57 protein-coding genes and 1 tRNA gene (2 of these 58 only partly in view) are annotated in these 54,331 nt (G+C 69.4%); 23 read left to right on the top strand and 35 right to left on the bottom strand.

Annotated features, from left to right (window positions below):
• The 4 genes in view from AC3IF1_RS12915 to AC3IF1_RS12900 are tightly spaced (at most 46 nt apart) and all read left to right on the top strand, a layout consistent with a single transcriptional unit that may run on beyond the window.
• Positions 1–139 carry the 3' portion of a hypothetical protein gene (locus tag AC3IF1_RS12915; RefSeq protein WP_489217844.1) on the top strand. It extends 449 nt beyond the left edge of the window, so 139 of the gene's 588 nt are visible here — the last part of the coding sequence; its start codon lies off the left edge, out of view; it ends in the stop codon at positions 137–139.
• Positions 140–185: 46 nt separating this feature from the next.
• Entirely contained in the window at positions 186–593 is a 408-nt protein-coding gene (locus tag AC3IF1_RS12910; RefSeq protein ID WP_489217843.1) for a hypothetical protein, read from the top strand.
• On the top strand, positions 590–877 hold the full coding sequence (locus tag AC3IF1_RS12905) for a hypothetical protein (RefSeq protein WP_489217841.1): 288 nt from the start codon (positions 590–592) through the stop codon (positions 875–877). The genes AC3IF1_RS12910 and AC3IF1_RS12905 overlap by 4 nt, the downstream gene beginning before the upstream one ends.
• Positions 874–1,422: a hypothetical protein gene (locus AC3IF1_RS12900; RefSeq protein WP_489217840.1), complete on the top strand. Its 549-nt coding sequence runs from the start codon at positions 874–876 to the stop codon at positions 1,420–1,422. Before AC3IF1_RS12905 ends, AC3IF1_RS12900 begins: the two co-directional genes overlap by 4 nt.
• A gap of 429 nt (positions 1,423–1,851) precedes the next feature.
• Here the strand turns inward: AC3IF1_RS12900 and AC3IF1_RS12895 are convergent, their stop codons facing one another.
• From AC3IF1_RS12895 to AC3IF1_RS12885, 3 genes are all read right to left on the bottom strand, one after another.
• A complete protein-coding gene (locus AC3IF1_RS12895; RefSeq protein WP_489217839.1) occupies positions 1,852–2,292 on the bottom strand; it encodes a DMT family transporter in 441 nt (146 codons plus the stop codon).
• 11 nt (positions 2,293–2,303) lie between these two features.
• Entirely contained in the window at positions 2,304–3,575 is a 1,272-nt protein-coding gene (locus AC3IF1_RS12890; RefSeq protein ID WP_489217838.1) for a Gfo/Idh/MocA family protein, read from the bottom strand.
• Between the two features lie 469 nt (positions 3,576–4,044).
• Positions 4,045–4,209, bottom strand: a complete 165-nt coding sequence (locus AC3IF1_RS12885) for a Flp family type IVb pilin (protein ID WP_489217836.1) — start codon at positions 4,207–4,209, stop codon at positions 4,045–4,047.
• A 208-nt stretch (positions 4,210–4,417) separates the two neighbouring features.
• On the opposite strand from AC3IF1_RS12885, the gene AC3IF1_RS12880 reads away from it, so the two are divergent.
• The 3 genes from AC3IF1_RS12880 to AC3IF1_RS12870 all read left to right on the top strand — a co-directional run bounded on the left by AC3IF1_RS12880 (position 4,418) and on the right by AC3IF1_RS12870 (position 7,211).
• Positions 4,418–6,316 (top strand): Hint domain-containing protein, encoded by a 1,899-nt coding sequence (locus AC3IF1_RS12880; RefSeq protein WP_489217835.1) that lies wholly within the window; start codon positions 4,418–4,420, stop codon positions 6,314–6,316.
• Positions 6,317–6,501: 185 nt separating this feature from the next.
• On the top strand, positions 6,502–6,726 hold the full coding sequence (locus AC3IF1_RS12875; RefSeq protein WP_489217833.1) for a ribosome modulation factor: 225 nt from the start codon (positions 6,502–6,504) through the stop codon (positions 6,724–6,726).
• Positions 6,727–6,935: 209 nt separating this feature from the next.
• Positions 6,936–7,211 carry a hypothetical protein gene (locus tag AC3IF1_RS12870; RefSeq protein WP_489217832.1) on the top strand — a complete coding sequence of 92 codons (276 nt, stop codon included), beginning with the start codon at positions 6,936–6,938 and terminating at the stop codon, positions 7,209–7,211.
• A 155-nt stretch (positions 7,212–7,366) separates the two neighbouring features.
• On the opposite strand, the gene AC3IF1_RS12865 is transcribed toward AC3IF1_RS12870, so the two are convergent.
• Positions 7,367–7,612, bottom strand: coding sequence for a hypothetical protein (locus AC3IF1_RS12865; protein WP_489217831.1), 246 nt, complete (start codon positions 7,610–7,612; stop codon positions 7,367–7,369).
• Between the two features lie 599 nt (positions 7,613–8,211).
• Between AC3IF1_RS12865 and AC3IF1_RS12860 the strand changes: the two genes are divergently transcribed.
• Positions 8,212–8,412, top strand: a complete 201-nt coding sequence (locus AC3IF1_RS12860; protein ID WP_489217830.1) for a hypothetical protein — start codon at positions 8,212–8,214, stop codon at positions 8,410–8,412.
• A 641-nt stretch (positions 8,413–9,053) separates the two neighbouring features.
• Here the strand turns inward: AC3IF1_RS12860 and AC3IF1_RS12855 are convergent.
• From AC3IF1_RS12855 to AC3IF1_RS12820, 8 genes are all read right to left on the bottom strand, one after another.
• Positions 9,054–9,203 (bottom strand): hypothetical protein, encoded by a 150-nt coding sequence (locus AC3IF1_RS12855; protein WP_489217829.1) that lies wholly within the window; start codon positions 9,201–9,203, stop codon positions 9,054–9,056.
• Positions 9,204–9,465: 262 nt separating this feature from the next.
• Entirely contained in the window at positions 9,466–10,443 is a 978-nt protein-coding gene (locus AC3IF1_RS12850; RefSeq protein WP_489217828.1) for a hypothetical protein, read from the bottom strand.
• Positions 10,444–10,579: 136 nt separating this feature from the next.
• Positions 10,580–11,107, bottom strand: a complete 528-nt coding sequence (locus AC3IF1_RS12845; protein WP_489217827.1) for an ImmA/IrrE family metallo-endopeptidase — start codon at positions 11,105–11,107, stop codon at positions 10,580–10,582.
• Positions 11,108–11,397: 290 nt separating this feature from the next.
• Complete coding sequence (locus tag AC3IF1_RS12840) at positions 11,398–11,682, bottom strand: hypothetical protein (protein ID WP_489217826.1); 285 nt, start codon at positions 11,680–11,682, stop codon at positions 11,398–11,400.
• 434 nt (positions 11,683–12,116) lie between these two features.
• Positions 12,117–12,488, bottom strand: coding sequence for a hypothetical protein (locus AC3IF1_RS12835; protein WP_489217825.1), 372 nt, complete (start codon positions 12,486–12,488; stop codon positions 12,117–12,119).
• Between the two features lie 389 nt (positions 12,489–12,877).
• Positions 12,878–13,108: a hypothetical protein gene (locus tag AC3IF1_RS12830; protein WP_489217824.1), complete on the bottom strand. Its 231-nt coding sequence runs from the start codon at positions 13,106–13,108 to the stop codon at positions 12,878–12,880.
• Positions 13,109–13,182: 74 nt separating this feature from the next.
• Positions 13,183–13,599 carry a globin family protein gene (locus AC3IF1_RS12825; protein ID WP_489217822.1) on the bottom strand — a complete coding sequence of 139 codons (417 nt, stop codon included), beginning with the start codon at positions 13,597–13,599 and terminating at the stop codon, positions 13,183–13,185.
• Positions 13,600–13,662: 63 nt separating this feature from the next.
• The gene (locus AC3IF1_RS12820; RefSeq protein WP_489217821.1) at positions 13,663–13,857 is read right to left on the bottom strand and encodes a hypothetical protein; all 195 of its coding nucleotides are present in this window, start codon (positions 13,855–13,857) and stop codon (positions 13,663–13,665) included.
• A gap of 96 nt (positions 13,858–13,953) precedes the next feature.
• Here AC3IF1_RS12820 and AC3IF1_RS12815 point away from each other — a divergent pair, with 96 nt between their 5' ends.
• Entirely contained in the window at positions 13,954–14,358 is a 405-nt protein-coding gene (locus AC3IF1_RS12815; RefSeq protein ID WP_489217820.1) for a hypothetical protein, read from the top strand.
• Between the two features lie 50 nt (positions 14,359–14,408).
• Here AC3IF1_RS12815 and AC3IF1_RS12810 read toward each other — a convergent pair.
• A tRNA-Lys gene (locus tag AC3IF1_RS12810) sits at positions 14,409–14,484 on the bottom strand.
• A 100-nt stretch (positions 14,485–14,584) separates the two neighbouring features.
• A complete protein-coding gene (locus AC3IF1_RS12805; protein ID WP_243967620.1) occupies positions 14,585–16,153 on the bottom strand; it encodes a 2-isopropylmalate synthase in 1,569 nt (522 codons plus the stop codon).
• Between the two features lie 404 nt (positions 16,154–16,557).
• Between AC3IF1_RS12805 and leuB the strand changes: the two genes are divergently transcribed.
• From leuB to ubiB, 3 genes are all read left to right on the top strand, one after another.
• Positions 16,558–17,667 (top strand): 3-isopropylmalate dehydrogenase, encoded by a 1,110-nt coding sequence (gene leuB, locus AC3IF1_RS12800; RefSeq protein ID WP_243967621.1) that lies wholly within the window; start codon positions 16,558–16,560, stop codon positions 17,665–17,667.
• Between the two features lie 109 nt (positions 17,668–17,776).
• Positions 17,777–18,559 (top strand): bifunctional demethylmenaquinone methyltransferase/2-methoxy-6-polyprenyl-1,4-benzoquinol methylase UbiE, encoded by a 783-nt coding sequence (gene ubiE, locus AC3IF1_RS12795; RefSeq protein WP_243967622.1) that lies wholly within the window; start codon positions 17,777–17,779, stop codon positions 18,557–18,559.
• A 421-nt stretch (positions 18,560–18,980) separates the two neighbouring features.
• Positions 18,981–20,543, top strand: coding sequence for a 2-polyprenylphenol 6-hydroxylase (ubiB, locus tag AC3IF1_RS12790; protein ID WP_489217819.1), 1,563 nt, complete (start codon positions 18,981–18,983; stop codon positions 20,541–20,543).
• Between the two features lie 15 nt (positions 20,544–20,558).
• Here the strand turns inward: ubiB and AC3IF1_RS12785 are convergent, their stop codons facing one another.
• Together AC3IF1_RS12785 and zapE are read right to left on the bottom strand one after the other, a co-directional pair.
• Complete coding sequence (locus AC3IF1_RS12785; protein WP_489217817.1) at positions 20,559–23,519, bottom strand: response regulator; 2,961 nt, start codon at positions 23,517–23,519, stop codon at positions 20,559–20,561.
• A complete protein-coding gene (gene zapE, locus AC3IF1_RS12780; protein WP_489217816.1) occupies positions 23,516–24,730 on the bottom strand; it encodes a cell division protein ZapE in 1,215 nt (404 codons plus the stop codon). Before zapE ends, AC3IF1_RS12785 begins: the two co-directional genes overlap by 4 nt.
• Before the next feature lie 305 nt (positions 24,731–25,035).
• Between zapE and AC3IF1_RS12775 the strand changes: the two genes are divergently transcribed.
• Positions 25,036–25,629 (top strand): GNAT family N-acetyltransferase, encoded by a 594-nt coding sequence (locus AC3IF1_RS12775; protein ID WP_489217814.1) that lies wholly within the window; start codon positions 25,036–25,038, stop codon positions 25,627–25,629.
• 9 nt (positions 25,630–25,638) lie between these two features.
• Here the strand turns inward: AC3IF1_RS12775 and AC3IF1_RS12770 are convergent, their stop codons facing one another.
• Both AC3IF1_RS12770 and AC3IF1_RS12765 read right to left on the bottom strand, forming a co-directional pair.
• The gene (locus tag AC3IF1_RS12770; RefSeq protein ID WP_489217813.1) at positions 25,639–26,400 is read right to left on the bottom strand and encodes a ComF family protein; all 762 of its coding nucleotides are present in this window, start codon (positions 26,398–26,400) and stop codon (positions 25,639–25,641) included.
• 27 nt (positions 26,401–26,427) lie between these two features.
• The gene (locus tag AC3IF1_RS12765) at positions 26,428–26,673 is read right to left on the bottom strand and encodes a hypothetical protein (protein WP_243967631.1); all 246 of its coding nucleotides are present in this window, start codon (positions 26,671–26,673) and stop codon (positions 26,428–26,430) included.
• A 168-nt stretch (positions 26,674–26,841) separates the two neighbouring features.
• On the opposite strand from AC3IF1_RS12765, the gene AC3IF1_RS12760 reads away from it, so the two are divergent.
• Together AC3IF1_RS12760 and AC3IF1_RS12755 are read left to right on the top strand one after the other, a co-directional pair.
• A complete protein-coding gene (locus AC3IF1_RS12760; protein WP_243967632.1) occupies positions 26,842–27,732 on the top strand; it encodes a methyltransferase domain-containing protein in 891 nt (296 codons plus the stop codon).
• Positions 27,729–28,091, top strand: a complete 363-nt coding sequence (locus AC3IF1_RS12755) for a DUF427 domain-containing protein (RefSeq protein ID WP_489217811.1) — start codon at positions 27,729–27,731, stop codon at positions 28,089–28,091. Before AC3IF1_RS12760 ends, AC3IF1_RS12755 begins: the two co-directional genes overlap by 4 nt.
• Before the next feature lie 189 nt (positions 28,092–28,280).
• Here AC3IF1_RS12755 and AC3IF1_RS12750 read toward each other — a convergent pair whose 3' ends face one another.
• Together AC3IF1_RS12750 and AC3IF1_RS12745 are read right to left on the bottom strand one after the other, a co-directional pair.
• The gene (locus tag AC3IF1_RS12750; protein WP_489217809.1) at positions 28,281–29,795 is read right to left on the bottom strand and encodes a DUF6880 family protein; all 1,515 of its coding nucleotides are present in this window, start codon (positions 29,793–29,795) and stop codon (positions 28,281–28,283) included.
• A 46-nt stretch (positions 29,796–29,841) separates the two neighbouring features.
• Positions 29,842–30,081, bottom strand: a complete 240-nt coding sequence (locus tag AC3IF1_RS12745; protein WP_243967635.1) for a hypothetical protein — start codon at positions 30,079–30,081, stop codon at positions 29,842–29,844.
• A 142-nt stretch (positions 30,082–30,223) separates the two neighbouring features.
• Here AC3IF1_RS12745 and AC3IF1_RS12740 point away from each other — a divergent pair, with 142 nt between their 5' ends.
• On the top strand, positions 30,224–30,478 hold the full coding sequence (locus AC3IF1_RS12740) for a hypothetical protein (protein ID WP_489217808.1): 255 nt from the start codon (positions 30,224–30,226) through the stop codon (positions 30,476–30,478).
• Between the two features lie 6 nt (positions 30,479–30,484).
• Here the strand turns inward: AC3IF1_RS12740 and fabI are convergent, their stop codons facing one another.
• From fabI to fabA, 3 genes are all read right to left on the bottom strand, one after another.
• Entirely contained in the window at positions 30,485–31,315 is an 831-nt protein-coding gene (fabI, locus tag AC3IF1_RS12735) for an enoyl-ACP reductase FabI (RefSeq protein WP_489217807.1), read from the bottom strand.
• Between the two features lie 381 nt (positions 31,316–31,696).
• Positions 31,697–32,923: a beta-ketoacyl-ACP synthase I gene (gene fabB / locus AC3IF1_RS12730; RefSeq protein ID WP_489217806.1), complete on the bottom strand. Its 1,227-nt coding sequence runs from the start codon at positions 32,921–32,923 to the stop codon at positions 31,697–31,699.
• Between the two features lie 129 nt (positions 32,924–33,052).
• Positions 33,053–33,589, bottom strand: coding sequence for a 3-hydroxyacyl-[acyl-carrier-protein] dehydratase FabA (fabA, locus tag AC3IF1_RS12725; protein ID WP_243967639.1), 537 nt, complete (start codon positions 33,587–33,589; stop codon positions 33,053–33,055).
• 219 nt (positions 33,590–33,808) lie between these two features.
• Here fabA and irr point away from each other — a divergent pair, with 219 nt between their 5' ends.
• Positions 33,809–34,324 (top strand): Fur family transcriptional regulator Irr, encoded by a 516-nt coding sequence (gene irr / locus AC3IF1_RS12720; protein ID WP_243967641.1) that lies wholly within the window; start codon positions 33,809–33,811, stop codon positions 34,322–34,324.
• A 79-nt stretch (positions 34,325–34,403) separates the two neighbouring features.
• Here the strand turns inward: irr and AC3IF1_RS12715 are convergent, their stop codons facing one another.
• Positions 34,404–34,967, bottom strand: a complete 564-nt coding sequence (locus AC3IF1_RS12715; protein ID WP_243967642.1) for an SH3 domain-containing protein — start codon at positions 34,965–34,967, stop codon at positions 34,404–34,406.
• 255 nt (positions 34,968–35,222) lie between these two features.
• Here AC3IF1_RS12715 and AC3IF1_RS12710 point away from each other — a divergent pair, with 255 nt between their 5' ends.
• A complete protein-coding gene (locus tag AC3IF1_RS12710; protein ID WP_243967643.1) occupies positions 35,223–36,221 on the top strand; it encodes a 2-hydroxyacid dehydrogenase in 999 nt (332 codons plus the stop codon).
• A 33-nt stretch (positions 36,222–36,254) separates the two neighbouring features.
• On the opposite strand, the gene AC3IF1_RS12705 is transcribed toward AC3IF1_RS12710, so the two are convergent.
• The 3 genes from AC3IF1_RS12705 to AC3IF1_RS12695 all read right to left on the bottom strand — a co-directional run bounded on the left by AC3IF1_RS12705 (position 36,255) and on the right by AC3IF1_RS12695 (position 38,922).
• A complete protein-coding gene (locus tag AC3IF1_RS12705; protein ID WP_489217805.1) occupies positions 36,255–36,878 on the bottom strand; it encodes a Crp/Fnr family transcriptional regulator in 624 nt (207 codons plus the stop codon).
• A 99-nt stretch (positions 36,879–36,977) separates the two neighbouring features.
• The gene (locus AC3IF1_RS12700) at positions 36,978–37,601 is read right to left on the bottom strand and encodes a Crp/Fnr family transcriptional regulator (protein ID WP_489217804.1); all 624 of its coding nucleotides are present in this window, start codon (positions 37,599–37,601) and stop codon (positions 36,978–36,980) included.
• Positions 37,602–37,686: 85 nt separating this feature from the next.
• Positions 37,687–38,922 carry a flavin monoamine oxidase family protein gene (locus tag AC3IF1_RS12695; RefSeq protein WP_489220387.1) on the bottom strand — a complete coding sequence of 412 codons (1,236 nt, stop codon included), beginning with the start codon at positions 38,920–38,922 and terminating at the stop codon, positions 37,687–37,689.
• Between the two features lie 246 nt (positions 38,923–39,168).
• Between AC3IF1_RS12695 and AC3IF1_RS12690 the strand changes: the two genes are divergently transcribed.
• Together AC3IF1_RS12690 and AC3IF1_RS12685 are read left to right on the top strand one after the other, a co-directional pair.
• Positions 39,169–39,873, top strand: a complete 705-nt coding sequence (locus AC3IF1_RS12690; RefSeq protein WP_243967165.1) for a sulfate transporter family protein — start codon at positions 39,169–39,171, stop codon at positions 39,871–39,873.
• A gap of 95 nt (positions 39,874–39,968) precedes the next feature.
• Positions 39,969–41,240 carry an efflux RND transporter periplasmic adaptor subunit gene (locus tag AC3IF1_RS12685; RefSeq protein ID WP_489220386.1) on the top strand — a complete coding sequence of 424 codons (1,272 nt, stop codon included), beginning with the start codon at positions 39,969–39,971 and terminating at the stop codon, positions 41,238–41,240.
• A 15-nt stretch (positions 41,241–41,255) separates the two neighbouring features.
• Here AC3IF1_RS12685 and AC3IF1_RS12680 read toward each other — a convergent pair whose 3' ends face one another.
• Positions 41,256–41,732: a cupredoxin domain-containing protein gene (locus AC3IF1_RS12680; RefSeq protein ID WP_489217803.1), complete on the bottom strand. Its 477-nt coding sequence runs from the start codon at positions 41,730–41,732 to the stop codon at positions 41,256–41,258.
• 150 nt (positions 41,733–41,882) lie between these two features.
• On the opposite strand from AC3IF1_RS12680, the gene AC3IF1_RS12675 reads away from it, so the two are divergent.
• Positions 41,883–44,726: an EAL domain-containing protein gene (locus AC3IF1_RS12675; protein ID WP_489217802.1), complete on the top strand. Its 2,844-nt coding sequence runs from the start codon at positions 41,883–41,885 to the stop codon at positions 44,724–44,726.
• Positions 44,727–44,855: 129 nt separating this feature from the next.
• Here the strand turns inward: AC3IF1_RS12675 and AC3IF1_RS12670 are convergent, their stop codons facing one another.
• The 7 genes from AC3IF1_RS12670 to AC3IF1_RS12640 form a co-directional block, all read right to left on the bottom strand.
• On the bottom strand, positions 44,856–46,238 hold the full coding sequence (locus tag AC3IF1_RS12670; RefSeq protein WP_243967161.1) for a class II 3-deoxy-7-phosphoheptulonate synthase: 1,383 nt from the start codon (positions 46,236–46,238) through the stop codon (positions 44,856–44,858).
• A 113-nt stretch (positions 46,239–46,351) separates the two neighbouring features.
• Positions 46,352–46,669 carry an RNA polymerase sigma factor region1.1 domain-containing protein gene (locus AC3IF1_RS12665; protein ID WP_243967160.1) on the bottom strand — a complete coding sequence of 106 codons (318 nt, stop codon included), beginning with the start codon at positions 46,667–46,669 and terminating at the stop codon, positions 46,352–46,354.
• A 56-nt stretch (positions 46,670–46,725) separates the two neighbouring features.
• Positions 46,726–48,108 (bottom strand): glutathione-disulfide reductase, encoded by a 1,383-nt coding sequence (gene gor, locus AC3IF1_RS12660; protein WP_489217801.1) that lies wholly within the window; start codon positions 48,106–48,108, stop codon positions 46,726–46,728.
• Entirely contained in the window at positions 48,105–49,325 is a 1,221-nt protein-coding gene (locus AC3IF1_RS12655; protein ID WP_489217800.1) for an O-antigen ligase family protein, read from the bottom strand. The genes gor and AC3IF1_RS12655 overlap by 4 nt, the downstream gene beginning before the upstream one ends.
• Before the next feature lie 40 nt (positions 49,326–49,365).
• Entirely contained in the window at positions 49,366–49,920 is a 555-nt protein-coding gene (locus tag AC3IF1_RS12650) for a DUF2059 domain-containing protein (protein WP_489217799.1), read from the bottom strand.
• A 43-nt stretch (positions 49,921–49,963) separates the two neighbouring features.
• Entirely contained in the window at positions 49,964–50,677 is a 714-nt protein-coding gene (gene rpiA / locus AC3IF1_RS12645) for a ribose-5-phosphate isomerase RpiA (RefSeq protein ID WP_243967155.1), read from the bottom strand.
• 142 nt (positions 50,678–50,819) lie between these two features.
• A complete protein-coding gene (locus tag AC3IF1_RS12640; protein ID WP_243967154.1) occupies positions 50,820–51,284 on the bottom strand; it encodes a hypothetical protein in 465 nt (154 codons plus the stop codon).
• Between the two features lie 686 nt (positions 51,285–51,970).
• On the opposite strand from AC3IF1_RS12640, the gene AC3IF1_RS12635 reads away from it, so the two are divergent.
• Positions 51,971–53,794, top strand: a complete 1,824-nt coding sequence (locus tag AC3IF1_RS12635; protein WP_489217797.1) for an ATP-binding protein — start codon at positions 51,971–51,973, stop codon at positions 53,792–53,794.
• Position 53,795: 1 nt separating this feature from the next.
• On the top strand, positions 53,796–54,331 hold the 5' portion of the coding sequence (locus AC3IF1_RS12630; RefSeq protein WP_243967152.1) for a putative bifunctional diguanylate cyclase/phosphodiesterase. The gene runs 1,135 nt beyond the window's last position; only the first 536 of its 1,671 coding nucleotides appear in the window; the start codon lies at positions 53,796–53,798; its stop codon lies off the right edge, out of view.

Here is a 54,331-nt window from a genome sequence, read left to right as displayed (position 1 = left end):
CGACGCGGATGCCACGAAGGACAACACCCTCGTGCCGGCGCTCACGGAGATCGCGGCCTACGAGCCGCCGATCGCCAAGAAGCCGTCAGCACTGCGCAGGGTAGTGTCCGCGCCGGTGAACCACCCGACGACGCACTGATCGGATGCCATCCCGGGCACTTGCCAGGTGGCTGCTCGTCCTCGCGATGGCGGCCGCTGGCTGCCTCGCGGCGTTCAGTGCTTGGGCGCAGGCGGTTGAGGCGACGCAGGCGGCCGCCAAGGCTGGCGACTGGTACCTGACGCAGGGCGTGCTCGGCGTCACGTGCTTGGTGCTCCTGCTGGCGGTCGGCTTCCTGTTCTGGAAGCTGGATCGCCTCAGCACCTCGATCATGCGCGAGGTCGTCATCGCGCTCCAGGCCAACACGGCGGCGACCGCGGCGGGGACCGTCACAACGGCGGCGCTGGAGCGGACGCTGCAGGCCACCGACGATGGCGTCGAGAAGCTGTCTCATCAGACGGAACTTGCGGCCCAAGCAGCCAAGTCGCGCGGCGACGAGATCCTTAAGAACCAGGACACCATCCTCCGCCGCTTCGACGAGGCCCGCCGCGCATGACGTGGAAGTCTCTTCTCGCGATGCTGATGCCGCTTGCGCTGCGCAGCAGTGCTCACGACGAGCTGACGCGCGCGGTACGCGCCAACGTGCATGCCAGCAAGCGGCGGAAGACCGCCTCCGTGATGACGACCCTGACCGCCGACCATCGCGCGTCGTCCATGGAGGCCACGATCCATCGCATCGAGGGGCGATCCGGAGATCGCCTGACGGACCATCCGCAGGTCGGCGACGCCGCCTTCAGGGTCGCCGAGTCGACGCGTGAGTTCCTGAGAAAGAAGCGATGAAGGTCGTCTCGCAGATCCTCCGCAGCTGGACGCTGTGGCTCGGCCTGTTCCTGATGGTCGGCTACTGGGTGATCGTTCCTTGGATACCGACGAAACCGCAGAACGAGTTCTTGCGCATTGGGCGGACCATCACCGCCATCGCGGTGTCGATCGCGTTCCTCCCGGGGATCGTGAAGGCCCTGCGCACGCCGTGGCCGACCTACAGCGGGCAGCTGATCCTCGGCATCGTCCTATCGTGGTTCGGCGTGGCCGGCTCAGCCGGTTGGGTGCTGATCTGGTCCATGGCGAGCCAGCCGCAATGGATGCTCGACTCGAACATCAATGGCTGGTTCCTCTGGCTTCAGATCCTCGGCGGCACGCTCCACCTGACGGCCAAGCACAGCGTCGAGGACGACATCCCGCGGCCGAACTGGATCCGGCTCGGGATCGCGGTGGCCTTCGGCGTGCTGATCGGCATCGGATTCATGGCCAGCACACCCGACATGCATAGCCTCGCCGGCGCTTTGAAGCCGTGGTTCGCTGAGCATCCTGAGTTGCCGGACTGACCTCGGAACCGCCTGCCCGCCCAAGCGTCTACACCGTACCCCAAGTGCAATGACCTTCAGCCCCGCCGGCAGCCGCCGAGCGGGGTTTTTTTACGCTCACGCCGCCTAGTGGTCGAGATCTGACGCTTGGTACCCATCTTTGAATGTCCGAGAAGGGCGGCAAGCGGACCCCGGCCTTGCGTCCGTAAGCGGACGTTCCGCATCCGACCCATGACAGCCATGCGGATGAACATCGGCGCTTCCCATAAGCGGACACTCGTCGGCTGTTCAGTCAACTTCGGCTCGGGTACTTCTCTGCCATTAGGCGGAGTGGTGGAGTTGCCGACCGGTCGACTCGATTGCGCGGCTGCCGGTAATGTTCGGATGCCAGGACCGAGGTTGGGACGCTTGCTGTCTGTTTGGGCTGGCAGCGGCAATGCCCTCGCGGGCTCAGAATAGTGAGATCAGCGCCACGCCGCCGATCATCAGTAGGCCCCCCAGAATGCGCCACGGGCCCGCGGTGTGTTGTGCGAAGCCGACCCAGCCGTAGTGGTCAAGGATGACGGAGGCGACGATCGCAGCCGTCACGGTGATGCCGGTGAAGATCGCCGCGCCGAGCCGCTCCGCGAGGAAGATCATCGCCAGCACGTAGGTGGCCCCTAGCGCACCGCCGAGCCACGCCCACCAGGGGACGTTGGAGAAGCGGCCGCTGGGCCAAGCCAGCCCGAAGAAAGGCGCGGCCAGGAGGTAGACCACCACATTCGTAGCCGCCACGATCAGGGCGGCGAGGATCGGCTGGCCCAGTGCTTTGTTCAGGCTCGCGTTGGCACCGCTCTGCACGGTGTTCAGGACGCCAGCAGCTGCGGCGATTAGGGCGATCAGGAAGGGCATGGCTGTATCGATCAGCCGTTCTGCGCGTCCGGGGCAGGTCCGCGCGTCGCGTCCAGACGATCACTGGCTGTCATCTTCACGACGCCACCACCGGCTGCCGCCTCATAGATGGCCGCCATGATACGCTGGTCCTGCAAGCCCTCCTCGCCTGGCGTGTGCGGCACGCGTCCGGTTCTGACGCACTCAGCGAAGTGGTCCATCTCGACCGCGAACTGGTTGCGTGGAGTGAAGGTGCGTTGCTCCCGAGCGTTCGCCGGGCCGGCCCGGTGCCCGATCTCCATAGCGACGTTGTCGTAGCCGAAGGCCGGATCCAGGCCGAACCAGCCGTCCGTCGCGTCGGCGCGCAGACGGCGGTTCTCATGCATGCTGTAGCCGGCGGTGCCGGCGGCGAAGACGCCCGAGGGGAACAGGAGCGTGAAGTGCGAGATGTCCTCGACCTCGCGAAAGCGTGGGTCGCCCTTCGGCTGGGTGATGCGCCCTGTCACCTCGACCGGCTCCTCGCCGGTGATGTACCGGAAGGCGTTAAGGCAGTAGAGGCCGACATCCGGCAGCGAGCCGCCACCCGCCAGGGCCTTGATCTGCCGCCATTGTCCGGGCGCCGCATCATGCTGAGCGTTCACCGCCTCGATGAGGCGCAGCTCGCCGTAGGTCTTCTTCCGAGCGAGATCGATCAGGGTGCGGTGGGCAGTGTTGTACTGCAACCGATAGGCGATCATCAGCGTGCGTTGCGCCTGCCGGCAGGCGGCGATCATCTGCTCGGCCTCGGCGACGGAGGTCGCCATCGGCTTCTCGCAGAGCACGTGTTTGCCGGCCTTAGCCGCGCGCACCGTGAACTCGGCGTGCAAGGCGTTCGGCAGGACGATGTACACGGCCTCGATTTCGGGGTTGTCGCGGATCGCATCGAAGTTGTCGTAATCGTAGAGGTTCTTCTCGGGCACGCCGTACTGAGCGGCGATCGTGCGTGCCTTGTCGCGCTCACCGCTGACGAGCGCCACCGGACGGACGTGCTTGGCTTCTGCGAAGCCCGGCATGATCTGTTCGAGGGTGAGATGGCCGATGCCGACGACCGCGATACCGAGACGCTTGGCGAGCGGATCGGGATTGGCCAGCATCTCGCCACCCTCGCTCGGTGCGTGCAGCGGCGGCAGAGTGACCTTGCCGTTCTCGACGCGCCCTAGCAGGGCTGGTGGTTGGCTCTCGGCTGCTGACGCAGACGTGACGAAGTGTGCGCCAGCCAACCCGGCAGCGGCCCCGAGGATGGTTCTGCGCGTGGTGTCAGACATCGAGCCGCTCTCGCTGAAATCTGCAGCACCAACCCGCGGCGCTCTGCGCATATCCTGGGATGCGACGACAGGCCCCCCATTCAGCGACGGCCGGTCGCCCCGTCCACGCTGGCAATCGATAGCTTGCGGTTATTGAAGGTTGAGAGCGCCGGGGCGAGTTGCGGCTTGAGTTTAATCGGCCTGACCGCGGGAGGGACCGCTGAGGATCGTGAGCGGCACCCGCGGCTATGTCCGTTTCAATGCATCCGCCGTCCAGAAGCGGACGGGCAGAAATCCACCCGACCCGGTCGTTGGCCTCTGTTTCAACAGCCTGGAAGCGGACCTTCCGAGGGTCGGCAAGGGGCGGCAAGCGGACGGTACCAAGCGTCAGATTTCGGCCACTAGTTCAGCGTTCGACGCCCGTGAGCCATCAAGGGCGTTCTCCAGAACTTAGCCCGATCGGTCCACCGGCGCGGGCATTTTTGTAATCTCAGTTTAGGTTGCCGGCGATGGCGCTGAACTTTGCAGCGAGCCGTGAACCTACGAGCCTGAGCGAGCCGATGATAACCACCGCGATCAGAGCGGCGATCATGCCGTACTCGATAGCAGTGGCGCCGGTCTCATCACCAATGAATTGCCGTAGCAGCCGAGGCATCGCACGGATCCTGCGTCCCTGCGCCTGTCCCCTAAACCACACATCCGCGCAGAAAGGACCGCGGTAAACGCTCTACAGCGCCCGTTGACCGATCCGTGACCGTCCGCGCCCTCGACTCGCCACAGCGCACAGGCGACGGTCCCGCCAAAGCGTCAGAGCACCCGGCATCGGCCTGCCGGCGGTGGGGTCAGCGGACACGGGGCGAACTATGAACCCGATCACCTTCAACTTCACCGGCGCGGTCCAGACCTACAACGTCACCGTCACGGGCACATACACCATCACCGCGATCGGCGCCGGCGGCGGCAGCAGTTCTGCGGGCGGCAATACCGCGGGCGGCCTGGGCGCGGAGATCGGCGGGACCTTCAACCTCACCGCGGGGCAGACTCTCAACATCATCGTCGGCGGACAGGGCGGGTCCTTGGCTACCGGCGGCGGCGGCGGGTTTAGCGAGGTCTACACCGGGACCGGCAACGCCATCACGCCGCTGCTGATCGCGGGCGGCGGCGGCGGCGGCTCCTACCAAGGCAACGGCAACACGGGTAGCCCTGGCCTGAATGCGACGGCCGGGACCGCCCTCGGCGGGGCCAACAACGGGCAGGGCGGGGCCAGCCCGAGCGGCGGCGGCGGTGCTGGTGCTTTCAGCAACGGCAACAGCAGCGATGGCATGGGAGGCCGCGATGCAGCGAACGGCGCGGCCGGTGGCGCTAGCATGAACATCAGTCCTCGCGGAGGCGCGGGCGGTTTTGGGGGCGGTGGCCAGGGCGGTGAGGGTGGCGGGGCCGGCGGCGGCGGCGGCGGCGGGTACACCGGCGGGAGTGGCGGTCAGACCAGCCCTAATGGTCTAGCCAATCCCGCCAGTGGTGGCGGCGGCGGCACGTCGTACATTAACACCGCCAACGGCGGCACCCAGACCCTGGCGGTGGGCGGGTTCCGGGGCGGCAACGGCAACGTCTTCATCACCGCCCCTGCGACGCCGGTCACTCCGACCCCTACTCCCACTCCGACGCCCGTTACTCCGACGCCGACTCCAACCCAGCCCGCGGTCTGCTACGTCACCGGCACACGCATCCGCGTCCTGCGCGGGCGCACCATCGGCGACGTGCCGGTCGAGCGTTTGCGCGTGGGCGACCTCGCCATCACCGCATCCGGCAAGCCCCGCCCCATCCGCTGGATCGGCCACCGCCTGACCCGCGGCCAGGGCCACCCGAGGCCCGAAACCGTCCACCCGGTGCGCATCCGTGCCCACGCGCTCGCCCCGAACAAGCCCGCCCGCGACCTGTGGCTCTCCCCCGGTCACGCCATCGCGATCGACGCGACCGGCACACCGGAGGCCGAGCACGGCGCGGTGCTCGCCCCGGCCGAGGCGTTCATCAACGGCGCGACCATCGTGCAAGTCCCCGTCGCCGCCGTCACCTACTGGCACGTCGAGCTGGACAGCCACGACCTGCTCATCGCCGAGGGCGTGGCAGCGGAAAGCTACCTCGACATGGGCAACCGGGCGTTCTTCGGTGACGGCCCGGTGGTCGCCCTGCACGCGACGCCCGACGCCGACCCGGCGGCCCGCACGCACGCAGCGTTTTGCCGGCCCTACCGCAACGGGGGCGCGGCGGTGGATGCCGAGCGGGCTCGGATCCATGCGCAGGCGCTGGCGGCGGCCTGGACGCTGGAGCGCGATCTGTGGGCGGGGGCGCACCTCGTGGTCGACGGGCGGCGCGTGCCGGCGGAGGTCGAGGGCGAGATCGCACGCTTCCGGCTGCCGGCGTCGGCGCGGGCCGTATGGCTGGTCTCCAGCGCGAGCGTGCCGCTGCACGTCGGCTACGCGCCGGACGCGCGCCCGCTCGGGCTGGCGGTGACGGGGCTGCGGATCGACGGCCGACTCGGCGCGGTGCGGGAGATCGCGCTGGACGATCCGCTGCTCGGCCAAGGCTTCTACGGGGTCGACGGTTCGGCCGGCGATGCGTGGCGGTGGACGGCGGGGCGTGCGCGGCTGCCGTCATTGCTGTGGTCCGGTATGGACGGCGCGGTGACGCTGACCGTGTCCGTGCGCGACATCGGCCTGCCGAGTTGGCGGGCGCCGGAGGCAACGGTCTCCCTCGCCGGCTAGGCGCCTGCTGATGGGTGAGCTTGCTACCTAATTCCGTTTTTTAATGCTCGAAGGTCTCTCAGCTTTTCGGCATGCGCGTAGGCAGTCTCATTGCCAATCGCGCAGGATCTGCGACCCTGTGGGACTGTGCCGGGCGAATCATCCGGTTCACGAAACGGCTCAGCACCGTAGAGGGCGACAACGCGATGGACACGCGTCACCCCACCATCTTTGAAGCGATCGCCGAGGGAACGCACGCGCGAGCGGTCGGCCTACCCAAGGATAGCTGCCCCTATGATGCGGACATGCCTGAGCGTCAGGCGTGGCTGGATGGCTATGACGGCTCGCCGAGCGAGGACGGGCCGGATGTGCCAATCGCTGACGCCTCAGCCTTGCCTGCAGCCTGCGATCTCTTTCAAGACGTCGTGTAACGGAGCCGCGCCCAGATGCAGAAAGCGGATTGAGGCGCCATTACGAGTTGCTGGCATCACGCAGTGGTTGTGCGTTCGAGTATGAACGACGTGCGAAGGCACACATCAGTACTTTGTGGCGGTCAGACCTTCGGATCTATACGGATCCAGCGGAGTTGTGCCGGCGCATCAGGAGTTTCCTGCCGCACCAATCCCGACAGGAGATCCATGTGACCAAGATTGCTCTCGCCACCGCGCTCGTCACGGTTCTGGCGACCCCTGCTTTTGCCCAGGTGATTGAGACCCCGACCAGCACCACCGTCATCGTCCCGCCCGGCGCGCCCGGTGTCGTCACGCGCCAGCCTGGCTCGACCGGTGATTCCCCGGCTGCGACCTACTCCCCGACCGGTCGCGCCGCTGATGGCGTCGCCACCGACTCCGCAGCCGCTGGTAACGAAGGCCAGCCCTCGCGTCTCGGCTCGACCGGCAGCGGCGGTGGGAAGTGATCTTATAGCCACAGCTTCGGAACAGGCTTTGCCTCGACGGACGCCAGTTCGTTCCTGAGACCACGGACCTACTCAACCCGCCCGGTTCACCGGCGCGGGCTTTTTCGTGCGCTGCGTTCATCGTGACGCTTCGCCTTCGCTGGAGCGAGCGCTTCCTACGGCTGCTCTGGCTTCACACCGGCCTCGTCGCTGGCCGCTCTATTGGCCGAATGGTCCTGGTACTGCTCCGTTTGCACCGCCTTGCCATCGAGGCCACGCTCGTCGTCATGCTGAGATTTGTCTCGGTTGCTCAACACCTCATTCTCACCGAGTACACCTTCCGGCAGTTCGGTCATCGCACCCGCACCAGAGCCCTTGCCCTGGGCCCCAGGGTGCATCCCGTGTTTGCCAGCGTTCGCCATTTCAGCACTCCAGTAGCCGAGGATCTGGCTTCAGCCAGCCCTGTTCTTGGACGAGGCCAACTAGTCGCTGTGGGGTCCGTTCCTGCGTCATGCCAACGCGATTATGGTAGCGTGCCGTATCCGCGACATGGTGCAGAGCTCCGGGCGGCAGATTACGAAGGCTGAATAGCTTAGCCGCCGCCACCGCCACTTCCACCCGCCCCAGGACCGCCGAGGTTGCCGTCCTTGTTCGGCGTGTTCCAATGGATGATGCCGTCATCGGGAGGTCGTAGCCCCCTGGTCGGCAGTCGAGGGTCTGCGAACTGCGGCGCTTCGATCGTCCCATCAGGACCAATCCTACGGGGCCGCCTTCGCTGCGCGACAGCTGCGGTGCTCATGCTGACCGTAAGCGCTACCAAGAGCCATCTGATCAGCGCGGCTCTCATGATCATCCCGCGGCAGTCAGAGGGCGCTTCCCGGCGGCGAGGGCTGTGCGCATAGCGGTAGGATAGCTGCTGCAGCAAGGTCGGCAAATGAGATTGGACGCTCCCCACCCCGTGGGCACAGCTGGAAGACAGATCAACCTTGGCGCCGCTGAGCACGCGTGGCATGACGCGGTCATGAACCAGAGTGAGACGAACATCTATCCCTACACGCTGGAGGTCACTCCTCCGAGAGAAGAAGGTGGTGCCTACAACTGGGCAATCCGAAAGCACGGCAAGCTCGCCCAGCGATCCGACCGCAGCTATCCGACTGAAGCAAAAGCCCAAGCCGCCGGCTTGAACACGATCGAGAAGCTGCTCAGCGGCTCAGATCGGTAACGCCTCCCCCGCCCCGTGAGCAGATCATGGCGGCGCCGAGTGGACAGAACCGCGAACGGCCGGTGGCAAAGGCGAATGGTGGGGCGCGACTCTATCAACCAGGCTTGGAAAGGAACGCCAGCAGGCAAAGGCGGTTGATCAGGCCGTGCCGACATTGCTCGGTTCATCGCAATCTGAGAGTGCCATGACCAGCCGAAGCGTTCAGTCCGCCCTTCTCGCCCTCGCCCTCGTCGCCGCCAGCGCCGGGATGGCTGCCGCCCAAAGCACCCCCAACGGCAACACCTCGACCTCTGGTGCGCCCGCTGGTGACAGCAGCACCGGTAATGGCGCCACCGGTAGCGGCGCTGCTCCCAGCGGGAAGTGATCCTTCAGCCACATCTGCGGAACGGACTTTGCGCCCGCGCATCCCAGTTCGTTCCTGAGACCACGAACTTCCTCAGCCCCGCCGGCAGCAGCCGCGCGGGGCTTTCCTTTGCCTGCAGCGCTGCTACCCTTCGGCGGCACTCTCTCCATCATCCTCGGGAACGCACAACCTTCAGCCGGCCCGGTCCGCCGGCGCGGGCTTTTTCGTGAGCTGTGCGTAGGTGCTTCCGCGACATCGAGCATGACCACGGGCGGCAGATGGCGAAGGCGAAGTAGCCTTAGCTTCGGCCGGGTTTTGGCGAAGCTGGCCCATAGCGCTCTTCCAGCTCGGCCCGACCCGCATCGGTGATCTGGTACTCGGCGCTGTCCTTCTCGGGATCCGTCCGCCCGGTGGCAGCTACGAGGCCGAGCACCTCCAAGCGACGCATGTAGGCGGTCACCGGATAGAAGCGTGCGCCAGTCTCAGAAAGCAGGCGGAGGCGGTACAGGCTGGCAGGCGGGAGCTTGTGCATCGCCAGGCAGTGTACCAATCGACGGCTGCGAGGTCAGGCCCCGCTCAGAACCTGCGCCCCCCCGGCAGCGACGACGAGAGCGAGGGCGGCGAGGGCTGTGCGCTTGGCGGTACGACAATTATTGGAAGCTCGGGTCGGGCATTTGCCGCATGTGTCTAAATGACGACTTAAATGCGCATCAGTGCTGGTCTCGAAATCTATTAAACAATTCATCTGCGCTTGCCTTTATGGCCGCCAATGAGTCGGCGTCAGTTTCAGGCGTGGATGTATTGTCATTATGCTGGGCAGTCTCATCTTCTGACTGTTCTTCAACTTTCGTGCGTTGATCATCCTCTTTCTGTTCCTCCAACCAAAACTTTCTGAAGGTACGATAAGTTTCAGGTAGCTTATTGTCTTCAAGCGTTTCATTTTTACGCAAGAGATATGGAGGTTCTATCTTTTCGTCTTTCATGAACGCATCAAGAAATGTCTTTAGCAAATGTGGTTTAGCCTCTTTGTCCCCGCTAATGGATTGTTCAAAAGCCCGAACTTCCCTTCGAAAAGTGCGCCTTTCGGTATCGATCGAAATCACAGGGTATGGACGGCCGCCAATCACACCTTTGAGTGCTTCACGCCCTTCGTATGTAAATACGAAAGTGTAATCTCCAAGGGCACATATGTCTGATAGTAGATAGGCCGCCTCAAGTGAAAGTGCGAGCCTGTCTGAACTCGCATGTTTCGCAACTCTAAATCCTGCGTCTATTTCCTTGCCCAAAAACTCAAAGCGAGATGGTTCTTTGTCACCCTCCTCTTCAATGGGCTCATGATCCTGCAAGCCTATTGGTGAAACATCTACCTCAACATGCTTCAATGCAATCGGAACTGTTATGTTTGGCGCCGGGAATGCGGCAGTCCACGCCACGCCCTTGACATCTAATTCAATATTGCTCGTCTCAAGAAAGCGCGAGTAATACTCCAGCGTTCGAATGAACGCCCAAATACATCGGCCCATATGCTGAGAGTGAACTAGCCTAATGCAGAATATGATTTCGTCGCCTACCGTCTTCCATACTTGTGGACAAAGGCCTTCGCTGGCATCTCCGCTAATGGGCGTCTTGTCAAACTCACGCTGTAGTGACTTAGGAAATTCTCGGTAGAAATGACGGGTTTCATCCACCCATCGCTGCCGCGCGGTGCGCTCTACAAGGTCTTTGCCCTTGCCTGCTTTGTATGCCGTCGACCCAACTAGGTCGACTGACAAAAACAGGCGGAGCCGATACTGCGGACAGACGGGCAATTCAGAAGCCTTCGGATCACAACGTCCTGAGTCTTATCTTCGCGGCATGTAAACTCACGCCAAATCTAGCAGACAGCTCAGAAATATTATTTCCGCATAGGTTCGCTGCTTGACGAAAAGCATCTGCAGGCATGAGAAAAGCGGCAGCAAACCAGTTCGCTTCCCACTCCGCCCGCCGTTGTATTGCGTCCGTTTCATCAACCCAGCGTGTAGCGACCATCATCTTGCCCGGATGACGCCTTCGAACGAGTGGGAAATGTAAAAAATAATGCCCTAACTCATGCGCTATTGTGAAGCGATCGCGTTCGGACGATGTCATTCCAGACATGAATATAGTAAAATTTCCGGATGGCTCAACATGTATTGAGTCAGCGCTTTCCGAGATCCCAAACAACGGGCGATACGCCAAGCGACCATCTATTTTTTTTAGTATAGGTTCGATTGGCTCGGCAGGGATATACCCGAGATGAGCCGCCACTGCCTCGGCAAAGGTATGCACCTGCGGCTTTTGCAGCATACACGGAATAGGGCTGATCGGCTCCACGGAACACCTCTCTCCCTGCCTACGCGGGCCTCACGGAGCCTGTCCAGGAGAACAGGCAGGGAACGCACCGGCTATGTAAGGCGAAATAAGCATGCGCAAGTGCTGAGGCGCACATCCTGAAGAAAACGCTGATACCTAGTTCAAGGGGCAACTGGATCGCTTTAGGTCGCCTTTAGCCATCTCGGGCTCGGTAAGGAGCATCAGCTCGCCCCCTCACGCCTTCCTCGACCGCACCCCCAGCCCCTTGCCGTTCTCCTCGATGAAGATGACGCCGGCGGCTTCGAGCGCCCTCAGCCTTCAGGCGATGGCTCGGCACCGGCCGCGCCTGGTTCGGGGGCGGGGCCGGTATCGAGCGTCCCGCTGCTGACCAGCGCGTTGGCCCAGGCGCTCGCGATGAGCCGGACCTGCTCGATCGCCTCGGCGCGTGTGAACGGCTCATCGCCTACGTCGCCACCACCATCCGACCAAGCGACGAACCCGGTACGTCGGCCGTTGGCGTCCTCGACGCAGGCGGCGTCGTCAAGGATGCAGATGCGGAGCGGGAGTGTGAGGCCGAGCGTAGGCATACGGTCCATTTAGTGCGCTTGGGGCGTGCTTCGACTATCAGCCTACCGCAGCAGGCCGCTCAGCATCGCGACCATGCCGAAGCCGAACGAGATGAGGGCCGCGACGAGCAGCGCTCGATCGACAGCGCGGGTACGGGTTTCTCCAGTTTGGTCTGGCATGTGACAACTCCCTCAAACTGGAAGTTGAGTAGCCAGCGTTTCCCGGTCGTGTCTGAAAATCAGGCATTCGTGAGTGATGCGGCAGCGCTACAGTTCTGCCGGATGCCGCCGCCTTGGGGCGTTGCTTGAAGTCTGGTGGGCCCGGCAGGACTCGAACCTGCAACCAGACCGTTATGAGCGGCCGGCTCTAACCATTGAGCTGCATGCTCCTTTTCGTTCTCCTCGATGAAGATGGTGCCGGTGGCTTCGAGGGCGGCTTTCGGCAATGCAGGCTTGCCATGCCATCAGAACCCTCCGACCTTGGCATGAAGCGTCGCCTGCAGGATGGCGAGCGCAGCACCTCCTGGATGTCGCACGGGCTCTAGTCCAGCCGGGCGCTTAGCGTGCCCCATTCCGGGCGGCTGCAATTTCGCTTCGCCTGGCTCCGGTCCGCTCCTCGTGACGACGCCCCACTCGGGTAGCGCGTGTTCAAGCGTGATCAGTGCCGCGTCCGTCCACGCCTTCGACTGCATGAAGAACGCGAACCGCACCTTGGTGTCGGGATCCTGTTTGCCGGTGGTCGCGAACCACACCTCGGCGAACAGTTGGCGCGATGGCTCGCGGGCTTTGGCGACCTTTTCAGCGAGGCTGCTTAAGCGGGTTGTGTCGAGCTTCATGACGTCAAGTCAAGTTCGCTTGCCCTGGACGTCGAGCCCTTTCAGCGGCACGCCAGTCCTGAACCGGTCGTACTTCCGGCCGATGCGATCAAGGAACGAACCATACGCCATTCTCACGAGATGCCGCTCGTGATCAGCAACGACTCGCAGGAGACGGGCGCGGAACAACTCATCGGGCTCAGGGCAGCTCATGCCCGGTTCAGTAGCGCAACAAGGCCGCTCGCGATAAGCCCGGCGCCCAGCACCTTCAGGGGAGCGTGCTCGACGCCCTCGTTTGTGAGCACATGCGTACCTGCCGTTGCCACGACCGCTACACTCACGATGGTCGCGATCCGGCTCACCCCTAGAGATCCTCGCGATGCTGCACGTAGCCCTAGCCGGTGAGCCAGTCAGACCGATCGGCTTGCGGTAAGATAGAGGCCGCGGTCCTGCACGTCGCGCAGGATCTCCTCAGCGTTACCCATCGCAGTAATGCCGAAGCTATCGACCATTCCATCGACAGCAAACTTGTCCAAGCGTTTCCACAACTTGTGGCCGCCCGGCAGGTTCGCACCGTCACGGTCTGCGGTGGCCGCCAGCCGTGAACCATCAACCTCAGCAAACGTGTAGATGTGCTTCACGGCAACTAAGCTCCGCACGTTGGGCGGCCATTTCACGCAGACCTTCGGCTTCAGGTGCTCAGTGCGCTCATCCGCTATCCTTGCACTTCGGCTGCCGCGTCTTTCATTACGCCGGCGACGAGCGTGTAGGTCTCGGTCCAGGCTTCCCGGACATCTGGGGTGAAGTCGGGCCCAAGACCCTGCTCCAGGGTCCACAGCAGGGCGGCACCGACCGGCTCGTAATGGGCGGCCTGCGTACCGTAGGCGACGTGCTTGCGCCCAAGATCCTGGAGGGCTGGAACCACGGTCTCCGGATGGCCGAGATTGGCCACTGCCAACCCTAGCATGGCCATTAGTTTCTGCTTCTGCTCGGTCATGTCCTCGTGGAACATTGGGCGTACCTGCGGGGCGATCTCGAACAGTTTGCTGTAGAACAGCTCAGCCGCCGTCCCGGCGATGGGCCGTACCTTCGCGAAACTGTCCTGCACGAGTTTCACCTGTTCAGGGGTCATCCAAGCTCCTTCGATGTACGCGCAATCAGGACCGCTTTAGCTTCAGCGCTTCCTAGGAAGCAGCTACCACGCGCGCACCAAGTGCCCGCCGGCCAGCACGATGATGGTGAGGGTCACGGCCGAGACGACGAATTTTTGCGCTCTCCCGGACACACGATAGGGGCTACGCGCTCTGGTCCGCGGCTTCAGGGCTATGATCTTCGGATCCGTCAGATGCTGGGTCAGGCTGTCGGGTAGCCTGGGCTTCGTGCGCTTCATCTAAGGTAGCTCTTGGCCTTCAGGTGCTCGGTGATGAGCTTTCCGACGTAGGAGTCGACTGGCCGATGGCCACAGTCAAGCCGAGCCAGATCGTAAGTGACCGCTTCCCCGATCATCAGTCGGGACGTTCGCTGCCCTGACTCGCTGACGCTCAGCCTCAGCCGCATGCCGCGTCTTCGCGGCGATCACCTCCTCGATCCAGGCGATGGCGGACTCGTGAGCCTGCACGACCCGCAGGTCGCCGAGCGCCTGCCCGATGTGCCAGCGGTGCCAGGAGCGGACGTCGGTCTACGCCTGCAGGTAGGCCTTCTGCTCGGCGGTCATTCGACCGAGTCACCGGCAATCGCATCCGTCAACGCCCTCGCGCAGATCTTCGCCGCCGCCAGTCCCTGCTCTGGCGAGAGCCTACGGGTCTGCGACCGCCGCTCCGGCCACGGCGAGTTTTTTTTCGTGCCCGGCCTCGGCCGCAGCGCAAAATCGCGTCGCAGCCAGCCTGCTTAGTATGCGCTTAGTGGGGGCGGTTCGTACTAAGCGCCGGAAGGGCTAAGTATTGGTGGGCGCACTAGGGTTCGAACCTAGGACCCGCTGATTAAGAGTCAGCTGCTCTACCAACTGAGCTATGCGCCCGATCGCGTCCGCGATCCGCCCCGGCGGCCACCAAGTCCGTCGGGGTGGCGGGCTGATACCAACGCGGCCGGGGACTGTCCACCCCCGGCCGCGGATTTTCTCATTCCGCCGCGGCATGCTGCGCATGCACGCGCACGGCGTGGGCCGCGAGCTTGTTCAGCGCCGAGAGATACGCCTTGGCCGAGGCCACCAGGGTGTCCGGGTCGGCGCCGCGGGCGGTGACGCTGCGCTCGCCGTCGCGCAGGCGCACCGAGACCTCGGCCTGGGCATCGGTGCCGCCGGTCACGGCGTGGACCTGATACAGCTCCAGCTCGGCCGTGTGCGGCACCAGTGCGGTGATCGCATTGAACACCGCGTCGACCGGCCCGTTGCCGTCGGCCTCCTCGATTCGCGTGCCGGTCTCGTCGGCGATGCGCAACGTCGCCCGCTGCGGGCCGCGGGTGCCGGCGATGACCGAGAGGGAGACCAGCCGGAACCGGTCGTGCGCCGTGGCGAGGTTCTCGTCGACCAGCGCCTCGATGTCCTCGTCGTAGACGTGCTTCTTGCGGTCGGCGAGCGCCTTGAACCGCTCGAACGCGTCCTGGAACTGGTTGTCGGAGAGGTGCAGGCCGAGATCGTCGAGCTTGGAGCGGAAGGCTGCCCGGCCCGAATGCTTGCCCATCACCAGGGAGGTCTTAGACAGGCCGACCGAGGCCGGGGTCATGATCTCGTAGGTCTCGGAATTCTTGAGCATCCCGTCCTGATGGATGCCGCTCTCGTGCGCGAAGGCATTGCGGCCGACGATCGCCTTGTTGAACTGCACCGGGAAGTTGGTGGCGTGGCTGACGAGCTTCGAGGCGCGGGTCAGCATCGTCGATTCGACGCCGGTCTCGTAGGGCAGCACGTCGGCGCGGGTGCGCAACGCCATGACGATCTCCTCCAGCGCGGCGTTGCCGGCCCGCTCGCCGATGCCGTTGATCGTGCACTCGACCTGGCGGGCGCCGCCCTCGATCCCGGCGAGCGAGTTGGCGATGGCGAGTCCCAGGTCGTTGTGGCAATGGACCGAGAACACCGCTTTATCGGCGTTCGGCACCCGCTCACGCACGCTGGCGAACATGTCGCGATACTCGTTGGGTGTGGCGTAGCCCACCGTGTCGGGCAGGTTGATCGTCGTGGCGCCGGCCTTGATCGCCGCCTCGACGCAGCGGCACAGGTAGTCGAGGGGGGTGCGGGTCGCGTCCATGGCCGACCATTCCACGTCCTCCACGAGGTCGCGGGCCTGGGCCACGGTCTTCAGGATGATCTCGACCACCTCGTCCTGGCTCTTGCGCATCTGGTGCGCGAGGTGGATCGGCGAGGTCGACACGAAGGTGTGGATCCGCGCGCGTTTGGCGTGGCGCACGGCCTCGCCGGCCCGGGCGATGTCGGCGGGGATCGCCCGGGCGAGGCCCGCGATGGTGGCGCGCTTGGTGCGCCGGGCGATCTCCGACACCGCCTCGAAATCACCCACGGAGGCAATCGGGAAGCCGGCCTCGATGATGTCGACGCCCATCGCGTCGAGGAGTTCGGCCACCGCGAGCTTCTCGTCGAAGGTCATGGTGGCGCCGGGGCATTGCTCGCCGTCGCGCAGCGTGGTGTCGAAGATCACGATGCGGTCGCGGGCCGGAGCGGTGCTGGTGGACGATGTCATGGCGTTACCCTGTCGCGGGCCGCCCGGCACTGGGCTCGGGGCGGCATGGTGCCCCCGGGGGGCTGAGAGTCGCGAGTGCAGACGATCCCCTGAAGGCCCAGGCGCGCGCGCCCGGACGGCCCTCAGGGGCGGGTAAGCAGAAGCGGAAGACCGGCACGACGCGCACGCGACCGCGGCGCCGTGAGGACGGCGCGGGCGGTCTCGGTCGCTGAGCCGGCTCTGGCCAAGGCTCGTCTCTCCCGGGTGAAGCGCGGACGGCGTGATGCAGCACCCGCGCGGTGGGCGGCAGAGGTAGCGCCCGCGTGGCCCAAACACAAGGGCGGCCGCGACGCGGGCGCCTTGCCAATCGCGGTGCGCCCTCGATAAAGCCGCCCGGCCCACCGAGAGAACCCGCGAGACCGTCCATGGCCAGCTACAAGCTCCTGCTCCTGCCCGGCGACGGGATCGGCCCCGAGGTCGCGGGCGGCCTGCAGGTCGTGCTGGACGCCCTCAAGGAGACCGGGCTCGCCGCGTTCGAGACCGAGACCGACCTCGTCGGCGGCTGTGCCCTCGACGCGCATGGCAGCCCGCTCTCGGACGCGACTCTGGGGCGGGCCAGGGATGCGGACGCGATCCTGCTCGGCGCGGTCGGCGGCCCGAAATGGGCCGGCGTCGCCTACGAGAACCGCCCCGAGGCCGGCCTGCTGCGCCTGCGCAAGGATCTGGAGCTGTTCGCCAACCTGCGCCCGGCGATCTGCTACCCGGCGCTCGCCGAGGCCTCCGCGCTCAAGCGCGAGCTGGTCGAGGGCCTCGACATCATGATCGTGCGCGAGCTCACCGGCGGCGTCTATTTCGGCGAACCGAAAGAGATCACCACGCTGCCGGACGGCTCCAAGCGGGCCGTGGACACGCAGGTCTACACCACGGCCGAGATCGAGCGGATCGCCCGCGTGGCGTTCGATCTGGCGGGCAAGCGCTCCGGCCGGGTCGCGTCGGCCGAGAAGCACAACGTGATGAAGTCCGGCGTGCTGTGGAAGGAGGTCGTCACCAAGGTCCATGCCGAGCACTACGCCGACATCGAACTGGAGCACGTGCTGGCCGACAACTGCGCCATGCAGCTCGTGCGACGGCCCAAGCAATTCGACGTGCTGGTGACCGACAACCTGTTCGGCGACGTCCTGTCCGACCTCGCCGCGATGCTCACGGGCTCGCTCGGCATGCTGCCCTCGGCCTCGCTGGGCGCGGTCGATGCGAGCGGCGTGCGCCGGGCGCTCTACGAGCCCTGCCACGGCTCGGCCCCGGACATCGCCGGCCAGGACAAGGCGAACCCCATCGCCATGATCGGCTCGCTGACCATGTGCCTGCGCTACTCCTTCGGCCTCGGCGAGGCCGCGGACGCCCTGGACGGCGCCATCACCGACGCCCTGGCCGGCGGTGCGCGCACGGCCGACATTGCCGGCCCGGACACGAACCCCATCGGCACGCGCGCCATGGCCTCGGTGGTGGCCGACGCCCTCCGGAGCCGCGTCCGCTAAGGGGGACGCGGGCGCGTCGCGGCACCGGGCTCGCTGCCCGACCGTCCGTGACGCATAGCGAACGGGCGCGACCTTCGCTATGACGCGCCGATCGAGGAACGGGAGCGTCATGAAGGCCGGCGACGGGACATCCGAGCGCGCGAGCGCGGATTTCGGCTTCGAGCGCGTGGCGCTCGACGAGAAGCAGGGGCGCGTCGACAGCGTTTTCCACTCGGTCGCCCGCCGCTACGACATCATGAACGACCTGATGTCGGCGGGCCTGCACCGGGCCTGGAAGGCGCAGCTCGTCTCGATGCTGCGGCCGCCGCATGGCCGGCCCTTCGCGCATCTCGACGTCGCCGGCGGGACCGGCGACGTGGCGTTCCGGGTCCTGGCCGCGGGCGGCCCGCGCACCCGGGTGACGGTGCTCGACATCAACGAATCGATGCTGCGCGTCGGCGCGGAGCGGGCGCGGGAGAAGGTCGAGGGCGCGGGCGACCGGATCGCCTTCGTCGCCGGCAATGCCGAGAGCCTGCCCCTGCCGGACGCCGCCTTCGACGCCTACACGATCGCCTTCGGCATCCGGAACGTGCCGCGGATCGAGGTCGCCCTCGCCGAGGCGCGGCGGGTGCTGAAGCCCGGGGGACGCTTCCTGTGCCTCGAATTCTCCGCCGTCGACATCCCGCTGCTGGACCGGATCTACGACGCCTACTCGTTCAACGTGATCCCGCGGATCGGCGCCCGGGTGGCGGGCGACGCGGATTCGTACCGCTACCTCGTGGAATCGATCCGGAAATTCCCGACCCGGGGCGCCTTCGCCGGGATGATCGAGCGCGCCGGCTTCCGCCACGTCACCGACCGGCCGCTCACGGGCGGGGTCGTGGCGATCCATTCGGGCTGGAAGGTCTCCTGATCTTGGCCATCAGCGCGCGCCGCTACCCCTTGTGCGTACGGGTCAGGGGTGGAGGTGGTGCAGAGGCGACCGCCGGGATCCATCCTGCACCACCACCGACTCCTCTCCACGAGGGCGATGGCCTGCGCGGGTTTCGCGCCGGTACCCATCGCCGAGCGCGACATGCCCCCCCTCCCGCGCGGGAGAGGGTTGGGGTGAGGGGCGGGACGGCTCAGGATCGCGACCACCATCGCGCCGCGTTCGGGCCGAGCCTCCTCCGGCGAGGGCGCGCCCCTCACCCTGTCCCTCTGGCGCACGGGAGGGGGGACCTGCGCGATCGCAGCCAACCCTGTGATTGCACGGCGCCGCAAACCTGCGGAGCCGGGCGCCACAGGGGGGACGCGCGGCCCGGCGCGGCGGTCACCGCTTGGGCGCCTCATCGATGATCGGCGCCGCGATCAACCTGTTCCGCGGTGCCCGGGTCGGCTTCGTGCTGGCCCGCGAGGGCGCGCTCGCCCTCGCCGACCCGTCGGACCTGCCGCCGCACCTGCGCCTCGCCCTGCGGCTCGGGCGCACCCTGGAGCGGCCGGGCCTCGATGACGGGGCCGCCCGGCTCTCGGCGGCCCTGACGCGGCTCGGCCCGTCCTACGTGAAGTTCGGCCAGTTCCTGGCGACCCGGCCCGACATCGTCGGCATGCGGGCGGCCTTCGACCTGGAGAAGCTGCAGGATCGGGTGCCGCCCTTCCCGCAGGCGACCGCCCTGAAGGTGGTCGAGACGGCCTTGGGCAAGCCGGTCCACGACCTGTTCCTGTCGTTCAGCGAGCCGATCGCGGCGGCCTCGATCGCGCAGGTCCACAAGGCCGTGGTGCAGGATGCCGACGGGACGCAGCGCGTCCTCGCCGTCAAGGTGATGCGGCCGGGGGTGCGGGAGCGCTTCATGCGCGACCTCGAAGTCATGCGCTTCATGGCCCGGGTGGTGCACGCGCTCTCCCCGCAGGCCGAGCGGCTGCGCCCGCGCGAGGTCGTGGAGATCCTGGCCCGCTCCGTCCTGATGGAGATGGATTTCCGCCTCGAGGCGGCGGCCGCCTCCGAGATCGCCGAGAACACCCGGGGCGATACCGATTTCCGCGTGCCCAAGCCCGATTGGGAATTGACCGCCCGGGAGGTGCTGTCGGCCGAATGGATCGAGGGAACCCGCCTGCACAGCGCCGCCGAACTCGCCGCCGCCGGGCACGATCCGCAGGCGATCGGGCGCATCGTGATCCAGAGCTTCTTGCGGCAGGCGATCCGCGACGGGTTCTTCCACGCGGACATGCACCAGGGGAATCTGCTGGTCGATGCCGAGGGCCGGCTGGTGGCGGTGGATTTCGGCATCATGGGCCGGCTCGGCGCGAACGAGCGCCGGTTCCTCGCCGAGATCCTGCTCGGCTTCATCCTGCGCGACTACCGCCGGGTGGCGAAGGTCCATTTCGAGGCGGGCTACGTGCCGGCCCACCATTCCGTCGAGGATTTCGCCCAGGCGATCCGGGCGATCGGCGAGCCGATCCACCAGCGCCGCGCCGACGAGATCTCGATGGCCAAGGTGCTGACCCTGCTGTTCGACATCACCGCCCTGTTCGACATGAGCACCCGGACCGAGTTGGTGATGCTCCAGAAGACCATGGTGGTGGTGGAGGGCGTCGCCCGCTCCCTCGACCCGCGCCTCGACATGTGGACCACCGCCGAGCCGGTGGTGCGGGCCTGGATCGCCCGCAACATGGGCCCTGTGGGCCGCGCCCAGAGCGGTCTCGAGGCCCTGCGGGTGGTCTCCGACGTCGTCGGCGATATCCCCGACCTCGCGACCCGGCTCAAGCGCGTGCTGGTCCGCCTCGACGAGGCCGGCACGGGCGATGCGCGCCGGCTGGAGCGGTTCGCCCGGGATGAGCGTCTCCGGGCGATCTGGTCCACCGTGGCGCTGTGGGGCATCGCCATCGGCGCGCTGGTCCTGGCGTTCCGGGGCCTCTGAGCCCCCGTCTGCCGGTCAGGCGGCGTCGGCCTGCGCCGGCATCAGGGCGCGGAGTTCGCGGGCGAGTTCCGCGAGCCCGGTCTTGCCCTTGGCGAGCACCCGATCGGCCTGTCCAGCGAGGCGCCGCCGGTCCTCCGCGGTGATGTCCTTGGCGGTGAGCACCACCACCGGCACGTCGCGCCACTCCGCCCGCTCCCGGAGGGTGCGCAGGAAGGTGAAGCCGTCCATCTCCGGCATCATCAGGTCGAGGAGGATCAGGGCGGGCCGCTCCTGCGCCATCGCGTCCAGCGCGCGGACGCCGTTCTCGGCCTCGCGCACGGGGAAACCCTCGCGCCGGAGATAGGTGCAGAGATGCTCGCGCACATCCGGCTCGTCCTCGACCACCAGGATCGGTCCCGCGCCGCCCGCGGGCCGGAACCGTTCGACGATCTGGCGCAGGCTGCCCCAGTCGATCGGCTTCTGCAGGTAGTCCGTCGCGCCCAGCGAGAAGGCGAGGTTCTGCTCGTCCAGCACCGTCACCATCACGATCGGGGTCGCCCCGATCTCCGGCTCGGCCCGCAGGTTCCGCAGCACCGCCCAGCCATCCATCTGCGGCATGGTCACGTCGAGGAGAACCGCCCGGGGGCGCAGGCTCCGGGCGAGTTCGAGCCCCCGCCGCCCGTCCTCGGCGACCGCCACCGAGAAGCCCTCCCGCTCCAGGAAGCGGGCGAGCAGGTCGCGGGTGGCGGCATCGTCGTCGACCACCAGGATGGTGTTGCGGTCGCCGACCACGGCGCCGGCTTCGTCCGGGTCCGGCATCCCGGGTTCCTGGAACCGCAGCGGCAGCGTCAGCGTGAAGGTGGTGCCCTCCCCCTGGCGGCTCTCCACGGTGATCGCGCCCCCGAGCATCCCGGCGAAGGCCCGGGTGATCGCGAGGCCGAGGCCGGTTCCGCCGAAGCGGCGGGTCGTCGAGGCGTCGGCCTGGGCGAAGCGCTCGAACAGCTTGCCCACCTGCTCGGCATTCATGCCGATGCCGGTGTCAGAGACGGCGAAGCGCAGCATGTCCCCGGCGCGGGCGACCGCCAGGGTGATCCGGCCGTTCTCGGTGAACTTCGCGGCGTTGCTCAAGAGGTTGATCAGGCACTGGCGCAGCTTCGTGACGTCGGTATGGGCGCTGCCCAGATCCTCCGCCAGGTCGAGCACCAGGGCGTTGCCCTTCTTGCCGATCAGCCCCTCGACGCTGTCGGCGACCTCGCGCACCACCGCGGCCACGGCGAAATCCTCCGCGAAGATCTCGATCCGGTCGGCCTCGATCTTCGAGATGTCGAGCACGTCGTTGATCAGGCCGAGCAGGTGCCGGGCATTGGACTCGATCTTCTTCATGTCCCCGATGAGCCCGGCCTCGCCCAGATCCTCCAGCTCCTCCTGGACCATCTCGGAATAGCCGATCACCGCCGAGAGCGGCGTGCGCAATTCGTGGCTCATGTTGGCCAGGAACTGGCTCTTGGCGGTGTTGGCCGCCTCGGCGGCCGCGCGGGCGGCCTCGATCGCCGCCTCGGCCTGCTTGCGCTCCGTGATGTCGGTGTGGGTGCCGACCCATTCGCGCAGGGTCCCGTCCGGTTCGAGGATCGGGACGGCGCGCACGCTCATGTGCCGGTAGGCCCCGGACGCGTCGCGGATGCGGTGTTCGGTGCTGTAGGATTGCCGCGTCGCCACCGCCCGCGCCCAGGCGGTCTGGGTGCGCGCGCGATCCTCGGGGTGGACGACGTCGAGGAAGCCCAGGCCGGCATAGGCGATCTCGTCCTGCCCGGTGAAGCGGCTCCAGGCGACCTGCCGGCGCTGCAGGCTCCCCTCCGGATTGGCCGTCCAGACGATCGCCGCGCTGGCCTCGATCAGCGAGCGGAATCGTTCCTCGCTCCGGCGCAGCCGGGCCTCCGCCAGGTGGCGGATGGTGTCGTCGACCACCACGAGGCCGACGCCCTCGACATCCTGTCCCGCCTCGCCCGTGACGGCGTCCGCGCCGCGGAGCGGGTAGAAGCTCATCGAGAACTGGCGCAGGCCCCCCGGCGCCGAGGGCGCCGGCACCGCGACCGGGACGTCGGGCGAGACGAGGCCCTCGCCGAGCGCCGCGGCGAGCTTGGGCGCCAACTCCTCGCGCAGGGTCGGCAGCATCGCCCAGATCGGGGCGCCGAGATCGGCCCCGAAGCCCCGCTCGCTCATGGTGGCAAGCGCCCGGTTCATGTGGCGGATCTGCAAGTTGCGGTCGAGGAAACCGAGGCCGACCGGCGCGTTCGCCAGGACCCCGTCGAGGAGCCGCGACATGCGCAGGGATTCCTGCCGCCGGACCAGGGCGAGCCGCGCGAGCAGCACGATGGCGCCCAGCGCCGCGGCGCCGGAGAGCAGGAACAGGACCAGCCCGCGCCGGTGCGCGCGGACCTGCAGGGCGGCGAGGTTTTCGGCGGCGACCTCCTGGCGCGCGGCGGCCTCGATGCGGATCGCGTCCATGAGGCGCTTGCCCTCGCCCGTCCGGACGAGGTCGGTCGCCGCGTCGAAGCCCTGGTCACGGCGCGCCGCGATCACCCGGGTGGCGAAGTCCCGCTTCTGCGCGACCAGACCCGCGAGCGCCCTTCCGCCGGGGCGGACCGGCTCCTGCGCCACCGAGCCGAGGCTCGCCAGTTCCGATTCGATCTTCGGCAGGGCGAGCGTGTAGGGCGTGAGATACGCCTCGCTGCCGACCAGCACGAAGCCCCGTTCCCCGGTCTCGAGATCCTTCACCTCGGAGATCAGGCGCTCGACCTCGCCGATGATGGCGCTGGCCCGCGCGGTCGCGGCCCTGTCGGCCTCGCCGGCGAGGTAATTCGCCGTGCCGGCCGCCAGGGCGACGACGAGCAGGATGAAGGCGGTGGGCGAGCTCAGGAGCGGACCCAGGGGCCCCGCGCCGCGCCAGTTCCGCCGGCGCAGGCGGAAGATCGAACCGACGCCGGTACGGGCGCTCATGTCTCGACCAGCCCGGTGCTGGCACCCGACGCCTCCGAATCCGATCGGCCTTGCGGCAGGGCGAGATAGTCCCGGGAGCGCATCTCGATCAGGCGGGAGACGGTCCGGTCGAACTCGAAGGCCTCCCGGCCGGTCCCGGCAGCGTAGAGATCCTGCGCGTCGGCGGCGGCAGACGCCACCAGCTTCACGTGCCGGTCGTAGAGCGTGTCGATCAGCGTGATGAAGCGCTTGGCCTCGTTGCGCTCGGCCTCCTGCATCACGGGGATGCCGTCGAGGATCACCGTGTGATAGGCGCGGGCCAGCGCCATGTAGTCGGAGGCGCCGAGGGGTTTCCGGCAGAGATCGTCGAAAGCGAACCGCGCGACCCCGCCCGCCGCCTCAGGAATCGCGACCTGCCGCCCCTGGACCGTCAGGGCCGCCGGCCGGCCCTTCGCCTGTCCGGTCAGCCCCTTGAAGGCGGCGTCGAGGGCGGCGCGGGCGGCCGCGTCGGCCGGGACATGGTACACGGCCGCGCCGCCGAGCTTCTCCAGGCGGAAATCGGTGCGCGCGTCGAGGCGCATCACCTCCACCCGCTCCTTCAGCGTCTCGATGAACGGCAGGAACAGCGCCCGGTTGAGTCCCCCCTCGTAGAGCCGGTCCGGCTCGACGTTCGAGGTCGCCACCACGGTGACGCCGCGCCGGAACAGGTGGCCGAACAGGCGGCCGAGGATCATGGCGTCGGCGATGTCGGTCACGGTGAACTCGTCGAAGCACAGCAGCGTCGCCTCGTCGGCGAGCTGGTCGGCCACGGGTCCGATCGGGTCGTCGCCCTTCACGGTGCCGGCCTTCAGCGCCTGGCGATAGGCGTAGATGCGCGCGTGGGCGTCCGCCAGGAAGCCGTGGAAGTGGACCCGCCGCTTCGGCTCCGGCGCGGCCTCGTGGAACAGGTCCATCAGCATCGTCTTGCCGCGTCCGACCGAGCCCCAGATGTAGAGCCCCTTCGGCGTCTCGGGCTCGTCCCGGCGCCGGAACAGCCAGCCCAGCGCGCTGGTCTTGCTCGCGCGCCTGCGGCGCTGCAGATCCTGGCTCAGCCGGTCGAGGGCGCGGACCAGCCGCGCCTGGGCCGGGTCCCGCTCGATCGTGCCGGTGGCGACGAGGGCCTCGTAGCGGTCATGCACGGGCCCGGGCGAGACGGCGCCGGCCCGCGCCTCCGGCGACGGAGAATGTTGCATGCCGGGTCTGTCGTTCACGCCGCCGGTTCCTCGCCCCTCGCCGCGGCGCCCGACCGGCACCTCCCGCCCCGCCGCCGTGCCGGGCCTTCCCCTGTGCCGGGGAAGACCGGCCTGAATCAAGCCCGTGCGCAGGGCCGGCGGATCGGATGGCGCATCCGGCCGGCGCATGGCAGCCACGCGGACGCGGCGCCCGGGTATTCTGCTGCATTGCACAACGCCGGGCGAGGTGCGAGATCAAGGCCGTGTTCTAGGGAGGGACGTCCGGATCAACCTGCGCGGCAACGCGCGAAGACCGGAGACCCATCATGGCCGTTCGAGCGAGCGACGTGTCGGTCCACAGCATCCGGCGCCTGTGGCCCGCCGACCGCAACGCGGTCCTCGCCTATTTCCTGCGCCTGGATCCCAAGACCCGGGCAAGCCGCTTCATGGGCAGTGTCGGCGAGGCCGGCGTGCGGGCCTATGCCGCGCAGGCGATCCGCGCCGAGGGCGCGATGTACGGCGCCTTCGTGGACGGCGTCCTGCGCGGGCTCGGCGAGCTCCGGCCGATGGGGCCGACCCGATCGCGTCTCGTGCTGGGCCCCCAGGCGGAGGCGGCCTTCGCGGTCGAGCCGGCCTTCCGCCGCCGGGGCATCGGCGCGGACCTGTTTGCGCGGATCGCCCGCGCCGCGCGTCACCGCGGCGTGACCGACCTGCACGTGCGCTGCCTGTCCGGGAACGGGCCGATGCTGCGGCTGGCCGCCAAGCACGGGGCGGCGCTCCAGCGCGCGGGCGGCGAGATCGACGGCGCCCTCCAGCTCGAACGGCCGACGCCGGTCTCGCTCTGGTACGAGGGCATCGCGGAGGCGTTCGACTTCAGCCTGGCGGTGAGTTTTCCGGACCGGGACCGCGCCTCGGCCTGAGGCAGCCGCTCACCCGGCCGCGCCGTCGACCAGGGCGAAGGTCAGCAGATCGACGGCGGCGGCCCCGCCGCGCAGGAGCGCCCGGGCGGCGGCGTTGCCCGTGGCCCCCGTGGTGGTGACGTCGTCGACGAGGAGGACCCGGCGCCCGCGGATCCGATGCGCCTCGGAGGGCGGCACCCGGAACGCGCCGCTCAGGTTCTCGGCCCGGGCGGCGCGGCTCAGCCCGACCTGCGGGCGCGTCGCGCGAACGCGGGCCAGAGCGGTCGGCGCGAAGGTGAGCGTCGTCCCCGCGGTGATCGCCCGACCCAGGAGCGCCGCCTGGTTGAAGCGGCGGCGCCACAGGCGTCCCCGGTGCAGCGGGACCGGCACGAGGCACTCCGCCTCGGCGATCAGCGTCCGGCCGGTCGCGGCCATCATCCGCGCCATCACGCCCGCGAGGTCGAGGCGATCCTCGTATTTCAGGCGGTGGACGAGACGACGGGCGACGGCGTCATAGAGGGCGACGGCGCGACCCCGTTCGAAGACCGGCGGATCGGCGATGGCCCTGGGGGATAGCAGCGGCCCGACGCCGAGATCCACCGCGAACGGCGTTCCGTATCGCTGGCAGACCAGCTCCTCGATCAGGCGCAGGCCCGACCAGCAGGCGGGGCATAGGGCGCCCGGATCGGCCGTGGCGGCGCCGCAGGCCACGCAGGTCGGCGGGTAGATCAGCGCGAGCGCCCCGCGCGGCAGGCCGCGCAGGGCCGAAGCGACGGCCTGGAGCGCCGTCACGGCGGTGCCGAACCGGCAGTCTCGGCCTTAGCGAGCCGAGACCGGACGCGCGTCGGGGGCCATCGGCTGCTGGTCCAGCTGGCGGGCGCGGGCATTGGCCCGGTGGCGGCCGATGGCGCAGCCGGCCGCGGCACCGAGGAGGCCGTGATGGCCCGCATAGTGACCCGCGATACCGCCGACGATGGCGCCCTTGATGCAGCCCTTCGCTTCGGCGGTGCCGGCCGCGGTGAGGGCTGCGAGGGCCATGGCGGCCCCGACCAGCATGCGCGTCATGGTGGAAACTCCTCAATCGTCTCAGCCCTGGGGCCGCGTCCAGCAGGAACAGCGACGCTGCCGAGTCGTTCCACCATCCTACATCCGCTCACGGGTCCGTGTGGACCCGTCGGAACGCGGCCGTGCCGGTGCTGGCGGCCGGGCCTCGCGCACGCCATCTGAGCATCGATGGACGCCCCTTCCGCCCTGCTCGACACCGCCCTCGCCCGGCACCGCCTCGCCCGCGCCGCCAGGACCGGCTACGCCGGATTCCTGCTCGACCGCCTCGTCGAGGATCTCGACGATCGCCTCGGCGCGGTGCTGCGCGGCTTCTCCACCGTGCTCGACCTCGCCACGCCCATGCCGGCGGCCGTACCGGTCCTGGCGGCGCGGTACCCGGAGGCGCTGCATGTCCGGCTCGCCCCGTGGCCCGAGCCCGGCGCCGGCCGGATCGTCGGCGATCCGGAGGTGCTGCCGCTGGCGGCCGGGAGCGTCGATCTCGCGGTCTCGCTGCTGACGCTGCACGCGGTCAACGACCTGCCGGGCACGCTGATCCAGCTCCGCCGGACCCTCCGGCCGGACGGCCTGTTCGTCGGCTGCCTGCTCGGGGGCGCCACCCTCACCGAGCTGCGCCAGAGCTTCGGCCAGGCCGAGAGCGAGGTCGAGGGCGGGGTCAGCCCGCGGGTCGCGCCCTTCGCGGCCGTGCGCGAGGCTGGCGCCCTGCTGCAACGGGCGGGCTTCGCCCTCCCGGTGGCCGACACCGACACGCTCACCGTGCGCTACGCCGACCCGTTCGGCCTGATGCGCGACCTGCGGGCCATGGGCATGACCAACGTGCTCACCGAGCGTCGGCGGACGCCTTTGCGCCGGGCGACCCTGCTGCGCATGGCGGAGATCTATGCCGCGCGCTTCTCGGATCCCGACGGCCGAGTGCGGGCGACCTTCGAAGTGCTGTGGCTGTCCGGCTGGGCGCCGCACGAGAGCCAGCAGAAGCCGCTGCGGCCCGGCAGCGCCAAGGCGCGCCTCGCCGACGCCCTCGGGACGATCGAGTTGAAGCCGGAGGAAGGACGTTCGTCATGAAGCTGCCAGGACCCGACCACCCCATCACCATCACGCCGGAGACGCGCCGCGTGCGCGTCCTCGTGGCCGGCATCGCCGTCGCCGACACGGGCCGCGCCCTGCGCCTAGCGGAGGGCCGATACGAGCCGGTGTTCTACGTGCCCCGGGACGACATCCGGCAGGAGCATTTCGCGGCCTCGGCGCGCACGAGCCATTGCCCGTACAAGGGGGATGCGCGCTACTTCGACCTCGCGGTCGACGGCACGAACCGGCCCGATGCGGTGTGGAGCTACGAGGCGCCCTACCCCGCGGTCGCGGCGATCCGGGAGCACGTGGCGTTCTACCCGGACCGGGTCGATGCCATCCTGGTGACGGATTGACGGAGGCCATCGTCCAGTCGACGGAAGGGCACTTCAGAGCGGCCACGCGCCCGCCCTCGCGGGGGGCGGAAGACGCGGGCCTGTGTCCGCCATCGCCCCTCCCAAAACGATGTCCGACCATCGTGGCCAAGATGGGAGCGCGGGTTCATCGCGGTCGAGACCCATGGCCCGCCGCGCGCAGGAGCGGTCCTAATCCCGCACCAATCCCCAGAAGGCGTGCCTGCGCCCATACACCCGCCGCAGCTCCGCACGGTAGGCCTCCGGGTCGGGGTCGAGGGCGCCCGCCTCGATCCGTGGGGCCAGGCCGCCGAGTTCCGCGAGGTAGCGGGCTGCGTGCGGATAGGCGGCGTTGCGGTTGTCGGCGAGGATGGCGTCGATCAGCCGGCGGTAGAGGATCGTGGCGGCGAGCGGATGGTCCTGGGCCATGGCTTCGGCGGCCGGGGCCAGCACCGCGTAGTCCTGGCCCCGCCAGACAGCCGGCCGGTCCGTCACCAGCCGGGCGGCGCGCCGCAGGTCCGGCCAGCCCACCAGGAAGGCGAGCGCCCGATGGGGGTCCGGGAAGGCCGCGGCGTGGTCGAGCGCGCGCAGGAGCGCGTCCTCGTCCTCGAAATCCGGAAGCTTGGCCAGATGGGCGCGCAGCAGCGGGGCGTCCAGGTCCCGCACGAACTGCGCCCAGCGCAGGGCCTGCGCGTCTTCTCCGCGCCCGAGGGCGTCGAGGACCTCGATCTCCACCATCAGCCGCTCGCGCTCCACCGCCCGCAGGTCGAAGCCGGCGATCAGGTCGGCCCGGGTGGCGAGGCGGCGTTCCGGATCCTGCGGCCGCCGGATCCAGTCCAGAGCCTCCCCCGGTCGCCCGGCGCCGAGGAGCCGACGGGCGATCTCGGCACGGTTCTCGCCGCCCGGCGCGATCGCTTCCTCCAGCGCGACGAAGGCGTCCGGGTCGCCCCGGCGATCGGCGATGGCCTGGCGCAGGCGCAGGATCTGGCCGCGGACGGCCGCGCGGTAGGGAGCCGGCGCGTTGCGGGGATGGCTGGTCCGGGGTTGCGCCGCCGCGGCCTCGGACAATCGGCCATCGATCTCGGCGAGGGCGTCGGCGGCGAGCGTCGGGATCAACGCGGCGAGGACCGTGCCCAGGGGGCCGAACGGATCCTCGGTGACGGACGACAGCAACTGCGTGGCGACCTGCGCGGCCGCCTCGGGCGGCAACGCACGCGCGATGGCCACGAAGGCCTCGGAGGCCCGCTCGAATACGCCCTGGACGGTGCCGTTGCCGTCGTCCACGCGGTTCAGGACGCTATCGGCCGCGTCGAGGAAACGCCGGAGCCGGTCGAGGGCGGCGGCGGGATCCAGGGGGCGCAACTCGTCGAGGATCACCGTGACCGTGGCGTTCAGGTCCGCCACGAAGGCGCGCCGCCTCTGCCAGTCGATGAAGCCCTCCGCCGATTCGAGGGCCGCAAGCCGCCGGTCCACGATCCCCGCCACGGCCTCCGGCCCCTGAAGCGCGGCCAGAGCCGCGCTCACCAGTTTCTTGAAGGCCGGATTGCGCCCGGTCTCGCCCAGGATCAGCCCGATCAGGCGTTCGGGAGCGAGCGCGGCCAGGGTTTCGGGTGTCGGCGTCGTGCGCCGCGCACCCTTGGGCAGGGCCGTTCCCGCCAACCGCGGCTTGGCGCCCGCCGCCTTTTTTCCGATGCCTGCCCGCGCCACGTCGGCCCCGTCGTTGCGCCCGATCCCGCGGGCCGCGACCGTCTCGCTACTCCACGACCTTGGCGCGGGGCCGATCGTTCCCTTGGGCGGTCTCGTCGTGCCAGCCCCCGGCTTGGTCCTGGTAACGGATGCCCTCCGTGGACCCCGGCACCTGTTGCTCGGCGGCCGCGGCCTGAGCGGCCTGCAGCGCTTCATCGCGGCTCGGGAACGTCTCGGAGAAGACGTCGCCGACCTTGTAGGCGAAGCCGCCGTCATGCTCGACGATGCGATAGGTAACCTCAGACATCTCGCCTCCTGCACGCGCCCGTCTTGGTTGAGCGCGAACCCCCCGGAGGCGAAGCGGTTCCAGAACGGCCGCGCCTTCGGCCTCCGATCCGCCGGAAAGTGCCCGTAGCGCGGACCGATCCCGGCGCCAGACGATTCATCCAATGCAGCTTCGACCGATCCTCGCCCTCGTTCTCCTCGTGGCCGCGCAGCCGGCCCGCGCCGAGGACGGATTCTTCGACAGGCTCTTCGGCGGGTCCGGGCGGGGCGCGCCGCCCAACCCCTTCGCGTCGAATTACCCCTCCGCGCCGCCCACGGCCGAGGACATCCGGTCCGAGCGCCAGCGGCGGGCGGCCCGCGGCGAGCGCGGCGGCCGGGAGGCCGGCCCCCTGCCCCCGGGGCGCGTCCCGGAGGAGTGACGCGGTTCAGGCGGCGCCGACGACGCCCGCCTCGTCCTGCGCCTGGAGCACGTCCGGGCGCGGCATCGAGATGATGTTGTAGCCGGCATCGACGAAATGGACCTCGCCGGTGACCCCGCCCGAGAGCGGCGACAGCAGATAGAGGGCCGAGCCGCCGACATCCTCCAGGGTCACCGTGCGCCGCAACGGGGCGTGGGCGCGCTGGTGGTTGAACATCAGCCGGGCATCGGCGATCCCGGCGCCGGCCAGCGTGCGCATCGGCCCGGCCGAGAGGGCGTTCACCCGGATCCCGTCCGGCCCAAGATCGCCGGCGAGATAACGCACCGACGCCTCCAGCGCCGCCTTGGCGACCCCCATCACGTTGTAGTTGGGCATGACCCGCGTCGAGCCGCCGTAGGTGAGCGTCAGGAGCGAGCCGCCGGCCTTCATCCGTTTGGCCGCGCGCTGGGCGATCTCGGTGAAGGAGAAGCACGAGATCGTCATGGTGCGCGCGAAGTTCTCGCGGGTCGTCACGTCGATGTAGCGGCCCTTGAGCTGCGCCTTGTCGGAGAAGCCGATCGCGTGGACGACGAAATCGAGGCCGCCGTCGAAGCGCGCGTCGAGCGCCGCGAAGGCGGCATCCACCGAGGCCAGATCCTCCACGTCGCAGGGCAGGACGATGTCTGAATCGAGCTGCGCGGCCAGCGGCGTGACGCGCCGGCCCAGCGCCTCGCCCTGATACGTGAAGGCGAGCTGCGCACCCTGACCGTGGAGAGCCTTGGCAATGCCCCAGGCGATCGAGTGATCGTTGGCGACGCCCATGATGAGGCCGCGCCTGCCCGCCATCAAACCCGTCATGCCGACCTGTTTCCCGAACGAGCGCACCGCACCCGGAAGGTGGGGACGGGCCGCGCAACGCTCGACCGAACCGCGGCAGGGTGCCTTAGCGCGCCTCGCTCCCCGTTCCAAACGGCCGTCGGTCGGCGGCGGATAAAAAAAGCCCCGCCGAGGGGCGGGGCGTTCACGATCTGGCGGCTCAGCTCAGAAGTAGCCGTTCGTATGGGAGCGGGCTTCCTCGATCAGGGCCTGCTTGGCGTAGATCGCCGCAAGACCTGCGAGCACCAGCCCGCCCAACGTTCCGAGGATGAAAGTCCCCATCGCCACCACCAGATCTCAACATTCGGTAAACGCCGTCCTTCCGACAACGGTTCCGGCCGTCGGGTTCAGGCGTCGACGTGTTCAGGCGTCGACGTGCTTCAGGACCAGGGTGGCGTTGGTCCCGCCGAAACCGAAGGAATTGGTCAGGACGTGGCCGAGTTTGGCGTTGTCCCGGCGCTGCCGCAGGATCGGCATGTCGGCGAAGGCCGGATCGAGCGTGTCGATATGGGCGCTCTCGCAGATGAAGCCGTTCTGCATCATCAGCAGGCTGTAGATCGCCTCCTGCACGCCGGTGGCGCCGAGCGAATGGCCGGTCAGGGACTTCGTGGCGGCGATCGGCGGGCAGGCTTCGCCCCGGCCGAACACCGCGCGGATCGCCTCGATCTCCTTGTCGTCGCCCACCGGCGTCGAGGTGGCGTGCGGGTTGATGTAGTCGATCCGCGCGCCCTTCAGGCCTTCCAGCGCCTGGCGCATGCAGCGCACCGCGCCCTCGCCGGACGGCGCGACCATGTCGTGCCCGTCCGAGGTCGCGCCGTAGCCCGCGATCTCCCCGTAGATCCGGGCGCCGCGCGCCCTGGCGTGCTCCAGCTCCTCGAGGACCAGGACGCCGGCGCCGCCCGCGATGACGAAACCGTCGCGGTTGGCGTCGTAGGCCCGGGAGGCCCGGGACGGGGTGTCGTTGAACTTCGACGACATGGCGCCCATGGCGTCGAACAGCACCGACAGGGTCCAGTCGAGATCCTCGCAGCCGCCGGCAAAGATGATATCCTGCCGGCCGCCCTGGATGATCTCGGCGGCGTTGCCGATGCAATGGTTCGACGTCGCGCAGGCCGACGAGATCGAGTAGTTCACGCCGCGGATCTTGAACCACGTGGCCAGCGTCGCCGAGGCGGTCGACGACATCGCCTTGGGCACCGCGAACGGGCCGATGCGCTTCGGGCCCTTCTCCCGGGCGATGGCCGCAGATTCCACGATGACCCGGGTCGAGGGACCGCCCGAGCCCATGATGATGCCGGTACGCTCGTTGGAGACGTCCCCCGCCTCCAGGCCCGCATCGGCGATCGCCTGATCCATGGCGACATGGTTCCAGGCGGTACCGCCGCCGTGGAAGCGCATGGCCCGCCGGTCGACCACGCCCTCGGGGTCGAGGGTCGGCGCGCCGGAAACCTGGCTGCGGAAGCCGTGCTCGGCGTAGCTGGCGTCGCGCGCGATGCCCGAGCGGGCTTCACGCAGGGAGGCCAGCACCTCCTGCGTGTTGTTGCCGATGGACGAGACGATGCCCATCCCGGTGATGACGACACGGCGCATGATGGTGACGATACCTCCGTCGCGGCGTCGCACGTCCGCACCGCGTCCCGGTCAGCTAAGATGACGCGGACACAATCTCAACCGCCGAGGGCATCCGACGTTGCGTCCGGCGCCCCCGAACCGACCCGCTCAGCTCTGGAACAGGCCGACGCGCATGTCTTGAACCTGGTAGACGCGCTCGCCGTCGGCCTCAAGCCAGCCGTCGCCGATGCCGAGCACCAGCTTGCCCTGGCGGACGCGCTTCACGTCGACATTGTAGACCACCCGCTTCATCGACGGGAGGACCTGACCGGCGAGCTTGACCTCGCCCACGCCCAGGGCCCGCCCGCGCCCGGGGGCGCCGAGCCAGCCGAGATGGAAGCCGAGCATCTGCCAGAGGGCGTCGAGCCCGAGGCAGCCGGGCATCACGGGATCGCCCTGGAAGTGACAGGGGAAGAACCAGAGGTCGGGCCGGATGTCGAGTTCCGCGGTCACGTGCCCCTTGCCGTGGGCGCCGCCCTCGGCGCCGATCGACGTGATGCGGTCGAACATCAGCATCGGCGGCAGCGGCAGCTGCGCGTTCCCGGCTCCGAAGAGTTCGCCGCGGCCGCAGGCCAGCAGGTCCTCGTAGGAGAAGTGCGTCCGGCGGCTCGCGTTCGGGGCAGAGGTTTCGGCGTCTGGCGGCATTGCGTGGGTTGTTTCCTCGGAATGTGCCGCGGGTGCGGCACGCTCGCGGGCGAAGGCCTCCGCCCCGCTGTGTGGCGCGCGGGGTAGCACGCGGCGATGCACCTTCAAAGCCGCGAGCGGCCCCGTCGGCGCGGTGACGCTCGGGTTGCGACCGCATGGCCAGTTCCATATACTGGTCAGAATCTTCCTCAGGCCCCTCGTCGAGCGTTCAGTCCAGCGATGTCCGAACCGGTGCCATTCCAGGCCATCTTCAACGGGCGGGTGCCTGCCCCCCAGCTGGAGGCCAACGGCACGCCGCGCCGCGGCTGCCCGCTCTCCGACCTGCGCGATCGTCTGCGCCGGGCGGGCCTGCGGCCGACCCGGCAGCGCCTGTCCCTGGGCTGGCTGCTGTTCGGCCGCGGCGACCGTCACCTGACGGCCGAGATGCTCTACGACGAAGCGATGCGCGCCAAGGTGCCGGTCTCGCTGGCCACCGTGTACAACACCCTGCACCAGTTCACCGAGGCCGGGCTGCTGCGCCAGCTCGCCCTCGACGGGTCGAAGGCCTATTTCGACACGAACCCCAGCGAGCACCATCACTTCTACCTCGAGGATGAGGGTCAGGTGATCGACATGCCCGATTGCGGCATCACCGTCGATTCGCTCCCCGAAGCCCCCGAGGGCATGGAGATCGCCGGGGTCGAGGTGATCGTCCGCCTGCGGCGCAGCCGGCCCGCCGGGCGCCGCCAGAGCTGAGCCGGCACGACAGGATCGGGATCGCAGGACCGCCGAAGGGGCCCGGCATCGTCCGGGCCCCGCGCCGTTGCGGGACCTCCTACTCCACGACCTCGTTCGGGTAGACCCCCCAGAGGCGGTTCTGCCGGATGTAGCCGTCCACGTCCCGCTTGTTCGGCAGGGCGACGATCAGGCGGCACCACGCGCCGGTGCAGCTCTTCACGCTGCCGATCACCCCGGTCTGAAGCCGGGCCTCGTCCTCGGCGCCGTCCTCCGCCTTGGCCCGAAGCGAGATGGCGGCCTTCTCGACACCCTTGTCGGGGCCGGCATTGACGATGGCGGTGCGCCGCCCCGAGAGCAGCGAGTGCAGGACCCAGCCCTCGGTCCCCTCCGAGTCGCGGATCCGGCGCCAGGTCTCGAACTCGCCCACGATCTCCACCGGCAGGCCGGCGCGCTGGAACACCCACAGGGTGCGGTGATCCTTGGACGGACCCTCGCGCAGATTGACGCGATCGGTCTTCAGGCTGGCATAGCGCGGCAGCGGCAGCTTGGTGACCGGCCCGATCCCGGCCTCCGGGGGCGCGGCGGGCGCCGCTAGGGCGCCTGTGGCGAAGCCCCCCGCCAGCAGCGCCGCGACGGCGAGGCTGAGGCGTGACACGCGCATGGTCGTCTCCCTGTCCGGACGGCGGATGGTGGCTGTCGGGCTTGTCGCAGGCGAGGCCTTTCGGCAAGCCGGCTTCGTCGGCATCAGATTGTGTTCCGGCCCACCTCTGATAGAGAGGCGAATGGGTCGGACCAGGCTCCGGGATCGGCGCCGCGTGACCGGTCCTGTCTGGCCGAATTCGGTTAACGGACGCTTGCGTGAAGCGGTCCGGCCGGGAGCCGCCGATACGGCCGCAGAGCTGACGGGGAGAGAAACGTGTCGAAGCGCAAGCCGCTGGTGGTCGTGACGCGGCGCCTGCCGGATGCCGTCGAGACGCGGATGCGCGAGCTGTTCGACGTCCGCCTCAGTTCCGACGACGCGCCCATGGCGGCGGACGCGATGGCGGCGGCCCTGCGCGAGGCCGACGTCCTAGTCCCCACCGTCACCGACGAGGTCGATGCCGGGCTGATCGCCCAGGCCGGCCCGAACCTGCGGCTCATCGCCAATTTCGGCAACGGCGTCGATCACATCGACGTGGCGGCGGCGCTGGAGCGCGGCATCACGGTCACCAACACCCCGGGCGTGCTGACCGAGGACACCGCCGACATGACGATGGCGCTGATCCTCGCCGTCGCCCGCCGGGTCACAGAGGGCGCGCGGATCATCCCCGACGACGAGTGGACCACCGGCTGGTCGCCGACCTGGATGCTCGGCCGGCGCATCACCGGCAAGCGCCTCGGGATCGTCGGCATGGGCCGGATCGGGCAGGCGCTCGCCAAGCGCGCCCGGGCCTTCGGCCTCCAGGTCCATTACCACAACCGCCGCCGGGTGCCGGCCGCCATCGAGGGCGCGCTGGACGCCACCTACTGGGAATCCCTCGACCAGATGCTCGCCCGGGTCGACATCGTGTCGGTGAACTGCCCGCACACGCCCGCGACCTACCACCTGCTCTCGGCCCGGCGCCTCAAGTTGCTCAAGCCCGAGGCGGTGGTGGTGAACACCGCCCGCGGCGAGGTGATCGACGAGAACGCCCTGGCGCGGCTGATCGAGGGCGGCGAGATCTCGGCGGCCGGCCTCGACGTGTTCGAGCAGGAGCCGGCGGTCAGCCCGCGGCTCGTCAAGCTCGCCCGGCAGGGCAAGGTCGTGCTGCTGCCCCATATGGGCTCGGCGACCTACGAGAGCCGCATCGACATGGGCGAGAAGGTCATCATCAACATCAAGACCTTCATGGACGGCCACCGTCCGCCGGACCGGATCCTGCCCAGCATGCTCTGACGAGGCCGGGTCCCGGCAACGCGTTCGCTTCTCTCAGAGGGCGTCGGCGGTCGCCACCGGCCGCTTGGCGGCTTCGACGCTCTGGAACAGCCGCTCCGTGGTCAGCTTCAGGAAGTAGAAGCCGAAGTCCGGGTTCTGGTAGTACAGCGCCTTGAGGTCGGAATAGGTCACGCACAGGGCCTTGCCGGGCTCCGCGCAGATCAGCGAGGCCGTGCGGGCGTTGCCCGGCGCGAGTAGGCCCAGCTCGCCGACGATCCCGCCCGCCCGCACCGCGATCCCGACCTCCGGGACCCGGAAGACGCCGCTCTCGATGTAGTACATCTCGTGGGCGGGATCGCCCGCACGGAACACGGTCTCGTCCGCCCCGAAGGCTCGCTCCGTCCCGAACGGGCGCAGCCAGCCGAGGGACAGGTCCCCCGCGGCGGCTTTCTTCGCGTCGCCGACCAGACGGAACATCTGCCACAGCCGGTAGATGTTGAACGGGATCTCGAACAGTTCCGTGAGGACGACCGGCATGCTGCCGATGAGGATCCCGTAGGTCACCAGGGCGAAGCTCGCGGAGAGACCGATGATCCGCAGGGGGATCATCGTGGTCATCGCCGTCGACAGGATCACCAGGGCCGTGCCGAGATAACCGATCCCCTCGATCCAATCCATGGCCGCCCCGCCGAACCGATTGCGCGGCCCAGGTAACGTAGGGTGCATCGACTTCGCAAGACGATCTGCGCGGCGACGCGGCTCGCGGACAGGATTGCGTCAGATGACGTCGCCCGTAACACTCGGGCGTTTCATGACTTGAACGCCCTGGAAGAGGCGCTCGCTTGTCAGTTTGAGAAAATAGAAGCCGAATTCGGGGTTCTGATAGTAGAGTTGCTTGACGTCGGAATAGGTCACGCATAAGGCGTGGCCGGGCTCGGTGCAGATCAGGGAGGCGGTGCGCGTGTTGCCCGGCGACAGCAGGCCCAACTCGCCGACGATCCCGCCCGCGCGCACCTCGATGCCCACCTCGGGGATCCGGAACGCGCCGCTCTCGACGTAATACATCTCGTCCGCGGTATCGCCCTTCCGGAACACGACTTCGCCGGTGCCGAACGGGCGGCGCGAACCGAACGGACGCAGCCATTCGAGGGACAGGTCGCCGTCGGCGGCGGTCTCGACGTCGCGGACGAGGCGCAGCATCTGCCAGAGCCGATAGGCGTTGAAGGGCATCTGGATCAGCTCGGTGAGCACCACCGGCATGCTGCCGATCAGCGATCCGTAGGTGATCACCGCGCAGCTCGCGCAGAGGGAGATGATCCGTAAGGGGATCATCGTGCTCATGGCGGTGGCCGAGATCGTCAGTGCCGTGCCGAGGTAGCCGATCGCCTCGATCCAATCCATGGTCGTCCCCCTTGCCGAGGGCTCGGGGATGCCCGTCCGCTGGATCGCCCGCAAGCCGCCCGGCTGTCCGGGCGGTGCGTAGGCCTCAGGCCGTGCCCGGGCGGAGACGCGCGGCGATCACCTCCGCGGCCCGCGACCCCTCGGCGTAGGCGCCCCCCACCGTGCCCCATTGCTCCCGGGAGAGGGCCTCCCCGGCGAACCAGACCGTGTCGCCGACGGGCGCGTGAAGGCTCTGCCGGGCCGGCGCGTGGCCCGGCGGGACCACGGCCCAGGAGCCCCGGGACCACGGGTCGTGGCGCCACGCGCTCACCGCCGGGATGGTCAGGTCGCGCAGGCGTGCCGCCCCGAACAGATCGCCCAGGACCGCCCGGACGTGCCGGCGGACCCCGTCCGCCCCGGCCCCGGCGGCGTCCAGGGCCGCGGCCTCGTGCAGGTCGAGTTCGTAGTAATGGAACGGCGTGCCGTCGATGCGGGTGAGCAGGCCCGGGGGCGTGTGGCGCCTCCCGTGGATCGCCGCCAGACGGTCGCGGCCGCGGAACGGGCTCGACGGCCAGTGCAGCACCGCGTGCTCGTAGATCCCGGTGGTGAAGCCGTCGATGGCGGCACGCACGGCATTCGGCAGCGGCGGGGTGAAGGCCGGCCCGTCGCGCAGCACCATCATCGGCACGGTGACGATCACCGCCCGCGCCCGGTATTCCCGGCCGCCGGCGGTGGTCAGGCGGACGCGGCGGTCCGACCAGTCGACCCGCGTCACCGCGGTCCCCAGCGCCACCGGCAGCCCGTCGGCGAGGCGGGCCAGATAGCTGCCGTAGCCGTCGGCGAGGAAGAAGTTGTCGCTGTACTCCATGCTGGGGAAGTCCTGGAGGGAGACCTCGCCCAGCGGCCGGCCCGAGACCAGGCCGTGGACCTGCGCCACCCGGGCGCCCCAGGGGCCGAGGCCCGGCGGCAGGGCGCGCGCGGCCGGACGGTCGGCCCCGGGCTGCGCGGCGCCGCGGGTCATCGCGTGGTCCGCGCGGGCGAAGGCCCGGGCGTTGGCGCGGACCTCGTCGCTCCGTCCCGGCCGGCGCCCGACCCAGACATGGCTGTCCTGCGCCGCCCGGCGCAGGCGCTCGCCGCGGGCCCGGCCCAGGGCCACCAGGGGGTTGATCGGTCCGGCATGGAGCCAGTGGGCGCCGAGGTCGAGGGCGTGGCCGCGCAGCGTCACCGTCAGGGCGCGGCCGCCGACCCGGTCCCGGGCCTCCAGCACCGCCACCGCCACCCCCCGGGCCGCGAGCGTCCGCGCCGCGCCGATCCCCGCCGCCCCGGCCCCGATCACCAGCACTTCCGGATCGTCCGGCAGCGGCGCGAGCCGGGGCCGGTAGGCGGGCGCGCGCGGCGGGTCGGCGCTGCGATCCCCGGCCGCCCGCGGATCCGGCGAGACCCCTCGCCCCGCATCCTGTCGCCTCTGGTCCTGCACGTGTGCTCCCCGTCCCTCACCCGCGCTGCTTCACCCGCAGCCTTGCGCCGCCGGCCGCACCGCTCCACATCCGCCGGCGCCGCGCCCGGCGGCGACCGGAATCCGCACCCGATGCTCGTCGAGTCCGCGACGGCGGCTTTGCGCCAGACCTTCTCGCCCCCGATGCGGGCGATCCTCTGGAAATCCCTCGGCCTGACGCTCGGGCTCCTGGTCCTGGTCTGGCTCGGCCTGACCCGGCTGGTCCAGGCGTTCCAGGCGAGCCATCACATCTCGTCCCAGTACCCGATCCTCGACAGCCTCGCCTACTACCTGGCGGGTTTCGGCCTGTTCGTGGTGCTCGCCTACCTGATGCCGGCGGTCTCGATCCTGGTGGCGGGCTTCTTCCTCGACGACGCGGCCGAGATCGTCGAGCGGACGGATTTCCCCGGGGAGCCGCCGGGCCGGGCCATGCCGTTCGGCACCGCGATGCTCTACACGGTCCGCTTCGCCGGGGTGGCGCTGCTCGTCAACCTCGCGGCTCTGGTGATCTTCTTCGTCCCGGTTATCGGGATCGCGGCCTTCTTCGCCGCCAACGCCTATCTGCTCGCCCGCGAGTATTTCGAGATGGCGGCGGCCCGGTTCCGGCCCCTGCCCGAGGCGGCCGCCATGCGCCGCGCCTTCTCGGTCCGGACGCTCGGTGCCGGCTGCCTGCTCTCGGCGCTGATGGTTGTGCCGATCCTCAACCTGCTAACGCCGCTCTTCGGGATCGCCCTGATGGTCCACCTGCACAAGCGCCTCAGCCGGGACCTGCGCCTGGCCGGCCCGCGCACCGCATAGGCGTCGCTGCGGCAAAGCCCGCTCTGGCGGGCGCTGCCGTTGACCGCTACCGTCGCGGCGGCGTCTGCGGGCGCCGGGCGGAGAGCCAAGCGATGATGGCCCAGGACGTGGCGCGCGACGTACCCCCGCCCCCCGGCATAGTCCCGTTCCTCCTGGTCGGCCTCGTCGGCGTCGGGCTGCTGGCCTGGGGCGCCTACGGCCACTGGCAGCGGGACGTGGCGGCGACGGCGACGCTGGAGCGGATCACGACCCTCGTCCCGCAGGTGCGCACGGTCGCGGCCGAGCGGGCGGCGGGGCCGATCGATCTCGTGCTCCCGGGGGAGATGCAGGCCTTCACCACGGCGGCGATCGCGGCCCGGGCGACCGGTTACATTGCCGAGCGCCGGGTCGATATCGGATCGCGGATCAAGGCCGGAGACCTGCTCCTGCGGATCGCCGCCCCGGATCTCGACCAGCAGCTCGCCCAGGCCGAGGCGCAGGTCGGCCAGCTGAAGGCGCAACTCCTGCAGGCGCAGGCGCAGGTCGAGCAGGCCCGCGCCAACGTGAACCTCGCCAACCTCACCAACAACCGGACCACGACGCTTGCGGTGCAGGGCTGGGCCTCCCGGCAGAACGCCGACACGTCGCAGGCCGGCGTCCTCTCGCAGGCGGCGACCCTGGCGGCCGCGGAGGCCGGCGTGAAGGTGGCGACCGCCAACATCAAGTCGCAGGACGCCGTGGTCGACCGGCTGAAGGCGCTTGCGGCGTTCGAGCGGGTGGTCGCGCCCTTCGACGGGGTCGTCACGACCCGCAACGTCGATGTCGGCGATCTCGTCCGGGCCGACAACGGCGGCACGCCGCTCCTGAGCATCGATCAGGACAGCACCCTGCGCATCACCGTGAACGTGCCGCAGAACGACGCGGTCGGGGTCAAGCCCGGCGTCAAGGCGGTGATCACGGTGCCGCAGCTCCCGGGCCGGTCCTTCGACGGCTTCGTGGAGCGCAGCTCCGTCGCCCTGGATGCCGCCTCGCGCACCCTGACCACGCAGGTGGACGTGCCCAATCCCGACCGAGTGCTGCGGGCTGGGCTCTACGCCTACGTGACCCTGAAGATCCCGCGCACCGAGCCTGCGGTCTCGGTGCCCGCGGAGGCGACGGTGTTCAACAGCAAGGGGCTCCAGGTCGCCCAGGTCGGCGACGACGACCGGGTGACGTGGCGGACCGTCAAGGTGCGGCGCGATCTCGGACGCACGATCGAGCTCGAATCCGGCCTCTCGGCCGACAGCCGCATCGTCTACAGCCCGCCCCCGGAACTCCGCGACGGCCAGGCGATCGAGCGGCTGAAACTGGCGCCGGAGCCCACGCCGATGCGTTCGGCCCAGCGCTGACCGGTCCGGGAACCGTCAATTCACCCGGACGACGAGCTTCATCTTGGGATGAATGCCGCACAGAACCTGGAAGGTGCCGCGCTCGGTGAAGGTGATCGGCGTGCGGCTGCCCGGTTCCTGATCCCCGGAATCAAAGTTGAACGTGTCGGACTCGACGAAGACGTGGTGCAGCAGATCGCTGTCGTCGTTGACGAACGTGACGACTTCGCCGCGGGCGACCGCGAGGTTGTCGGGATGGAACATCCGGCCCTTCTGGGACACCGCGATGGCGGAGGCCTGGAGCTGATCGGTGATCAGCAATCCGCAGGTCGCGCCCAATGCCAGGGCCAGCACCGCCGGGAGCGCGGCGCGCCAATTCAAGCTTGAAACGATCCGGGATTCGGAGGCGGACATGTGATCCCTCGGTTTCCGGATGCCATGATCGCACAGATTTCCTTGAGAAATCATTTTCCGAAGCTGGATTTTGTATGCGATCGAGCGATATTCGCGCATCGACCGGTATTCGCACGCGCCACGGAATCGAATTGCCAGGGCTGCGAACTAAGTGCCTCTTAACATGTTGCAACTACAGATCGTTGCACGTGTGGCGCGGCGGCCGGTGCGATGCAAGACCCCGAGACGGCTCAGGAGGACAGGTCCCCGATGAGGCCGTCAGGTATCGCGCGTGGGATGCTGGGGTTCTTCACCACCGTCCGGGGCCGGATCTTCGTCGCCTTCCTGAGCATGAGCCTGCTGTCGGGCGCCCTCGGGCTCTACGCGGTTGTCGCGATCGCGCACATCGGCACTCTGGTCAATCGGACCTACGACGAGTCGCTGATGTCCATCAATTACGCCCGGGCGACCGCGGCCGATTTCGCCAAGATGCGCACGGCCTTCGCCCGGCGGATGCACCTGCGCGGCGAGGCCGAGACGGCCAAATTGAACGCCGAGATCGCCGATCTGTCGACGACGCTGGCCGAGGATCTGACGATCGCGGTGGAGCGGTCCCAGTCCGACCGGGCGGTGCGGACCGCGGGCGCGGTCCAGGCGGCGGTCTCTGCCTGGGAGGAGACGCGCCGCGCCCTGGATCCCGCCACGGCCCGCCCCGAGCGTTGGGACGCCCTGGATCAGCAGGCCAGCGTGGTCGATAGCCAGATCGACATGCTCGTCAACTACACGGCCGGCGACGGCTTCACGTTCCGGCAGGCGGCGCGCACGCTGGTGGTCCGGGAGATGCGCGTCAACGCCATCGCGGCGGCCCTGGCGACCGTCGTCTGCGCGCTGGTCGCCTGGCTGCTGAACCGGCGCATTACCGGACCGCTGGCCGCGGCCTCGCGGGCCGCGGAGCGCATCGCCAGCGGCCGCCTCGACGATCGCATCCCCGCGGGGGGCCGCGACGAGCTCGGCAGCCTGCTGCGGTCGATGGCGGTGATGCGCGACAACATCCACGCGATGATGGCCCGCGAGGTCAGCCAGCGCCGCCGCGCCGAGTCCCTGGTCACGGACGCGCTCCAGACCTCCCGCGAGGGCGTGGTCGTCGTCGACGCTGCCGGCCGGATCGCCCTCGCCAATGCCCAGGCCCAGCGTTTCTTCGAAGGGCTGGGTGAGGCCATCGAGGCCGGGGTCTCGGTCTGGGGCCATGCCGGCGGCCCGGAGACCGGCGCACCGGAAACGCTCGGGGATTGCTTCCGGGCCCTGGCCCGCGACGGCGATATCCGGCTGGCGGACGGGCGATGGCTGCGGGTGAGCCGCAGCGCCACCCAGCAGGGCGGCTTCATCGCGGTGTGCAGCGACATCAGCCTGCTGAAGGAGCAAGAGGATCGGCTGACCGAGACCAACCTCCGCCTCGACGCCGCCCTCGACAACATGTCCCAGGGGCTGTGCCTCTACGACGCGCAGGATCGCCTGATGGTGGTCAACCGGCGCTACAGCGAGATCTACGGGTTGCCCAGCCAGGCGGTCGCGCCCGGGATGAGCGCCGTCGAGGTCATGAACGCCAGCCTCCTGGCCGGCAACCATCCGGGTTGTGACATCGAGACGTTGCTGCGCCAGCAGCGCGAGGCCTTCCACGGGGGAGCCTGGCACACGCATTTCCAGGAATTGTGCAACGGGCGCATCGTGGCGATCGAGCGGCGCAAGACCGCCGATGGCGGCTTCGTGGCCACCTACGAGGACGTCACCGAGCGGCGGCACGCCGAGGCCCGCATCGCCTTTCTGGCCCATCACGACATGCTCACCGGCCTGCCGAACCGGATCGCCCTCGGCCAGCAGATCGAGATGGCGGTCGCCCAGGCGGGGCGCGACCACGGCTTCGCGGTCTTCGCCATCGATCTCGACGATTTCCGGCCGGTCAACGAGACCCTGGGGCACGGGGTCGGGGACGAGTTGCTCGCCGCGGTGGCGAACCGGCTCACCGCCTGCGTGCGCGAGATCGACTGCGTCGCCCGCCTCGGCGCCGACGAGTTCATCGTCATCCAGCGCGGCATCGACCGGCCGGAGGATGCCGCGGTGCTCGCCCGGCGCATCATCGAGGTGGTGGGCGCGCCCTACAGCCTGAGCAGCCACGAGATCAGCGTCGGGCTGACCATCGGGATCACCCTCGCGCCGAGCGACGGGACGAGCTGCGAAAAGCTCCTGAAGAACGCCGAGGTCGCCCTCGACCGCGGCAAGACCGAGGCGCGGGGCTCGTTCCGGTTCTTCGAGCCCGAGATGGATGCCCGCCTCCAGGCGCGGCGGATCCTGGAGCGGGAACTGCGCGACGCCCTCGCCCGGGAAGCGTTCGAGGTCTACTACCAGCCGATCTACAGCCTCGATGCCGACCGGGTCTGCGGATTCGAGGCCCTGCTGCGCTGGAACCACCCGGTCCGCGGCTTCATCTCGCCGGCCGAGTTCATCCCGATCGCAGAGGAACTCGGCCTGATCGTGCCGCTCGGCGAGTGGGTGCTGCGCCGGGCCTGCGAGGAGGCCGCCCGCTGGCCGGACGGCCTGAAGGTCGCAGTGAACGTCTCGGCGGTTCAGTTCACCTCTGCGAGCCTCGTGAACGTGGTGCGAGAGGCCCTGCGGCGGACCGGCCTGCCCGGCCGGCGGCTGGAGCTGGAGATCACCGAATCGGTCCTGGTTGCCAATCCCGGCGCCGCCACGGCGGTCCTCCACAGCCTCAAGGCGCTGGGCGTGCGCGTCGCCATGGACGATTTCGGAACCGGCTACTCGTCGCTCAGCTACCTGCGCAGCTTCCCCTTCGACAAGATCAAGATCGACCAGTCGTTCGTGCGCGATCTCTGCATCAACGACGGGACGGACTTCATCGTCCGGGCGGTGATCGGGCTGGGCGCGAGCCTCGGCATGACCACCACCGCCGAGGGCGTGGAGACCGAGGCGCAGCTCGCCCGGTTGCGCGCCGAGGGCTGCGACGAAGTCCAGGGCTACCTGTTCAGCCGCCCGGTCCCCGTCTCGGAGGTCGCCGCCGTGATCAGCCGCTGGAACGGCGCCAGCCGGGCGATCGCGTGAGGACGGAGCGGGGGGCGGATTCGCGCTCCGCGTTTGGGGTCATCGCGTGGCCGGCGGCTATGCCAGTCCAGAAGGGTCGCGCGCCTACCCTCCCCCGCACAGGGAGGAGGGAGACGTGGATTCCCTGTCCTACTCCGCCGCGTCGAGGCGCGGGGCCTCCACGTGGCTGCGCTCAGCCTTCACCAGCTCCGCCGTGCGGAACGCCACCTCCAGGGCCTGCTCGGCGTTGAGGCGCGGGTCGCAGTAGGTGTGGTAGCGGTCCTGCAGGTCGTCGGCCGTCAGGGCCCGGGCGCCGCCGGTGCACTCGGTCACGTCCTTGCCGGTCATCTCCAGGTGGATGCCGCCGGCGATCGTGCCCTCGGCCCGGTGGACGCCGAAGAAGCCCTCGATCTCCTGCATCACCCGCTCGAACGGCCGGGTCTTGTAGCGGCCCGCCGCCACGGTGTTGCCGTGCATCGGATCGCAGATCCACACCACCGTGCGGCCCTCCCGCTCGACGGCGCGGATCAGGGCCGGCAGGTGCTCGCCGACCTTGTCGGCCCCGAAGCGGCAGATCAGGCTCAGGCGTCCCGGCTCGTTCTCCGGGTTGAGCAGGTCGATCAGCCGGATCAGCCCGTCCGCTTTCATGGACGGGCCGCATTTCAGGCCGATCGGGTTCCGGATGCCGCGGGCGTACTCGACATGGGCATGGTCCGGCTGCCGGGTCCGGTCGCCGATCCAGAGCATGTGCCCGGAGGTCGCGTACCAGTCGCCGGTGGTCGAATCGACGCGGGTCAGCGCCTCCTCGTAGCCGAGCAGCAGGGCCTCGTGGCTGGTGTAGAAATCGGTGGTCCGCACCTCCGGATGGGTCTCCGGGTTGATGCCGATGGCGCGCATGAAGTCGAGGGCGTCGGTCATCCGGCCGGCCACGTCCTGGTAGCGCGAGGATTGCGGCGAATCCTTCACGAAGCCCAGCATCCAGCGATGCGCGTTCTCCAGATTGGCGTAACCGCCGGTGGCGAAGGCGCGCAGCAGGTTCAGGGTCGCGGCCGATTGCCGGTAGGCCTCGAGCTGGCGCCGCGGATCCGGGATGCGCGCCTCCTCCGAGAAGCCGATGCCGTTGACGATGTCGCCCCGGTAGCTCGGCAGGCTCACGCCCTCAAGGGTCTCGGTGGGCGAGGAGCGCGGCTTGGCGAACTGCCCGGCGATGCGCCCGACCTTCACCACCGGCGAGCCGCCCGCGAAGGTCAGCACCATCGCCATCTGCAGGAACACCCGGAAGAAATCGCGGATGTTGTCGGCGGAATGCTCGTCGAAGCTCTCGGCGCAGTCGCCGCCCTGGAGGAGGAACGCCTGGCCCGCGGAAACGCGCGCCAGGGCCGCCTTCAGCTTGCGGGCCTCACCGGCAAAGACCAGCGGCGGAAAGCTCGCGATTTGCGACTCGACGGCACCCAGGGCGGCCGTATCCGGATAGGCGGGGACCTGCTCGATCGGCAGGTGTCTCCAGCTTTTCGGTGTCCAACGCTCGCCCATGGCCTCTCTCCGCGCACCTTTCGTGCGACCGCGCTTCGCGCGAAGCGCGGCTTATAGAGAGGTTCCCCTGGGCTGACGAGTGTCGGAATGCGAGGGGCTGGCGCGCCCCGGCCTCAGGCCTCGCCGTCCTCGACCTCGATCCCGTGCTCGGCGAGGATCCAGAAGATCGCTTCCAGATCCTCCGCGGAGACGTCCCGGGGCGGCAGGGCCTCCTCCAGATCGTCGTAGGTCAGGCAGCGGCTGCGCTGGGCCTCCGCCTTGGCGAGCAGCTGATCGATGGCGCGGCGGATGTCGGGGGGCAGCGCCTCGTGGCTCGGGGGTCGGTGGAAGGCCGGGCGCAGGGCGTCCGCCAGCAGGCCATCGATGATGGCCTGCCGCCGCGCGTGCGCGTCGTCCTCGCCGCGTCCCTTGCCTGCGCCCTGCTTGCCCATCCCCCTGATATGGCTCGGTCGGGCACGGCGTCGAGGCCCTGGGGGGTGGAGAGCCCTCAGCCGACGCCGACCGGATGCTTGGTGACCTCCGGAACCCGCATCGTCACCAGTTCCTCGGCCGCCGTCGGGTGAACCGCGATGGTCCGGTCGAAATCGGCCTTGGTGGCGCCCAGGGTCACCGCGATGCCCACCGCCTGGATCACCTCGCCGGCATCGTGGCCGAAGATATGGACGCCCACCACCCGGTCGGTCGCGCAATCGACGATCACCTTCATCAGGATCCGCTCCTCGCGGCCCGACAGCGTCGCCTTCATCGGGCGAAAGCGCGCCTTGTAGACGTCGATCGTCCCGTAGACCTCGCGGGCGGCGGCCTCGCTGTGGCCGACGACGCCGATCTCGGGGGTCGAGAACACCGCTGTTGGGATCAGGCGGTGATCCACGCAGGTCGGCCTGCCGCCGTAGACCGTGTCGGCGAAGGCGTGGCCCTCGCGGATCGCCACCGGGGTCAGGTTGGCGCGGTTGGTGACGTCGCCGACCGCGTAGATCGACGGGACCTTGGTCTGCGAATAGGCATCCACCGGGATCGCCCCGGCGGCGTCGAGGTCGATCCCGACCCGGTCCAGGCCGAGGCCGCCGACGTTGGGCCGCCGGCCGGTGGCGACCAGCACCTGATCGGCCAGGATCTCGCTGCCGTCGTCCAGGCGTGCGCACAGGCCGCTATCCCGTCGCTCGATGCCCAGGAGGGTGCGGCCGAGCCGCAGGTCCATCCGGTGGCCGTAGGCCTCCGCGAGGGCGTCGCGGACCTCATCGTCAAAGCCGCGCAGCAGCCTGTCGCCCCGGTGCAGCAGGGTCGTGGCGCTCCCGAGCGCCGCGAACACGCCGGCGAACTCCACCGCGATGTAGCCGCCGCCGATCACCAGGATGCGTTCCGGCAGGCTCTCCAGCTCGAACACCTCGTTCGAGGTGATCGCCAGTTCGATGCCGGGCACCGCGGGCTCCTTCACCGGATGGGCGCCGACCGCGACCAGGATCCGCTCCGCCCGGACCGTCCGGTCCGACGCGACCAGACGCACCGTGTGCGGATCCACGATCACCGCCCGCTCCGGCACGATCTCGACGCCGGCCCGGATCAGGTTGGCGTCGTAGATCCCTTCGAGGCGGGTGACCTCGGCGTCCCGGCGGCGCTTGAGGGTGGCCCAGTCGAAGCGCGGCGTCCCCACCGTCCAGCCGAAACCGGCGGCGTCCGCGAACTCGTCGGCGAAGCGTCCGGCATAGACCATCAACTTCTTCGGGACGCAGCCGCGGATCACGCAGGTGCCCCCGACCCGGTATTCCTCGGCCAGCATCACCCGGGCGCCGTAGCCCGCCGCGATCCGCGCCGCGCGCACGCCCCCGGAGCCGCCGCCGATGACGAAGAGGTCGGTGTCGAAATCGCTCATGCGGATCCGTCCCTCCCGGGGCTCGTCTCGGCGCGGGTCCGGGCCGCCTCGCGCAGCCACGAGATGGCAGCGCCGAGGCCCGCCGTCCACCACGCCGCCCAGCCGTTATGCTCCACGAAGGCGATGGCCGCCGCCCCGGCCACGAGGGCGAGCGCCGTTGCCCGGTCCGGCTGCGGCAGCCGGGCGATGCGGGCGAGCATCAGCATGAGGGTCAGCGCCGCGAGCACCGCGCCGGGCAGGCCCAGCTCGGCCCAGACCTGGAGGAAGCTGTTGTGCGGATGCCCGACCCCGAGGAGCACCCGCATCTCGGGGGGCACCGCCTGCGCCGCGGGCGTCTCGGCGAAACGCGCGCTCGTGCCGAAGCCCGCCCCGCGCCAGGGATCGGCCGCCACGGCGGCGCCGAAGCTGCGGGCGATGGCGACCCGCGCCCGGGAGGAGGATTGGACAAGGCGCTCATGGGCCGCCTCCGGCATGGTGCGGGCGAGGAGGTCGCCCTCCACCGGGGCCAGCGCCACGGCGAGGCCGAGGCCGAGGCCCGCGAGGCCGATGCCGGCGCGCCGGGGCAGCAGGCGGGTCACCGCGAACAATGCGGCGCCGGCGAGCAGGCCGAGTTGGGCGGCGCCGCTGATCGAGCGCAGCACGCCGAGGGCCGCGAAGGCCAGCGTCGCGACCGCGAGGCCGTGGGCGCGCCCGCGCCAGAGGACCAGCGCGAGGGGGCCGGCCACGAGATCCAGGGTCAGGGCCGAGCGGTTGTGCACAAAGGCGGCCGCCCGGTGCCCCAGGGCCCGCTCCAGGGCGAGCCCGGCCGCGAGATCCCCCGCGATCACCAGGCCGGTCAGCGCGATCGCCGCAGCCCCGAGCCGGGGCGCGAAGGGCGGGATCCGCCCCGGCGCCAGGCAGGCCAGGAGGTAGGCCCCCGCCAGCGCCGGCAGGAACTCGCCCGCCACCCGCAGGGACGCGGCCGGGACCGGGCTCCAGGCGAGCGAGACGAGGCCCCAGGCCAGGAAGGCGAGCGCCGCCCCGGCCAGCGGATCGGCGAGCGGCCTCAGGACCCGGCGCGCCAGATCGTGGCGGTCCTCCACCGCGCGCCCGGCCAGGAAGGCGAGCGCCGCCAGCCCGACCACCAGCGGGCTCGACCGGTTGGCCAGCACCATCGCGAGCGGCATGGCGGCGAGGAGGACCCCGCCCGCCGCGTAGAGGCGGCCGGCCGCGCTCATGGTGCGGTCGTCACGATGATCCGCGTGGGGGCGGGTTCCGTCACTGCATCTGGTGCCCGCGCTTGCCCATCTCGGCGCGGACGCGGACCATCACGTATTCCGACACGTCCTGGGTCCAGTCCTGCATCTCCTGGACCATCTCGTCGAGGAGCTGCGGCTGCGCCTCCACGTAGTGCTTGCCGGCGGGTGAGCGGAAGAAGGTCGCGATCTCCTTCAGCTCGGCCTCCGAGAATTTCGACGCGTAGGTGCGCGCCGCGATGTCGATCATGCGCTGCTTCTGCAGCTCCATCTCGGGTTGCAGCGACACCAGAACCTCGTCGAGGTCCTTGGCGAGCTCCGGCCGGGTCACCGTCTGCTTGCGGATCTGGTCGGCGAAGGCCGGCAGCACCGAGTCGAACGAGCGGGCGATGCCGGAAGAGAGCATCACCTCCCGGGCGAGCGCGAGGTGGCTCGGGGTGAAGGCCGATGCCGGCGTGTTGGCGGCCGGAGTCGCGGGCTGTGCCGCCGGCTTGGCGGGCGCGGGCTTCTGGGCGAGGGCCGCGGAGGGGAGCGTCAGGAGCGCGAGGCCGAGCGCGGCGGTGAGGCGTCGGGACATGCTGGACTTTCTTGCGAGGATGGCCGGCGAGGAGAGCGGCGCCTCAGGCGAGGCTGCCGAGAACGGTGATGTCGGCCCGCCCGTCCCGGGCGGCCGCCAGGATCGCCGCGTCGGCGATGCCGAGGAACAGGCCGTGCTCGACGACGCCCGGCACCGCCCAGAGCGCGGCGCCGAGGGCCTCGGGATCGGGGATCGCGCCGAGATGCGCGTCGAGGATGTGGTGGCCGCCATCGGTGACGAGCGGCGCGCCGTCGGGCTGGCGGCGCAGCCGGACCGCGCCCGTGCAGCCTGCACCCGCGACGGCGGCCTCGACGGCCCGATGGGTGGCGGCGAGGCCGAAGGGGTTGACCTCGATCGGCAGCGGGAAGGCACCGAGCCGCGCCACCCGCTTGGCCGCGTCGGCGATCACCACCATGCGGCGGCTCGCGCAGGCGACGATCTTCTCCCGCAGGAGCGCCGCGCCGCCGCCCTTGATCAGGCGCAGCTGGTCGTCGACCTCGTCGGCGCCGTCGATGGTCAGGTCGAGCTCCGGCTGCTCGTCGAGGGTCGCGAGGCGGATGCCGAGGCCCTGGGCCTGGGCGCGCGTCGCCTCCGAGGTCGGCACGCCAAGGATGTCGAGCCCGTCGCGGACCCGCTCGCCGAGCAGCGCCACGAAGGCCGCGGCGGTGGATCCGGTGCCGAGGCCGAGCCGCATCCCGGGCTCGACGAGGTCGAGGGCGCGCGCCGCCGCGGCCCGGCGCAGGTCCGGCCCGCTCACCGGGGGAGCGCCCGGGCGGCGCGGTGGAGGGAGAGGGCGCACGTCACGGCGCATGTCATCGGGGGCCGGCCTTTCCGCCAAGATCGCGCGGCCCCTAGCACGGGACCGGGCCGACCGGAACGGCCGGGCCGCACATGCCGCGTCACGGGCGCACGCCCTGCGCGGGCGTGGCACTGGCCCCGGCCCGGCCAGGCGCGGGGCCGGTCAGCGGCGCGTCGGAGGCGCCCTCGGCTCCGGGCTTGCCCTGCTGGGTGCAGACGACCTGCTCCTTCTTCACCAGCACGAAGCAGATGCTCATCTCGCCGGTCCGGTAATTGACCCGGAACACGCCGGCCTCGCGGGTGTGCCGGCTCGCCACCAGCCCGTATTCCGACGGGGTCTGGGGGCCGGCCCCCTCGCCGGCTCCGAAGCAGACCGTCTGGCCGATGCCGCCGGCCGATTCCTGAAGCCCGTACTGGCAGGACGTGACCTCGCCGGTCACCTTGTCGACCCGGTACATGCGGTTCAGGTCAGTCTGCGGCGCGGGCACGAACTCGTAGGACGTCGCGGCCGCCGGCAGGATCCGGAGCGTCGCACAGGCGGCGAGGAGGGGCAGGGACGGTTTCATCGCGGGTTCCGGGACGGGGACGCGCAGCCTTCGCTGGGCTTTCGGGCGAGTGTGGGGCGCCGCGTGCGCCGATCGCCGCGTGGGCTATAGACTCTCCCGGTTGGCAGACTCTTCCGGTCAGCACGTGCCGATGACGGGGTGCGGCAGGCCCCGCGCGCGCATGGGCTGCAAAATCCACACAGCGTCGCCGGACATGGGCAACGGTCGGGCCGACGCGCGTCCCCCCGCTTCGGGCCTTCGACCCCACCGTCAGGCCCGCCGGATGGCCCCGCTTCCAAACCGCACATCGACACGGACAAGGAGGTATGTCGCGCTATCCCGAGGCCGCTATGCGGACGTCGCAGCCCAGTCGGGAGCGGTGGTCCGGCCCGTCCCACGCCGGCCGGCGATGTCTGGTCTCGGCAGGCCCCGGCGGCGGAGCCGGCAGGCCCGATACACGGCAAATGGCTGATGCAATCGGTGCGTGCGCAGCCGACATAATCCAGTACTTCCGCGTGCATTTCTGCCGCTTGTCATACAACGTGGCTCCGTGAGCACGCCGTATTATTTCTATCGCTCAGGTTAAACAGCTATTTATACAAGGAACGATTAATCATCACTTGGCCGGAGACGCCGTCTTTGTCGGATTCTTAAGCGGGGCCCGGCATCCTGGGGGCACCTTGGATGAGCAGGCTCGGGAACACGCGATGCTGAACGGTGACAGTCTGGGCCGGAGCGAGGGGCCGACGGCGCGGATGGGTTCGGTGACCTCGATCGACGGGTCGAAGGTCCACCTCGAACTCGCCGGACAGAACGGCCGTCCCCTCGTGCGGGCCACGGTGGGCAATTTCGTCCGGATCGAGGCCGGCTCCGCCCTGCTGATCGGCATCATCACGACCCTGTCGTCGGGCAACGACCATGGGCGCCAGCCCGGCGCCTACGCGAGCATCGACCTTCTCGGCGAGATCCTGTCGGACGAGGGGGTGAAGCGGTTCCGCCGCGGCGTGACCTGCTATCCCGCCATCGGCGACGCGGTCGAGCTGCTGCCGCCGGGCGACCTGCGGATCCTCTATCAGGTCGCCTCCGCCAACATGGCCGCCGTGGGTGCGCTGTACCAGGATCCGGACACGCCGGCCTGTATCAAGGTCGAGGATCTGCTGACGAAGCACTTCGCCGTGCTCGGCACGACCGGCGTCGGCAAATCCAGCGGCGTGGCGGTCATCCTCGACCAGGTGATGCGCGCGCAGCAGGCGGTGCGCATCTTCCTGCTGGACGTGCACAACGAGTACGCGGCCTGTTTCGGTGAGCATGCGAGCGTCATCAGCCCCCGCACCCTCAAGCTGCCGTTCTGGCTGTTCAACCTCGAGGAGATCGCCGACGTGGTCTACGGCGGCCGGTCGCCCGTCGACGAGGAGATCGAGATCCTCGCGGAGGTCATCCCCCTCGCGAAGAGCAAGTACGCGCAATACAAGGAGGCGAGCGACCGGCAGGTCGTGAAGCGCACCATCGGCAAGGGCTCGGGCTTCACCGTCGACACCCCCGTCCCGTACATGCTGCAGGACCTGATCGCGCTGATCGACGAGCGGATGGGCCGCCTGGAGAACCGCGTCGGCCGGATGCACTACCACCGGCTGATCACCCGGATCGAGGCGATCCGCAACGATCCGCGCTACGGCTTCATGTTCGAGAACGCCAATGTCGGCGGCGACATGATGGGCGAGATCCTGGGCCACCTGTTCCGGCTCGATCCGGACGGGCGCCCGATGACGATCATGCAGCTTGCCGGGCTTCCCATGGAGGTCGTGGACGCCGTCGTCTGCGTGCTGTGCCGGCTGGCCTTCGAGTTCGGCATCTGGAGCGAGGGCGCGATCCCGCTGCTGTTCGTCTGCGAGGAGGCGCACCGCTTCGCCTCGGCCGACCGGTCCGTGGGCTTCACCCCGACGCGCCGCGCCCTGTCGCGGATCGCCCGCGAGGGGCGCAAGCACGGCGTCTATCTCGGCCTCGTGACGCAGCGGCCGGCGGAACTCGACGCGACGATCATGTCCCAGTGCAGCACCCTGTTCGCCATGCGGATGACCAACGACCGCGATCAGGCCTTCCTCGCCGCGGCGGTGTCCGATGCCGTGAACCTGCTCACCTTCGTGCCGTCCCTGGGCACCGGCGAGGTCATCGCCTTCGGCGAGGGCGTGCCCATGCCCGTGCGGATGAAGTTCACCCCCCTGCCCCCGGACCGTCAGCCGCGCAACGACATGAGCGGACGCGTCTCGGAGCATGGTGGGGCGATCGCCGGCGCGGCGTTCGTCGGCGCCGTGGTCGAGCGCTGGCGCGGCGCCACCATGAGCAAGGTCAGCGGTCTCGAAGCGGATCCCTCCGCCACCGGACGCCTCGCCCGTGAGCCCGGTGCGGAAGGCGGTCACGGCGCCGCCCTCGACCAGGTGCATCGCCGGCTGCTCCGGCGTCCCCTCGAAGCCGGTGACACCCCCGGCGAGGTCGGCCTCCGCGCGGCCAAGACGCTCTGGCAGCAGGGCTGACGTGACCGCATCCACCGCCCGCTATCGCCAGAGCCTGCTCGAAGCCGCCATTCAGGCCCTTCCGGTCGGTGTCGTGGTCCATGACGAGCAGGGTCAGTGTATCCTGGCCAACGCCGCGGCCCGTGCCCTCGGGCCGCGTGCCGTCGACGAGCTCTCGGACAGCGCCCTGGCGAGCCCGGCCGCGGCGATCGTCGAGGCGATCGGCGAGCACGTCGTCGAGGCGCAGGCACATCCGGTCGTGACCGAGGGGGCGACCTACACGCTCACCACCCTCACCGAGGTCACGCACCACCACGCGATGCAGCGGGAGCTGATCGCCAGGGCGTTCATCGACGCCCTGACGGGACTGCCCAACCGGACGATGTTCGAGCAGAGCATCGAGGAACTGATCGTCGAGGCGGGGCCCGGCGATCGCTTCGCCCTGGCCTTCATCGACCTCGACAACTTCAAGCACATCAACGACTATTACAGTCACGCCGCGGGTGACGCCCTGCTGCGCAAGGTCGCCGACCGGATCCGCGGCGCCCTGCGTCCGAG

It is taken from the genome of Methylobacterium sp. E-012 (assembly GCF_057836545.1).
Note: the sequence above shows the minus strand (reverse complement) of the source record. Positions and strands in the feature narration are given on the sequence as shown.

Bases quoted from the DNA above. Each gene is read 5' to 3' on its own strand.
- gor (WP_489217801.1), bottom strand. From the start codon at position 48,108: ATGAGCGATTTCGACACCGACCTCTTCGTCATCGGCGGCGGCTCCGGG.
- AC3IF1_RS12715 (WP_243967642.1), bottom strand. From the start codon at position 34,967: ATGCGCGTGTCACGCCTCAGCCTCGCCGTCGCGGCGCTGCTGGCGGGG.
- fabB (WP_489217806.1), bottom strand. From the start codon at position 32,923: ATGCGCCGTGTCGTCATCACCGGGATGGGCATCGTCTCGTCCATCGGC.
- AC3IF1_RS12635 (WP_489217797.1), top strand. From the start codon at position 51,971: ATGCTGAACGGTGACAGTCTGGGCCGGAGCGAGGGGCCGACGGCGCGG.
- AC3IF1_RS12905 (WP_489217841.1), top strand. From the start codon at position 590: ATGACGTGGAAGTCTCTTCTCGCGATGCTGATGCCGCTTGCGCTGCGC.
- AC3IF1_RS12740 (WP_489217808.1), top strand. From the start codon at position 30,224: ATGCAGCTTCGACCGATCCTCGCCCTCGTTCTCCTCGTGGCCGCGCAG.
- AC3IF1_RS12880 (WP_489217835.1), top strand. From the start codon at position 4,418: ATGAACCCGATCACCTTCAACTTCACCGGCGCGGTCCAGACCTACAAC.
- AC3IF1_RS12650 (WP_489217799.1), bottom strand. From the start codon at position 49,920: ATGTCCCGACGCCTCACCGCCGCGCTCGGCCTCGCGCTCCTGACGCTC.
- AC3IF1_RS12685 (WP_489220386.1), top strand. From the start codon at position 39,969: ATGGCCCAGGACGTGGCGCGCGACGTACCCCCGCCCCCCGGCATAGTC.
- AC3IF1_RS12655 (WP_489217800.1), bottom strand. From the start codon at position 49,325: ATGAGCGCGGCCGGCCGCCTCTACGCGGCGGGCGGGGTCCTCCTCGCC.
- fabA (WP_243967639.1), bottom strand. From the start codon at position 33,589: ATGCCGCCAGACGCCGAAACCTCTGCCCCGAACGCGAGCCGCCGGACG.
- AC3IF1_RS12690 (WP_243967165.1), top strand. From the start codon at position 39,169: ATGCTCGTCGAGTCCGCGACGGCGGCTTTGCGCCAGACCTTCTCGCCC.
- AC3IF1_RS12855 (WP_489217829.1), bottom strand. From the start codon at position 9,203: ATGCGTCGCTTGGAGGTGCTCGGCCTCGTAGCTGCCACCGGGCGGACG.
- fabI (WP_489217807.1), bottom strand. From the start codon at position 31,315: ATGACGGGTTTGATGGCGGGCAGGCGCGGCCTCATCATGGGCGTCGCC.
- AC3IF1_RS12680 (WP_489217803.1), bottom strand. From the start codon at position 41,732: ATGCGCGAATATCGCTCGATCGCATACAAAATCCAGCTTCGGAAAATG.
- AC3IF1_RS12835 (WP_489217825.1), bottom strand. From the start codon at position 12,488: ATGAAGCTCGACACAACCCGCTTAAGCAGCCTCGCTGAAAAGGTCGCC.
- AC3IF1_RS12665 (WP_243967160.1), bottom strand. From the start codon at position 46,669: ATGGGCAAGCAGGGCGCAGGCAAGGGACGCGGCGAGGACGACGCGCAC.
- AC3IF1_RS12805 (WP_243967620.1), bottom strand. From the start codon at position 16,153: ATGACATCGTCCACCAGCACCGCTCCGGCCCGCGACCGCATCGTGATC.
- AC3IF1_RS12700 (WP_489217804.1), bottom strand. From the start codon at position 37,601: ATGGATTGGATCGAGGCGATCGGCTACCTCGGCACGGCACTGACGATC.
- AC3IF1_RS12910 (WP_489217843.1), top strand. From the start codon at position 186: ATGGCGGCCGCTGGCTGCCTCGCGGCGTTCAGTGCTTGGGCGCAGGCG.
- AC3IF1_RS12670 (WP_243967161.1), bottom strand. From the start codon at position 46,238: ATGGGCGAGCGTTGGACACCGAAAAGCTGGAGACACCTGCCGATCGAG.
- AC3IF1_RS12675 (WP_489217802.1), top strand. From the start codon at position 41,883: ATGAGGCCGTCAGGTATCGCGCGTGGGATGCTGGGGTTCTTCACCACC.
- AC3IF1_RS12785 (WP_489217817.1), bottom strand. From the start codon at position 23,519: ATGAGCGCCCGTACCGGCGTCGGTTCGATCTTCCGCCTGCGCCGGCGG.
- ubiB (WP_489217819.1), top strand. From the start codon at position 18,981: ATGATCGGCGCCGCGATCAACCTGTTCCGCGGTGCCCGGGTCGGCTTC.
- AC3IF1_RS12885 (WP_489217836.1), bottom strand. From the start codon at position 4,209: ATGCCTCGGCTGCTACGGCAATTCATTGGTGATGAGACCGGCGCCACT.
- AC3IF1_RS12755 (WP_489217811.1), top strand. From the start codon at position 27,729: ATGAAGCTGCCAGGACCCGACCACCCCATCACCATCACGCCGGAGACG.
- AC3IF1_RS12705 (WP_489217805.1), bottom strand. From the start codon at position 36,878: ATGGATTGGATCGAGGGGATCGGTTATCTCGGCACGGCCCTGGTGATC.
- AC3IF1_RS12890 (WP_489217838.1), bottom strand. From the start codon at position 3,575: ATGTCTGACACCACGCGCAGAACCATCCTCGGGGCCGCTGCCGGGTTG.
- AC3IF1_RS12900 (WP_489217840.1), top strand. From the start codon at position 874: ATGAAGGTCGTCTCGCAGATCCTCCGCAGCTGGACGCTGTGGCTCGGC.
- ubiE (WP_243967622.1), top strand. From the start codon at position 17,777: ATGAAGGCCGGCGACGGGACATCCGAGCGCGCGAGCGCGGATTTCGGC.
- AC3IF1_RS12765 (WP_243967631.1), bottom strand. From the start codon at position 26,673: ATGACGCGCATGCTGGTCGGGGCCGCCATGGCCCTCGCAGCCCTCACC.
- irr (WP_243967641.1), top strand. From the start codon at position 33,809: ATGTCCGAACCGGTGCCATTCCAGGCCATCTTCAACGGGCGGGTGCCT.
- AC3IF1_RS12820 (WP_489217821.1), bottom strand. From the start codon at position 13,857: ATGAAGCGCACGAAGCCCAGGCTACCCGACAGCCTGACCCAGCATCTG.
- leuB (WP_243967621.1), top strand. From the start codon at position 16,558: ATGGCCAGCTACAAGCTCCTGCTCCTGCCCGGCGACGGGATCGGCCCC.
- AC3IF1_RS12875 (WP_489217833.1), top strand. From the start codon at position 6,502: ATGGACACGCGTCACCCCACCATCTTTGAAGCGATCGCCGAGGGAACG.
- AC3IF1_RS12745 (WP_243967635.1), bottom strand. From the start codon at position 30,081: ATGTCTGAGGTTACCTATCGCATCGTCGAGCATGACGGCGGCTTCGCC.
- AC3IF1_RS12860 (WP_489217830.1), top strand. From the start codon at position 8,212: ATGAACCAGAGTGAGACGAACATCTATCCCTACACGCTGGAGGTCACT.
- AC3IF1_RS12775 (WP_489217814.1), top strand. From the start codon at position 25,036: ATGGCCGTTCGAGCGAGCGACGTGTCGGTCCACAGCATCCGGCGCCTG.
- AC3IF1_RS12840 (WP_489217826.1), bottom strand. From the start codon at position 11,682: ATGGACCGTATGCCTACGCTCGGCCTCACACTCCCGCTCCGCATCTGC.
- AC3IF1_RS12640 (WP_243967154.1), bottom strand. From the start codon at position 51,284: ATGAAACCGTCCCTGCCCCTCCTCGCCGCCTGTGCGACGCTCCGGATC.
- AC3IF1_RS12895 (WP_489217839.1), bottom strand. From the start codon at position 2,292: ATGCCCTTCCTGATCGCCCTAATCGCCGCAGCTGCTGGCGTCCTGAAC.
- AC3IF1_RS12865 (WP_489217831.1), bottom strand. From the start codon at position 7,612: ATGGCGAACGCTGGCAAACACGGGATGCACCCTGGGGCCCAGGGCAAG.
- AC3IF1_RS12760 (WP_243967632.1), top strand. From the start codon at position 26,842: ATGGACGCCCCTTCCGCCCTGCTCGACACCGCCCTCGCCCGGCACCGC.
- AC3IF1_RS12825 (WP_489217822.1), bottom strand. From the start codon at position 13,599: ATGACCCCTGAACAGGTGAAACTCGTGCAGGACAGTTTCGCGAAGGTA.
- zapE (WP_489217816.1), bottom strand. From the start codon at position 24,730: ATGCAACATTCTCCGTCGCCGGAGGCGCGGGCCGGCGCCGTCTCGCCC.